A 55,926-nucleotide genomic window follows, 5' to 3' on the forward strand; every position below is an offset into this window, starting at 1 on the left:
GCGCGGCTCGCGGCGGGCGGGCGGCTGTTCTATGCCGGGGCGGGCACGTCCGGGCGGCTCGGCCTGCTGGACGCGGTGGAATGCGGCCCCACCTTCGGGGTGGAGCCGGGGCTGATCGTGCCGCTGCTGGCGGGCGGCCCCGGCGCCTTCCTGGAGGCCGTGGAAGGGGCGGAGGATGACGAGGCCGCGGCCCCCGCCGCGCTGGCGGCACGGGGCTTCACCGCCCGTGACGCGCTGGTGGGCATCGCCGCCTCCGGCGCCACCCCCTTCACCCTGGCCGCCTTGCGCCATGCCGCCGGGCTCGGCGGCCTCACCGGCGCCATCGTCAACAACCCCGCCAGCCCCATGGCCGCGGCGGCCGGAATCGCCGTGGAGATCTGCTCGGGGCCGGAGATCATCGCCGGCTCCACGCGGCTCTCGGCGGGCACGGCCCAGAAGATCGCCCTCAACATCCTTTCCTCGGCGGTGATGATCCGCCTCGGCAAAACCTACGGGCCCTATATGGTGGATATGCGGGCCAGCAACGCCAAGCTGCGGGCGCGCGCTTTGCGCATGGTGCGCGCCCTCACCGGCGCGGATGAGCGACAAGCGAGCCTTGAACTCGCGGCCTGCGATGGGCATGTTAAACTCGCCGTGCTCGCCTTGAGGCTCGGCCTGGCGCCGGAGGCGGCGCGGCGGCGGCTCGAGGCGGCGGGTGGCTCGTTACGGCGGGCCTTGGGCGAATAGCGGATTCGGGACAGCGGCGTTGGCTGGAAACATCACCGCCTGGGCGCGGAAGACGGATGATTTCATTATCGACCGGGTGTTGCAGCCGGGCGTGAATCGCGCGGAATGGTGGCTCGGCCTCTCGCTCTTCACCCTCGCCCGGCTCTGCACCGGGGCGGGCGCCCTCGCCGGGCTGCTCTGGGTCCATAGCTTCGACCTGCCCTACTCCACCGGTTTCTATGAGGACATGCTCTGCCTCGCCATCATGGCGGGGGCGGCCTATGTCCAGATCAACACCCAGCACAGCCGCGCCCCGCGCCAGGCCGCCATCGCCCCGGCGGTGCGCCTCACCGGGCTGGTGTGGCGCACGCTCTGGCTGCTCGACCTGGCGCTCTTCCCCACCCAATGGCCGCTGGAGCCGCACCGGCAGTTTCTCGGCAGCCTCGGCTGGACCTTCCTGCTCGTGCTGCCCTACTGGCTGATCTGCTGCCGCGACGCGCCGCCGCCGCAACGCAGCCGCGAATTGCGCTACGCCACCATTCCGGTGCGCTGAGCCGGGCTGAACGCCGCCAGGCGCAACCTCCCGGGTTGCGCCTTTTTCAACGGTTTAACCCCACCGGGTTGCGCCGCCCCCGCCCGCCGGGTTGCGCCCGGGCGGCGAGCCGGGTTGCGCCGCCCTCATTTATCGCGGAAATGATGTTCCTTGCGCTCGATGGCGGCCTGCGCCGCCGCCAGCCGCGCCACCGGCACCCGGTAGGGGGAGCAGGAGACGTAATCGAGCCCGGTTTCCTCGCAGAAGGAGATGGAGGCGGGATCGCCGCCATGCTCACCGCAAATGCCGAGCTTGAGGCTGGGTTTGGCCGCCCGCCCGCCCTCCGCCGCGAGGCGCACCAGCGCCCCCACCCCCTCGATATCGAGCGAGACGAACGGGTCCTTGGGCAGAATGCCCTTCTCGACATAGAAGGGCAGGAATTTGCCCGCGTCGTCGCGCGAGAAGCCGAAGGTCGTCTGGGTGAGGTCGTTGGTGCCAAAGGAGAAGAAATCCGCCGCCCCGGCGATCTGACCGGCGGTGATCGCCGCCCGCGGCAATTCGATCATCGTGCCGACCGAATATTCGATCGTCCTGCCCGCCTCGGCGAACACCGCCTGGGCGGCGGCCTCCACCTGCGCCCGGGTGATGTCCAGCTCCTTGCGGGTGCCGACCAGCGGGATCATGATCTCCGGCACCGGCGCCTGGGCGGTTTTGCCCACCTCCACCGCCGCCTCGAAAATGGCGCGGGCCTGCATCTCGTAGATTTCCGGGTAGGTGACGCCGAGACGGCAGCCGCGATGGCCGAGCATCGGGTTGGTCTCCGCCAGCTCGTGGGCGCGCTCGCGTATGGCCGCCGCGTCCATGCCCAGCGCCTCCGCCACCTCCCCCAGCTCCGCCTCGCCATGGGGGAGGAACTCGTGCAGCGGCGGGTCGAGCAGGCGGATGGTGACCGGCAGCCCCTCCATGATGCGGAAGAGGGAGACGAAATCATCGCGCTGGAAGGGCAGCAGCCGGGCGAGGGCGGCGCGGCGCCCGGCTTCGTCCCGGGCCATGATCATCTGGCGCACGGCGCCGATGCGCTGGGGGTCGAAGAACATATGCTCGGTGCGGCAAAGGCCGATACCCTCCGCCCCGAATTTGCGCGCCGTCTCCGCGTCCAGCGGCGTCTCGGCATTGGCCCGCACCTTGAGGCGGCGGGCCGTGTCCGCCCATTCCATCAGCGTGCCGAAATCGCCGGAGAGCTGCGGCTCGATCATCTTGACCGCGCCCGCGTAAATCTCGCCGGTGGCGCCGTCTATGGTGATGATGTCCCCGGCATGCAGGGTGACGCCGCTGGCCGAGAGCGTCTGCGCCCCGTAATCCACCGAGACGCCACCCGCCCCGGCGACGCAGGGGCGGCCCATGCCGCGCGCCACCACGGCGGCGTGGCTGGTCATGCCGCCACGCGTGGTGAGAATGCCGCGCGCCGCGTGCATGCCGTGAATATCCTCGGGGCTGGTCTCGATGCGCACGAGGATGACCGCCTCGCCCTTCTGGGCGCGCAGCTCGGCCTCATCCGCCGAGAACACCACCGCGCCGGAGGCCGCGCCCGGCGAGGCGGGCAGGCCCTTGGCGAAGAGCTTCTTCTCCGCCTTGGGATCGAGGGTGGGGTGGAGGAGCTGGTCGAGCGCCGCCGGGTTCACCCGCATCACCGCCGTGTTCCTGTCGATCAGCCCCTCATTCGCCATGTCCACGGCGATGCGCAGGCTGGCGGCGGCGGAGCGCTTGCCGGAGCGGGTTTGCAGCATATAGAGCTTGTTCTGCTGCACGGTGAACTCGATGTCCTGCATGTCCTTGTAGTGTTTCTCAAGGATCTCGCGGACCTTGCGCAGCTCCTGATAGGCCTCGGGCAGCGCCTCCTCCATGGAGATCTCGCCGGGCTTGGCATAGGCCTTGGAGAGCGGGCGCGGGGTGCGGATGCCCGCCACCACGTCCTCGCCCTGGGCGTTGACCAGATATTCCCCGTAAAATTCATTGACGCCGGTGGACGGGTCGCGGGTGAAGCAGACGCCGGTGGCGCAATCCTCTCCCATATTGCCGAAGACCATGGCCTGCACGTTGACGGCCGTGCCCCAATCCGCGGGGATGTCGTGCAGCCGGCGATAGACATTGGCGCGCGGGTTCATCCAGGAGCCGAACACCGCGCCGATCGCGCCCCAGAGCTGGTCCTGCGGGTTCTGCGGGAAGGGCTTGCCGGTCTCCTCCTCCACCATCCGCTTGTACTGCTCGACAACATCGCGCCACTGGCCGGGCTTGAGGGCCGTGTCCTCGGTGACGTTGGCGTCCAGCTTGGCCTGCTCGATGATCTCCTCGAAGCGGTGATGATCCACGCCCAGCACCACCGAGCCGTACATCTGGATGAAGCGGCGGTAGCTGTCCCAGGCGAAGCGCTCATCGCCCGAGGCGGCGGCGAGGCCGGAGACGGTCTCGTCGTTGAGGCCGAGATTGAGGACGGTGTCCATCATGCCCGGCATGGAGACGCGAGCACCCGAGCGCACCGAGACCAGCAGCGGCTTGCGTTCATCACCGAATTTGCGCTCGACCGCCGCCTCGATGCGGGCGAGCGCCGCGTCCACCTGCGCCTTGAGATCGGCGGGGTATTGGCGGCCGTTCTTGTAATATTCCGTGCAGACCTCGGTGGTGATGGTGAAGCCGGGCGGCACGGGCAGGTCGAGGCTCGCCATCTCCGCCAGGTTGGCGCCTTTGCCCCCCAGCAAATTGCGCAGCGAGGCGTTGCCGTCATTCACGCCCGCGCCGAAATTATAAACCCATTTGGTCATCGCTCTCTGGTCTCCCTCAACCCTCGATCCGGGAAAAATCCGCCACCTGGTTCACCGCCGCCGTGAAGCGCGCGAGCAGTCGCAAACGATTGCGGCGCAATTCGGGCTCGGCGGCGTTCACCGTCACCTTGCCGAAAAACGCGTCGATATGGGGGCGCAGGGCGGCGAGGCGGATCATCGCCGCCTCGTAATCCTCGCGGGCGAGATCCCCGGCCACCGCCTCCTCCGCCAGCGCCGCGTGGAGCCGCCGCTCCTCCTCCTCCCGGAACAGGGCCGGGTCGGGCGGGCCCTCATGCGGGCCGTCCTTGGCGGTCTCGATCCGCAGGATGTTGGCGGCGCGCTTATAGGCAGCGAGCAGGTCGCGCCCATCGGCGCTGGCGAGCAGCGTCTCCAGCGCCGCGACCCGCTTCATCAGCCGCACGAGGTCATCATCCTGCCCCGCCGCCAGCACGGCGTCGAGAATGTCGAAGCGCTTGCCCTCCCCCCGCAGCTTGACCCGCAGCCGCTCGATGAGGAAGGCGAAGAGCTCGGGCTGCTCCCCCAGCAGCGGGCGCAGATTGAGGCGCAGCCCGTTTTCCAGGATGATGCGGATGACGCCGAGGGCGCAGCGGCGCAGGGCGAAGGGGTCGCCCGCGCCGGTCGGCGTCTCGCCGATGCGGAAGAATTCGCGCAGCGTGTCCAGCTTGTCCGCCAGCGCCACGGCCACCGCGACGGTGCCGCGCGGCACCTCCTCCTGCGGGCCTCTGGGCTGGTAATGGGAGCGGATGGCCTGGGCGACGATGCCCGCCCCCTGGGGCTGGCCCGGATTTTGGGCCTGCACGTAATAGCTCCCCATGATCCCCTGCAATTCCGGGAACTCGCCGACCATCTGGGTGACGAGATCGGCCTTGGCGAGCAGCCCGGCCAGCCGCGCCAGATTGGGTGCCTCGGCATTGCCCGGCTCCAGCCGCGCGGCGAGGCTCTGCGCCAGCTCCGAGATCCGCACGGCCCGCTGATATTGGGTGCCGATCCTGGCGTGGAAGGTGATCCTTTCCAGCTTGGGCAGCAGGGTGATCAGCGGCGTCTTGAGATCCTGTTGCCAGAAATGCCGGGCATCGGCCAGGCGGGCGCGCAGCACCCGCTCATTGCCGGCGATGATCGCCCGCCCCCCATCCTCCGCCGCCAGATTCGCCACGAAGGCAAAATACGGGGCGGGAGCGCCGTTTTCATCCCGCAGCGCGAAATATTTCTGATTGATCTTCATGGAAAGCTCGCGCACCTCGGGCGGCAGCTCCATGAATTCCGGGGCGATCTGGCCGATCAGCGGCACCGGCCATTCGACAAGGCCGGTCACCTCCTCCAGCAGATCCGCGTCCGGGGCCAGGGTGAGGCCAAGCGTTTTCGCCGCCGCGGCCACGCCCTCGGCGATGAGGCGGCGGCGCTCATCCGGGCGGGCGATGACGTGATGCTCGCGCAGCCTCTCCTCCCAGACCGCCGCCGAGGAGACCGCGAACGGGCCGGGGCCGTGGATGCGGTGGCCCTCCGTCTCATCGCCCGCGCTGACCGGCCCGAGGCGGAAGGGGATGACCGCGCCATCCAGCAGGCTGACGACGCGGCGCAGGGGCCGCACCCAGGTGAAATCACCCGACGACCCCCAGCGCATGGATTTGGGCCAGGGCAGCCGGGCCAGCGCGTCCGGCAGAACGGCGGCGATGAAGGCGGCGGCGGGCTGGGCCGGGCGGCGGCGGTTCAGCACCCAGAACCCGCCCTCCTGCTCCAGCGCCTCGCGAGCCGCGCCATGCTTGCGCAGAAACCCGGCCACCGCCTGGTCCGGCGCCGTGAGGCGGGGACCACGCTCGGAGAGGACGCTCTCCGGCACCTCGGCGGCCACCTCCATCGCCACCGCGATCCGCCGTGGCCCAAAGAGAGGGCCGGAAGCCGGGGCGGGGGCGAGAGGGGCGAGAGCGCCCAGGACGATCTTCTCCAGCTGGGAAGCGCCCTCCGCCTGCATGCGCGCCGGAATTTCCTCGGAAAACAATTCCAGAAAGAACTCGGCCATCTCACTCCCCCGCCAGCCAGGCCTCGGCGCAGGCCCTGGCGAGATTGCGCACCCGCGCGATATAGGCGGCGCGCTCCGCCACCGAGATCACGCCCCGCGCATCGAGCAGGTTGAAGATATGGCTGGCCTTGATGCATTGGTCATAGGCCGGCTGGGCGAGGCCGGCCGCCACCAGCGCCTGGCACTCCCGCTCGGCATCCTCGAAATGGCGGATGAGCATCGGGGTGTCGGCCAGCTCGAAATTATATCTGGAATAGTCGCGCTCGGCACGGAGGAAGACATCCCCATAGGTCACGCCCTGGCCGTTGAAATCGAGGGCGAAGACGTTCTCCACGCCCTGCACGTACATGGCGAGGCGTTCCAGGCCATAGGTGAGCTCGGCGGAGGGGCAGACGCAGGCGATGCCGCCCACCTGCTGGAAATAGGTGAACTGGGTGACCTCCATGCCATCGCACCACACCTCCCAGCCCAGCCCCCAGGCGCCGAGGGTGGGGCTCTCCCAGTCATCCTCGACGAAGCGGATATCGTGCCGGTGGCGGTCGATGCCGATGGCGTCGTAGCTCTCCAGCAGCAGGGCCTGGATGTCGTCCGGGCTCGGCTTCAGCAGCGCCTGGTATTGATAATAATGCTGGAGGCGGTTGGGGTTCTCGCCATAGCGGCCATCGGCGGGCCGCCGCGAGGGCTGCACATAGGCGGCGCGCCAGGGTTTGGGGCCGAGGGCGCGCAAGGTGGTGGCGGGATGGAAGGTGCCCGCCCCCATCTCCACGTCATAGGGCTGGAGAATCACGCAGCCCTGGCGCGCCCAGAAGGCGTGCAGGGTGAGGATGATGTCCTGGAAGCTTTTCGGCTTATCCGTGGCGTTATGGACTGTCATGGCCCTTTGGTTAAAACTGACGCGCCGCAGCAATAGGGCGCGGGGGCGGTTAGGGCAACCGGCAAGGATGGCGGAATGGCGGGCTGGATATGGACGAGGCGCGACGGGGCCGGGGCGGCGCTGGCGGCGGTGATCGGGGGCGGGGCCTTCGCCTTCCGGCATTGGGCCATCGTGCCGCGCGCCACGGTGGGGATTTGCGCCGCCGCGCGGCCGCCCGGCTGGTGCGCGCCGCGCGGCTGGGTGCTGCATTGGCAATATCTCGGCGCGTTTGGCTGGGCGGCGCTGCTGGCGGGGCTGGCGGCGTTCTTTTGGGGCGGCCGGGTGGCGGCCGGGCTGGCGGTGGGGCTCGGCATCGCCGCCATGGTAAATTACAACGGCACGCAAGGGGGGATCGGCGCGGCGCTGGGGCTCATCACCTGGCTGAGCCTGCTCAGCGGCCGGCCGGGCTGGCAGGCCTCAAGGCAGGGCGCGTAGATAACGCGGCCGCCGCCCGGCGCTCACCGCCTGGGCGGCGTGGAGGATGGCGTTCGCGTCCAGCCCATAATGGCGGTAGAGATCGGCGATGGTGCCGGTCTGGCCGAAATGCTCGACCCCCAGCGCCTTGACCCGGTGGCCATGCACCCCGCCCAGCCAGGCCAGCGTCGCGGGGTGGCCGTCGATCACCGTCACGATCCCGCATTCGCGCGGCAGGGGCTGGAGCAGCCGCTCGATATGGCTCATCGCCAGGGGCGCGCCGCGCTGGCGGCCGCGCTCCGCCGCCTGCCAGCCCGCCTGCAGCCGGTCCGCCGAGGTGATGGCGAGCAGGCCGATATCGCGCCGGTCCTCGCCGAGCAGGCCGGTGGCGGCGATGGCCTCGGGCGCCACCACGCCTTGATAGGCGATGATCACGCTGGCATTGGGCCCGGGCGGGCGCAGCCAATAGGCGCCATTGATGATATCCCGCGCCAGATCGCCGCCGACCACGCGTTGCGGCTGTTCGAGGGGGCGGGTGGAGAGGCGGAGATAGACCGACCCTCCCGCCCCGTCCGGCAGCCAGCTGGCCGGGTCGGGCGTGTCATCCCCCTCGCGCTGCATATAGGAGAAGGCGAAGCGCATGATGATCGCGAGCTCGTCGAGAAACGCCGGCTCGAAGGCGCAAAGCCCGTCCTGGGCGAGGCCGAGCAGCGGGGTGCCGATGGATTGATGCGCGCCGCCCTCCGGCGCCAGGGAGATGCCGGAAGGGGTGGCGACGAGCAGGAAGCGGGCATCCTGGTAGCAGGCGTAGTTGAGCTGGTCGGCGGCGCGGTAGATGAAGGGGTCGTAGAGCGTGCCCACCGGCAGCAGGCGCGCGCCGTTGATGGAATGGGAAAGGCCCAGCGCGCTCAGCATCAGCATCAGATTCGCCTCGGCGATGCCAAGCTCGAAATGCTGGCCCTGCGGGCCGAATTCCCAATGATAGGTGGAGGGGATGCGCTCGGCCTTGAAAACATCGGCCAGGCTCTCCCGCGCGAACAGGCCGCGCCGGTTGACCCAGGGGCCGAGATTGGTGGAGACGGTGACATCCGGCGAGGTGGTGACGATGCGCTCGGCGAAGGGCGTGCGCGCGCGCGCGATCTCGTTGAGGATCTGGCCGAAGCCCATCTGGGTGGAAACCGGCTTGCCGCCGGGCGGGGGGAAGGCCAGCCTCTCCGGCACCTCCACCGGCGGGGCGGAGAGCCGCCGCCTGCCCTCCCGGAAAAACGGAACCTGGGCGATGAAGGAGTCAAGCTCCGCCGCTTGCAGCCGCGCCGCGGCCCATTTCTCCCATTCCTCGCCCGGCCGGACCCCCATCTGCTGGCGGAATTGCTCCATCTGGGCGGCGTTCATCTGGCTGGCATGGTTGTCCTTATGCCCGGCCAAAGGCAGGCCGTAGCCCTTGATCGTGTAGCAGATGAAGCAGACCGGCCGGTCATGCGCCGCCGCCTGGGCGAAGGCCTCCAGCAGGCTCGGCAGGTCATGGCCGCCGAGATTGACCATGAGCGCCTGCAGGTCCTCGTCGGAGCGCCGCTCGATCAGCCGCGCCACCGGGCCTTGATCGCCGAGCTCCTCCATCAGCCGCTTGCGCCAGGCCGCGCCGCCCTGGAAGGTGAGGGCGGAGTAAAGCTGGTTGGGGCAGCGCTCGATCCATTCGCGCAGCCTCTCGCCGCCCGGCTCGCGGAAGGCGGCCTGCTGCAAGGCGCCGTGGCGCAGGATGACCACCTCCCAGCCGAAATTGCGGAACATCTGCTCGAACCGCGCCCACAAGCCCTCGCGGATGACGCCATCCAGCGATTGCCGGTTGTAATCCACCACCCACCAGCAATTCCTGAGACCATGCTTCCAGCCCTCGATGAGGGCCTCGTAGATATTGCCCTCATCCATCTCCGCGTCGCCGATGAGGCTGACCATGCGCCCGGCGGGGCGGCCCGGCATCCAGCCATGGATGGAGACGTAATCCTGCACCAGCGAGGCGAAGAGCGTCTGCGCGACCCCCAGCCCGACCGAGCCGGTGGAGAAATCCACGTCGTCGGTGTCCTTGGTGCGCGAGGGGTAGCTCTGCGCGCCCTTGAAGCCGCGGAAATTCTCCAATTTCTCGCGGGTCTGATGGCCGGCGAGATATTGGATGGCGTGGAAATTGGGGGCGGCGTGGGGCTTGACCGCCACCCGGTCCTGCGGGCGCAGCGCCGCGAAATAGAGCGCGGTCATGATGGTGACCGAGGAGGCGCAGGAGGCCTGATGGCCGCCCACCTTGACCTCATCCCCCGCCCGCACGTGGTTGGCGTAATGGATGGTCCAGGCGGCGAGCCAGGAGACGCAGCGCTCGATCTCGGCCAGAGGCGCCAGTGCCGCGGGCGCGGACCGGGAGGGTTGGGTGTCCATGCCCCGCAGTATCGGGGTGTTTCCGCCCCAAGCCAAGAGAGGGGCGGCGGCACCCCCCTCCGCCTGGCTCAATATTCCTCGTCGGCGACGTAGGAGCCGATGCGATGCACCAGATCCGGCCGCGAGCGGGAGAGCAGCGCGCCATAGATGAGGGAGAAGATCAGCAAGCCGAGCGCCAGCTTGGGGTAGAGGTTGAAGGGGTAGGGCTGCCCCGGCTCGACGAGCCCCCAAAGGGGGAACAACATGCACACCGTGCCCAGGAGCGGCAGGATGAGATGGGTGAAGAGGTTGAACTCCTCGCGGTGATAGCGGAGCATGTAGACGGGCAGGGCGAGATTGGTGAGCAGATAGGTGACGATCACCGGGATCGTGCCGAGCGTGCCGGTCTCACCGAACAGGGTGACCGGGTCGATTTTATACACCGTGCCGAAGCCCAGCACGATCAGCAGCGCGACGACGATATAGGTCCACATCGCCGTGTGCGGGGTGCGGTGCCGCGGGTGGATCTTGCCGAAGAATTGCGGCAGCAGCCCCTCCCGCGCCGAGCTGAAGAGAATGCGCGCCTGCGCGTTGGTGAGGCCGATGAGCGAGGAGAAGATGCTGGTGACGCCCGCGAGATAGGCGATGATGAGAAGGCCGGCGGCGGAGACCTTGAAGGCGTCCACGAAGGGAATGGCGGACGCTCCGATGGCCTTCACGTCGTTATGGAACGCGGTTTCCGTGGCGAAGGCCAGGAACATGTACAGGATGCCGATGGAGAGCGTGCCGGTGATCAGCGCGCGCGGCACGTTCCGGCGGGGGTTGGTGGTTTCCTCCGCCAGCATCGCCGAGTTCTCCCAGCCGATGAACAGATAGATGGCGAGGGGAAAGCCGAGGCCGATTCCCTTCCAGCCGCCGGTGACGGATGAGATCATGAACGGGGCGGCGGAGATGCTGTCCCGGTTGACGACGAGCATGATCACCGCGCCGATCAGCAGCAGCGCCAGCTCGAAATAAAAGAAGATCGCCGCCCAGGTGGTGGAAAGCGAGATACCGCGCGAGACCAGAAGACCGACAATGGCGGTGGCGAGGATGCTGAGCACCTGCCAGGGGACGTTGATGCCGAGAAAGACCTGCAGGGTCTGCGCCGCCCAGCCGCCGGAGATAACCACGACCGAGGCCGCCGCGATGCAATAGCCCACCACCACGAAGATGGAGGCCGCGGCCCCCGCCCAGGGACCGAAGGACATGCCGATGAACGTGACGAAGGAGCCCGTGCTCGGCCGGTAGCGCGAGAATTGCGCCAGCGTGTTGGTGAGAAAGAGGATCACCACCATCGCGGTGAGGATGGTGAGCGGCGCGCCCACTCCGGCGCCGGAGACGATGAGGCCGAAGCCGAAGAAAAAGCTCATCGCCGGGGCGATATTGGCCAGGGTGGAGGCGATGATCTGCGACAGTCCCAGGCTGTCGCGCTGCAACCGCTCGCCGGTTCGTGGTGCGATGCTCATTATTTATGCCCCCTGCCGCGTTGGTTATGACGAATCGTTAATCCTCGAACCCTCCACGTCTTTGCCGGAGCCGTCAATAGCCGGGCCTCATTGGCCTTCTTTGTCCCAGGGGGCGTTGCCCAGATTCACCTGCTGGGGCGTGGTGTTGGCGCCGCTGAGCGCCCCCGCCCCGGCGCCGATGCCCGCCCCCACCACCACGCCGATGGGGCCGCCAATGATGCCGATGGCCGCGCCGGTGGCAGCACCGCCCGCCGCCGTGCCGGTGGTGCGGCCGGTGCCCTTGCCGCAGCCCGCGAGGGCGAGACCGGCGGCGAGGGCGAGGCAGACTCTGAACATTCTGGTCTCCTGGAGCGGTGGCCCCAGGCTTGTTTCAGACCCGGCCCGCGCCGGGCAAGCTCAATAATGCCGGTAGGGGAGGAATTTGCCGCTCATGACGATTCTCACCCGGTCGCCCTTGGGGTCGGGCTCGCGCTCCAGGCTCATGCTGAAATCGATGGCGCTCATGATGCCATTTTCATCCTTGCGCGCTGGGATGGTGTTGGCCATGTTGCGCGGAAACCATAGCGGAGCAAGCCATGCCGGAGACCCGGAAATTCCCCGTCAGCCTGAAAACACCCGGCTGGGTGGATGATTTCAAGGCGTTCATCATGCGGGGCAATGTGGTGGATCTGGCGGTCGGCGTGGTCATCGGCGCCGCCTTCACCGGCATCGTCAACTCGCTGGTCAAGGACATCATCAACCCGCTGATCGGCCTGCTGACCGGGGGCGTGGATTTCTCCAATCATTTCATCATCCTGCGGGGGGCGCCCGCCGCCACGCTGGCGGAGGCGCAGAAGGCCGGGGACGTGACGATCAATTACGGCCTGTTTATCAACGCCCTCATCAATTTCCTCATCGTCGCGGCGGCCATCTTCTGGGTGGTGCGGCTGATTCAGAAGGTTTACAAATCGCCGCCGCCCGCCGCCGCCGCGCCCAGCCAGACCGAGCTGCTGCTCACCGAGATCCGCGACCTGCTCAAAACCCGGTAGGACCGTCCAGGCGGGCCGGGCTTTCCTCGGCGGCGATATGTGCTAAGCCCCCCGCCCATGCGCCAGTATCTGGAATTCGAGAAGCCGGTCGCCGAACTCGAGGGCAAGATCGATGAGTTGCGGCGGATGAACAACGCCTCGGGCGAAATGAACATCGCCGATGAGGTCGCCAAGCTCTCCGCCAAGGCCGACGCGCAGCTGAAGACGATCTACGCCAAGCTCACCCCTTGGCAGAAGACCCAGGTCGCCCGCCATGCCGAGCGCCCCAAGGCGCTGCAGGTGATCTCCACCCTCATCGAGGAATTCACCCCGCTCGCGGGGGACCGCGCCTTCGCCGATGACGCGGCGATCATCGGCGGGATGGGGCGCTTCCGGGGCGAGGCGGTGGTGGTGATCGGCACCGAGAAGGGGGACGATACCGAAACCCGGCTCAAGCATAATTTCGGCATGGCCAAGCCGGAGGGCTATCGTAAGGCCCGCCGGCTGATGGAGCTGGCCGGGCGGTTCAACCTGCCCATTCTCACCTTCGTGGATACCGCGGGCGCGTTTCCCGGTATCGAGGCCGAGGCGCGCGGCCAGGCCGAGGCCATCGCCCGCGCCATCGAGGCCTGCCTCTCCGCGCCGGTGCCGCTCATCGCCACCATCATCGGCGAGGGCGGCTCGGGCGGCGCCATCGCCCTGGCCACTGGCAACACCGTGCTGATGCTGGAGCACGCCATCTACTCAGTGATCTCCCCCGAGGGCTGCGCCTCGATCTTGTGGCGCGATTCCGTCCAGGCGCCGACCGCGGCGGAGGCGATGCGCGTCACCGCCCAGGATTTGAAAAGGCTGGGGCTGGTGGATGAGATCGTGCCGGAGCCGGTGGGCGGCGCGCACCGGGACCCGCAGGCGGCGCTCGCCACGCTGGGGGACGCGGTGGAGCGGGCGCTGGCGCCGCTGCTCAGCCTCACCCCGGAGGCGCTGAAGACCCGGCGGCGGGAGAAGTTTCTTACCATGGGCAAAACCGGGCTTTAGAGCGATATCCGAGCAAATGGACTCATTTGACCGGATAAAGTGGCCCGTCCAGAAATCATCAGAGCGTTTTGCCTGAACCGAAGTGAAGGAAAATGCGCTAGACCCCCAGGCGGCGGAGGAATTCCGGCACGCCCTCCCCCGCGGGGGCGGCGATGACATGGTCGAAATACCGCTCTCCGGTGGGCGCCGGATTGATCTCGTAGAGAATGCAGCCGCGGCCGTTCCGCCGCGCCTGGGCGGCGAAGCCCGCCGCCGGATAGACCACACCCGAGGTGCCGATGGCGCAAAAGACATCCGCCCGGTCCAGCGCCGCCAGGATGGGCTCCATATGGTAGGGGATTTCGCCGAACCAGACGACATCCGGGCGCAGCCCCGTCTCGCCGCAGGCGGGGCAGGAGGTGGCGGTATCCGCCTCCGTGAGCCAGGGATGCCGCGCCCCGCAGGCGGCGCAGAGCATCTGGCGCAGCTCCCCATGCATATGGAGAAGCCGGCGGCTGCCGGCGCGCTCGTGCAGATCATCGACGTTCTGGGTGACCAGGAGGAAATCCCCCCTCCCCTCCCAGGCCCGCTCCAGCGCCGCCAGGGCGAAATGGGCCGCGTTGGGCGCCACGCCATGCAGCGCCGCCCGGCGGGCATTGTAGAAACCATGCACGAAGTCAGGGTCGCGTAGAAAGGCCTCGGGCGAGGCCACGTCCTCGATGCGGTGATTTTCCCACACGCCATCCGGCCCGCGAAAAGTGGGGATGCCGGATTCGGCCGAAACCCCCGCTCCGGTCAGCACGACGATGTTCATGCGCGGTCTCCTTTACTTAACAGGCGGCGGGGCTCTGCTTCCCGCTCCGCCGGGGATGATTTACAGTGAAGGAAATATATACTTTCCTGACCTAAAATTCCCTGGGACACGATGCCAAAGCCGGATGAACTGATTTTCGCCTTCAAGGCATTTACCGGGGCCATGCTGGCTTTATATTTGTCTTTCTGGCTGGGGCTGGACAATCCCTATTGGTCGATGGCGACGGCCTATATCGTCGCCAACCCGTTCGTCGGCGCGATGCGCTCCAAGGCGCTCTACCGGTTCATCGGCACCATCACCGGCGGCACCGCCGCGGTGATCATGGTGCCCAACCTCGTCAACGCGCCGGTTTTGCTTTGCACCGCCATGGCGCTGTGGGTGGCGGTTTGTCTTTACCTGTCGCTGATGGACCGCTCCGCCCGCTCCTATGTCTTCATGCTGGCCGGCTACACGGTGGGGATCATCGGCTTTCCCGCCGTCATGGACCCCGCCCATGTGTTCCAAACGGCTCTCACCCGCTGCGAGGAGATTACGCTCGGCATCGTCTGCACCACGCTGGTGGGCACGATCATCCTGCCGCGCTCGCTGGGGCCCGTGCTGGCCCTGCGCGTCTCCTCCTGGGTGAAGCCGGGGATCGAATGGGCGAGCGCGGCGCTGGCCGGAGAGGGCGAATCCCAGGCGGCGCGGCTGGCCCGCCGGCGCCTGGCCTTCGAGGCGGCGGATACCGCGGTGATGGCCGGCCAGCTCGCCTATGATTTCACCCATATGTCCGCCCCCGCGCGGGAGGTGACGCGGCTGCGCGCCTATCTGGTCAGCTTGATGCCCATTCTCTCCTCCGTCAGCCAGCGGGTCGCGGACCTCAAGCGCATGGAGGGTCTGACCCCGGCCTTGCGCGGGGCGCTGCGCCGGGTGGATGAATGGATCAAATCCGGAGAGGCGGAAGGGGCTGATCCGCTCGTGCACGAATTGCAGGAGCTGGAAGAGGATACGCCCGACTGGCCGGGGCTGCTGCGCGCTAGCCTGGCGCTGCGGCTGGAACAGCTCGTGCGTCTCGTCCACCAATCCCGCCGCACCCGGCAATATGTGCTGGAGGGTGGGGCGGCTCCCGCCGGCCCGGCGCTGGAGGCCGAATACGTCGCCATCGTCAAACACGCCAAGGACCAGAAACTCGCGATCTATTCCGGGTTTTCGGCGGTGATCGCGATTTTAACCATCTGCGCGATCTGGATACAGACCTCCTGGATCTATGGGGCGGGGGCCGCCACCATGGTCGCGGTCGCCTTTTCCTTTTTCGCCGCCCAGGACGATCCCGCCCCCGCCATCGCCGATATGGTGCGCAGCGCCGTGATCGTTATGGCCGGGGTGTTCGTCTTCGATTTCGGCATCCTGCCCCGGGTGGTGGATTTCGGCCAGCTTTTCCTGGTGCTGCTGCCGCTGGGGATGATCGTCGGCATTCTGGTGGCGCGGCCCGAGACCTTCATGACCGGCATGATGCTGGGATCGTTCGGCGCGACGCAGCTCGCCCTCAGTAATGGGTATAACGCCAATTTCACCAGCTTCGCGGAAGGGGCGCTCAGCCTCGTCATCGGCTTGGGCAGCGCCTATGTCATCACCAAGCTGATCCGCTCCTTTGGCGCCGCCTGGGGCGCGGAGCGGCTGATGCGGGCCAACTGGCTGGATGTGGCCGCCGCGGCGGAGGCCCGCACCGCCCCGGATGGCGCCGCCCTCACCGGGCTGATGATGGACCGGCTGGGATTGATGATGCCCCGCCTGGCCGCCGCGGCCGCCGGGGCGGACAGCGCCGCCTCCTTGACCCTGCGCGATTTGCGGGTGGGGCTGGACATGATCAAGCTGCACCGCGAGCAATGGCGGCTGCCGCCGCGCGCGCGGAACGGCTGCCGGAAGATTTTTTCACTCATCGCCAGCTATTACCGGGCCGACCCGCGCCAGCCCGCCCCGCCGGAGCTCGCCCGCGCGCTCGATGAGACCATCGAAACGCTGCGCCATGATCCGCAGGAATACCGCTCCACCCTTCTCGTCCTTTCCGGTTTGCGCACGAGCCTCTATCCGGAGGCGCCGCCCCCGGCGCTCAACCCGCAACCCTTGCTGATGGCGGAAGCATGATCGGCGAAGTCGATATCTATGGCGTTCTGTTTCCGCCGCTGCTCATCTGGATCGGCATCGCCCTGCTGATTTCCGCCGTCCTCCGGCGCGGCCTCGCGGCGCTGGGGTTGTACCGTTTCATCTGGCATCGGCCGCTCTTTGACCTGTGCCTCCTCGTCATGCTGACCGGCCTCGTCAATTTTTTAGCGAATCATTATTTTTGACCCGCGTGGAGTGTTATGAAACCCGCCTCCTTCATCTACCGTTTTCTCGTCACTCTCGCGGCGGTCGCGCTCGCTTCCGTCATCGGCTGGCAGCTTTGGGTCTATTATATGGAAAGCCCCTGGACCCGCGATGGGCGCGTGCGCGCCGATGTCGTCTCTCTCGCGCCGGATGTCACCGGGCCGGTGGTGCAAGTATTCGTCCATGACAATGAGACGGTGCAGACCGGCGAGCCCTTGTTTCAGATTGACCCCGCCCGCTTCACCCTCGCTCTGGCCCAGGCCAAGGCGGCCCTGGCGCAGGCAGAGGCCACGGTGGCGAAGGCGCACGCGACGATGCTGAACGCGCAATCCAACGCCCAGCGCTATGCCGCGCTCTCCAATAACGCCGCCTCGGCCGTCTCGCGCGATGACGCCACGACGACAGCCCGCGAGGCTCAGGCCTCCTACGCGGCGGCGCAAGCCTCTCTTGCCGCGGCGCAAGCGGATCTCGGCGTCGCGGAACTCAATCTCGACCGGACGACGGTGCGCGCCACGGTGAACGGCAACGTCACGAATTTTTCGATGAAGCCCGGCGATTACGTCGCGGCGGGGACTCCGGTGATCGCCATCGTCGATACGGATTCGCTGTATGTGGACGGGTATCTTGAGGAGACCAAGCTGCGCAACATCAATGTCGGCGACAAGGCCACGGTGGAGCTGATGCAGGGCGGGCCGCCCATCCAAGGCCATGTGGCCGGGATCGCGGCCGGGATCGCGGATAGCGAGCGGATCGCCACCTCGACCTTGCTGGCGGATGTGAACCCGACCTTCACCTGGGTGCGGCTGGCGGCGCGCATACCGGTGCGCATCGCGCTCGACAAGGTGCCCGAGGGAGAGAAGCTGGTGGCGGGCATGACCTGCACGGTTTCCATCCAGCCCGGGCCCCGCCAAAACGCCACGGCCGCTACCGCTGACGCGTCACCCTGACGGCGCGGTTCAGTTAACGGCGTAGAGAACGCGCAGCACCACGAACCAATTCTCGTTCTGATCGGCGATGAGCCCCCGCGCGTCCACCGCCACCGGCTCCATCATCACCGCGTCTTCGACATTGCCGCCGATGAGATCGATCTCGCCGGCGGCGGTGCTTGTGACGATGCCGCAATGGGCGGGAAAGGAGGCGGCCGCGGGCAGATCCGCGAAGGTGAGGTGGCGCGCCCCGCCCCGGGGAAAACAGACGAGATCGCCAAGGCGCGGCGCATAGGTCGCGGGATTTTCCGCCACCAGCAGCTTGCCGGGGTGATAGGGGCGGGCGGCCTCGTTGATATAGGTGGCATGGTCCGGCGCGTAGGGAAAATCCGGCCCGGCGCCGGCGATGCGCATGACATAGGAGATGAAGGCGGCGGACCAGGCGTAGTTGCCATTCGCCGCCACCGGAAAAATTTTGCCGCTGGCGTCATGCTTGCCGGTCCAGCGCGAATCCGGCTCATCCGCGTTCATGCCTTCCCACCAATACTCGCCGACGCGCTGCCATAATCCTTGCTGGCGCTCCGCCATGGTGGCCTCGCTTTGCACGTAAGGCGGGGAGCCGGGCTGCTCCACCCCCCCGCCCCATAACCGCCATTCGCGCAGCGCCACCGCCACCGCCGCGGAACGGGAAAACGGCTCATACGGCACATTGGCGAAAGGCGGCGCATGGTTCCCCGCCGCGCAGGAGGCGAGAAGCAGCAAGCCGCACCACGCCGCCCCGCCGCGCGCGCGCCTCATGCGAGGTCGCGGAACATCTGGGTCAACGCCGCTTCCCTCGCCTCGCACAGCCCGCGCTCGGTGATGAGGCCGGTGACGAGACGCGCGGGGGTGACATCGAAGGCGGGGTTGGCGGCGGGGCTGGCGCTGGGCACGATGCGCACGGTGGTGATCGAGCCGTCCATGGCCCGGCCCGTCATCGTCGTCACCTCCGCCGCCGCGCGCTCCTCGATGGGAATATCGGCGAGACCATCGCGGATGGTCCAGTCTATGGTGGAGGATGGCAGCGCCACCCAGAACGGCACGCCATTATCGCGCGCCGCCAGCGCCTTCAGATATGTGCCGATCTTGTTGCAGACATCGCCCTGGCGCGTCACGCGGTCGGTGCCGACGATGACCAGATCAACATCGCCATGCTGCATGAAATGGCCGCCCGCGTTATCGGCGATGACGGTGTGGGGAACGCCGTGCTTGCCAAGCTCCCAGGCGGTGAGGGAGGCGCCCTGGTTGCGCGGGCGGGTTTCCTCCACCCAGACATGCACGGCGAGGCCGGAATTATGAGCCATGTAGATCGGCGCCAGCGCCGTGCCCCAATCCACCGTGGCGAGCCAGCCGGCATTGCAATGGGTGAGAATGTTCACCCGCCCGCCCTCGCGCGCCTTCTCCTGGATGAGGGTGAGGCCGTGCCGGCCGATCGCCTCGTTCACTCCCACATCATCATCGCAGATGCGGGCGGCCTCGGCATAGGCGGCGGCGGCGCGCTCGGCGGGCGGCAAGGGCGCGAGGCGCGCGCGCATGCGGCCCAACGCCCAGCGCAGATTGATGGCGGTGGGACGTGTCGCGGCGAGACATTCGATCGCCTGATCCAGCGCCGCGCCGGAGGCATCCGCCCGCATGGCGAGCGCCACGCCGTAAGCGGCGGAGGCGCCGATGAGCGGCGCGCCCCGCACCAGCATGGCCTTGATGGCGTGCGCCATTTGCTCCAGCGTGGTGAGGCGGACGAGATCGACGCTCCACGGCAGCTTGGTCTGGTCGATGATGCGGACGGACCAGCCATCCTCCTCGTCCACCCAGATCGAGCGGTACGGGGTGCCGTCAATTTTCATAACGCGAAATCCTTAAGCTTTCTGATACAAGGCGCAGACGAGGGTGAATAGACGCCGGGCGGTGGGAAAATCAATCACCACCTTGCCGGCAAGACGCTCGATCATCAGCTCCGCTCCCTCGTTATGAAGGCCCCGCCGCCCCATATCGATGGCCTGGATGCGCGCCTCGCGCCCTTCCGCCACCGCGCCCGCATAGGAATCCAGAAGCATGCGGTAATCCCGCACCAGCGTTTTGAACGGGCCCAGAGCCAGCATGACCGCTTGCACCGGATGATCGTTCTCGTCCCGTATGTCGAACACCAGCCGGCCTTCCTGGATGGAGAGATGAAGAACGCTTTGCAGATCAGGATGAGACGGGAGATGGAATTTATTGTCCGTCTCTAGATCTCTCACGGCCTGCTCGCGGTCCGCCCGCTGCAAATCAGAAATGCGATGCAGCGCCTCACCTTCCAGAACCACTCGCGTCAGCCTGCCGTTTGCATCATCCATATCGACTCTCCGCGCGCCAAAGCAGGGGGAAGCATAGCCGTTGTCAAGCACGCCGCCAAACATTGCGTGGCGGATTCTCAACACTGGGCACCCCTGCCGTGCAGTTCATCTCACCGTAATCTTTTCAGCGTGGCCGGACTTCCGGCGGAAAAAATCCCCAGTTAATTTCTATTTTCCGGCTCGATCTCTTCATCTTTTTCAACACGAATGGATCCGTCTCGATGAGATGGAGCGATGCAGGGTATGTCCCATCGCAAAAAAAACGCATGAGGCTGAGCGTTTTTTGACGCTTTTTGTTGACAGCGCGAGATCAGAGGCGGAATAGCGATTCTTGCGTGCATGGCGCGATTCGCGCCGCAACCGTGTCCGAAGTCTGCCCGGTCGAGAGTCCCGCACGCGAAATGAAGAAGGACGGCCCGCCGCCGTGAGATGACGTTTCTGTACAGGACCACGACCAACCGGACATCAACTTTATTTGAAGGAGTATGCTCTCGTGACCTCTGAAGACCAGACAACCGCACGGCGGGCCCAGCCCTTGGCCGTGCGGGCCACGGCCAAAAAAACCGCCGCGAAAAAACCCGCGGCGAAGAAACCCGCCGCCGCCAAGAGGACGGCGGTTAAAAAACCCGCGGCTAGAACGGTGGCGGCCAAAAAGCCAGCGGCGAAAAAGGCGGCTCCGAAGCGGGCGGCGGCGGTGAAGAAACCGGCGGCGAAAACAGCCGCCACCAGAAAGAGCGCGACGACGAGAAAAACGACCGCAGCGAAGAAGCCCACCGCGCGCAAGACCACGGCCAGCACACGCAAGACCGCGACCGCCGCCACGCGGAAGACAGCCGCCACGCGGAAGACGACCACAGCCAGGAAGACGGCGGCGACCGCGCGGACAGCCACGGCGAAAAAACCCGCCGGGCGTAAAACCGCCACCACCGCCCGCAAGACGGCAACCGCCGCGCGCAAGACGGCAACCACCGCCAGAAAAACGGCGGCAAGCCCGCGCAAGACGGCGACAGCCGCGAAGAAACCCGCCTCCGCGCGGACAACCACCGCGAAAAAACCCGCGGCGAGCCGCGCCGGCGCCGCGAGCAAACCCACCGCGCGTAAGACGGCGGCACCGAAAAGACCCGCGACGCGGAAGACCACGCGGCCAACCCGCCAGCCCGAGGCCGCGATACATGACGATGGTCACGAGGCGAATATGGATATGCCGGGCGCCGAGGAGCACATGGCGGAAACATCTTCCCCCATGGATGACTTCAACTGACATCATACGACGCCAGCCGGTTTCCCCGGCTGGCAGCGATGTTTTTAATTTTCGGCAACATGCCTGATTTCGCTTGAGTCCGCCGCCGCTCGTTCCAAATGCTTCTGATGATGACGGAGAAACGAATGGCGCAAGAGCTATCGGAGAACAGCCCGCTCATGGGCACCCTATGAACCGCGCCGGGCGGGAAGAACAACCGGACCGGTAGGCAGCCACGCGCCGCCTCAACTGGTCTTCAGGGATGGAAGCGGATATTATTTTTATATGAAGTTCCATTCGCTTTACACGCATGGGCTGGCAAGGGTCGCGGCCTGTTGCATTCCGATCCGGCTGGCGGACCCCGGCGCCAACGCGAGGAACGTGCTGAGCCTCCTCAAGGATTGCGCCGAGAAGGGCGCCGCCCTTGCGGTGTTTCAGGAATTGACCCTCTCTGGTTATTCCATCGAAGATCTCATTTTGCAGGACGCCCTGCTCGATGGCGTCGAGGCGGAAATCCCGCCTCTCATCGCCGCCACGCAGACCCTTCCCACCGTGCTGGTGGTGGGCGCGCCCCTGCGGCACCAGCAGCGGGTTTATAATTGCGCGCTGGTGATCCATCGCGGCCGGCTTTTGGGCGTGGTGCCGAAATCCTATCTGCCGAATTACCGGGAATTTTATGAGAGGCGGCAGGTGGCCCCTGGCGAAAAGAGCCGGGGGGAAATTTGTCTCGCGGGGCAGACCGCGCCGTTTGGCCCGGATTTATTGTTTCACGCCACGGACCTGCCGGGCTTTGTTCTCAATGTGGAAATTTGCGAGGATTTATGGGTGCCGGTGCCGCCCAGCGCCACCGCCGCCCTGGCGGGCGCCACCATTCTCGCCAATCTTTCCGGCAGCCCCATCACCATCGGCCGGGCCGATAGCCGCCGCTTGCTCGCCCAATCCTCCTCAATGCGCTGCCTTGCCGCTTATATCTACTCGGCGGCCGGCATGGGCGAGAGCACCACGGAGGTGGCCTGGGATGGCCAGATGATGATCTTCGAGAACGGCGTGCTGATGGCCGAGGCCGAACGCTTTTCCCAGCGGGCCGGGTTGATCCTCGCGGATGTCGATCTCGATCTTCTTCGCCAGGAGCGGATGCGCATGGGCACGTTCGACGAAAACCGCCGCGCCCACGCGGAGCAGCTCGATTACCGCGCCATTTTCTTCACGCTGGCCCCGCCCATGGAGGATCTCGGCCTGCGGCGTCCGCTCGAACGCTTTCCCTTCGTTCCCGCCGACCCGGCCCGGCTGGAGCAGGATTGTTATGAGGCCTATAACATCCAGGTCGCGGGGCTGGTGCAGCGCTTACGCGCGACGGGTATCACCAAGGTCGTGCTCGGCATATCGGGCGGGCTGGATTCCACCCACGCGCTCATCGTCACCGCCAAAGCCTTCGATCTGCTCGGCCTGCCCCGGCGGAATATCCTCGCTTTCACCCTGCCTGGTTTCGCCACGGGGGACGCCACCCGCGGCAATGCGTGGCGGTTGATGGAAAGCCTGGGCGTGAGCGGGAGGGAACTCGACATCCGCCCCGCGGCGCGGCAGATGCTCGCCGATCTCGGCCACCCCTTCGCCAGGGGCGAGAAGGTCTATGACGTGACCTTCGAGAACGTGCAGGCCGGGCTGCGGACGGATTACCTGTTCCGCCTCGCCAACCAGCATGGCGGGATTGTCGTCGGCACCGGCGATCTCTCCGAGCTTGCCCTGGGCTGGTGCACCTATGGGGTGGGCGACCAGATGTCGCATTACAATGTCAATGCCGGCGTGCCGAAGACTTTGATCCAGCATCTCATCGGCTGGGTCGCCCGCAACGGGGAATTCGCCGCCGGAGTGAATGAGACGCTGGAGGCGATTCTCGCCACCGAAATCTCGCCGGAACTCGTGCCCAGTGAACAGGGCGCGCCGCCGCAAAGCACGGAAGCCAAGATCGGCCCCTACGCCCTTCAGGATTTCAACCTGTATTATACGCTCCGCTTCGGCTTCCGCCCCTCCAAGATCGCGTTTTTGGCGATGCATGCCTGGGCGGACCCCGAGAAGGGCGGCTGGCCCGCGCATTACCGCCAGGACCGGCGGGTGGCTTTCACGCTTCCGCAAATCCGGCACTGGCTGGGCGTTTTTCTCGACCGGTTCTTCGGGTTCAGCCAGTTCAAGCGGTCGGCGATGCCGAACGGCCCCAAGGTTGCCGCCGGCGGCTCCCTGTCCCCGCGCGGGGATTGGCGCGCCCCCTCCGATGGCAACGCGACAATCTGGCTGGAGGAATTGAACCGCAACGTGCCGGAGGAATGAATGGGGCGCGAACTCGATGGACCGTTGGGGCCAAGCTGCGTGCATGTGGCCGTGGATTGCCAGCGCATGTTTCTGGAACAGACCGATTGGCATGTGCCGTGGATGGGACGGGTGCTGCCCATGATCGCCAGGATAACCGAGGCGCACCCCGACGCGACGATTTTCACCCGGTTCATTCCGCCGCGCCATCCCGGCGAGGCGCGTGGCGCGTGGCGGCGTTATTACCAACGTTGGTCCTCGATGACCATCGAGAAACTCGGCGAGGCGATGCTGGACCTGCCGGATGAATTGCGGCGCTTCGTGCCCCCGGCGCAGATCGCGGATAAGCACGTGTATTCTCCGTGGCTGGACGGAGATTTGGAGAAAAAGCTCAAAGCGCGGCGGGCCGATACGCTGGTGGTGACGGGCGGGGAAACAGATGTTTGCGTATTGGCCACCATATTGGGGGCGGTCGATCTCGGCTATCGCGTGGTGGTGGCCACCGACGCGCTGTGCAGCTCATCCGACGAAACGCATGACTCCTCCCTCAAGGTGTTCGAACACAGGTTCGGACAGCAGGTGGAGGCGGTGAAAACGGCGGATATCCTGGCCGCCTGGACGTAGCCGCGCGGCGCCCGGCGGCGATGATTTCTCCCTCGTAATGCCCTGGTGAACTAAGCCGCGCCGATGCTAACGGTTTTCCCTCGAAATATGCGGTGTCATCGCCATATCAAAGCGATCGTGCCGCCCGGAAGGGATGTGGGGGAAGATGAGGAAACGCTACATAAGCCTCCTTCAGGCGGCGCTGGGTTTGTTTTTATGCATGGGCGCCGCGAAAGCGCAGGTCGTCGTATCCTCGAAGATCGATACCGAGGGCAGCATTCTGGGGACGATGATCATCGACGTTCTCAACGCCCACGGCATCCCCACCGTCAACAAGCTGCAACTCGGCGGCACGCCCATCGTCCGCAAAGCCCTGCTGGCCGGGCAGATCGATATTTATCCAGAATATACCGGCAACGCCGCCTATTTTTTTCATAAAACCGACGAGCCCATATGGAGCGACCCCTCCAAGGCTTATAACGAGGCGAAAACCCTCGATATGGCCGTCAATCATATCGTCTGGCTGACGCCGGCGCCGGCGGATAATAGCTGGGCCATCGCCCTGCGCAAGGATGTCTCCCAGCCTCATCACATCGTCACGTTCAGCGATTTCGCCAGGTATCTAAATAATGGCGGAAAGATCAAGCTCGCCGCCTCCGCGGAATTCGTCAATTCCCCGGCCGCCCTCCCGGCTTTTGAAAAAGCCTACGGATTCACGCTGAAACCGAGGCAATTGCTCATTCTCTCCGGCGGCGACACGATGGCCACCATCACCGCGGCGGCGCGCAACACCAATGATGTCAATGCGGCGATGGTCTATACCACCGATGGCGGCATCGCCGCCTCCGGCCTGGTCGTGCTGGCCGATGACAAGCATGTCGAGCCGGTCTATCAGCCGGCACCCATCATCCGGGCGGCGGTGCTGGCGCGCTACCCGGCCATCGCGGATCTGCTCAAGCCGGTCTTTCTCTCTCTCACCACCCCGGTTTTGCAGGATCTCAACGGCAAGGTCGAGGTGGGCGGCGAGGCGGTGCAGGCGGTGGTGGGCGCGTATTTGCACTCCAAGGGCTTTCTCAAGTGACGCGCGGTTATCTCCGGCCCGCCGCGTTCAGCCGGCTGGGCTTCGTCGTCACCGGCTTGCTGGCCGCCGCCCTGGCGGGGCCGCTCGTCAGTTTTCATGCCAACCGGATTCTGCCGGGCGATCCCCGATCCGTTTTCGCCTGCCTGCCGCCCGCCCTGGCCGCGGGGCTGGTGCTCATTCTAGCCGCCGCCATGGCGGCGGCGTTTTTTGGCGGCGGCTGGCCGAGGCTCGCCATGGCCAGCCTCGGTATCGCCGCCCTCGGCATCGCCTGCGGGGTGGCCGCCAGCCGCCTCACCGCCACGGGCGGGTCCTGGTCGCGCGTGTCGCCGGGCATGGGGTTCTGGCTCGGGCTGTTCGGGCTGGTCGTGTTGTTCGCGGACGCGGCGGTGCGCATCCGGTTTTCCCCCCGCGCCCGGCTGTCTCTGGTTTTTTTGGCCGGGCTCTGCCTCGCCGGTTTTTTTTATTCCGGTATCTGGCGGGATGTGTCGGTGGTGAGGGAATATGACGCGCGCGCCGCGGATTTCTGGCGGGAGGGCGGCATTCATATCATGCTCGCCGCCGGGTCGCTCATGGTCGCCTGCCTCATCGGGATCCCCCTGGGCATCGGGTTGAAATTCAGCCAGGCGCTGCGCGCCCCCATCCTCAACCTGCTCAATGTCATCCAGACCATTCCCTCGATCGCTTTGTTCGGCATGCTCATCGTTCCGCTCTCCTGGCTGGCCGCGCATCTGCCGGCGCTGGCCAAGGCGGGCATTAACGGGGTGGGGGTGGCGCCCGCCTTTCTCGCCCTCGTGCTGTATTCCTTGCTGCCGGTGACGGCGAACACCCTCATCGGCTTGCGGGGCGTGCCCGCCCCCGTGCTGGACGCCGCGCGGGGGATGGGCCTCACCTCGCTGCAAAGGCTGGGCCGGGTCGAACTTCCTCTGGCCCTGCCGGTCATCCTCACCGGGGTCCGGCTCGTTCTCGTGCAGAATCTCGGCCTGGCCACGGTGGCGGCGCTGATCGGCGGGGGCGGGTTCGGCGTCTTCGTCTTCCAGGGCATCGGCCAGGGCGCGCCGGATCTCATTCTGCTCGGCGCGCTGCCCAGCGTTATCCTCGCCCTGGCCGCCGCTGTCGTCATGGATGCGTTGATCGCCCTCACCGCGAGGCCCGCGCCATGATCAGCTTCGAGCATCTGACCAAGCGATACGGCGAGGCGACGGTGGTGGACGACATCTCATTCACCGTTCCGTCCCGCACGGTCACCGCCATCGTCGGCGCGTCGGGCTCTGGTAAATCCACCCTGCTGCGGATGGTGAACCGGCTGGTGGCGCCCAGCTCCGGCCGGGTGTGCATAGACGGAGAGGATATCGCCCGGATCCAGCCTTACATGTTACGGCGGCGGATTGGTTACACCATCCAGAATTACGGGCTTTTTCCCCATTATACCGTCGCGGAAAACGTCGCCACCGTGCCGAGGCTGCTCGGCTGGCCGCCCGCGCGGATCGAGGCCAAGGTGGATGAGTTGCTGACGCTCTTCCGTCTCGACCCCGGCGAGTTCCGCAACCGCTTTCCCCACCAGCTCTCGGGCGGGCAGCAGCAGCGCGTGGGCGTGGCCCGCGCCCTCGCCGCGGAGCCCAACATCCTGCTCATGGATGAGCCTTTCGGCGCGCTCGACCCCATCATTCGCGAAAAAGCGCAGGATGACCTCAAGGCCATCCAATCCCGCTTCGGCACGACATTGCTGCTCGTCACGCATGACATGGAGGAGGCGATCAGGCTGGCGGACCATATCGCGGTGATGGAGGGTGGCAGGCTGGAGCAATACGCCCCTCCGGGCGAGATGTTGCTGCACCCCGCCACCCCGCTGGTGGAGCAGCTGATCGGAACCAGTGATAAGGCCTTCCGCGTTTTATCGCTGGTGACGCTGGAGGCGGCCGCCGCGCCGGGGCCGCCCCCGCCCGGCGCCTTGCCGCTCCCGGCCAGCCTCTCCCTGCGCGAGGCCTTGTCCGAGCTTCTGTGGTCGCGCCGGAACGCGCTGGCGGTGATCGGCGATGACGGCGCGCCCAAGGGGAGCGTGACGCTGGAGGCGATTTTGCGCCGCGCGGCGGGGCCGGAAGCCAGCCAGGACGGGCCCGCGGCGGAGAGGCGGTGATGCGCTATGCCGGCCTTGCCCTGCGCCTGGCGGTTTTCGCCCTTCTGGCGGCCTTCCTGTTGCGGCCGCAGAGTTTCGCGCCGCTCCTGCAACCTTTCGCCGCCAATGGCGCCCCCGCGATTTACACGCAAAGCAGCCTGCTCTCGCTCGCTCTCTCCCATCTGGAAATCGTCCTGGCGGCCAGCCTCCTCTCCACGGTCATCGCGGTCGGCTGCGCCATTTTCGTAACCCGGCCCGCGGGGGCGGAATTCCTGCCCTTGCTGCGCTCGGTCGCCAATATCGGCCAGGCCTGCCCGCCGGTCGCGGTGCTCGCTCTCGCCGTCCCCGCCCTGGGCTTCGGCACCGCTCCCACCCTGGTGGCGTTGTTTCTCTACGGGCTGCTGCCGATTTTCGAGACCACGCTCACCGGCCTGTCCAACCTGCCCGCCGCCGTGGTCGAGGCGGCGGACGGCATGGGCATGACCAAGACGCAGAGATTATGGCATATCGAACTGCCCCTGGCCCTGCCCTTGATCCTGGGCGGCATTCGCCTGAGCGTGGTCATCGGCATCGGCACCGCCACCATCGGCTCGACGGTGGCGGCCCATACCCTGGGAGAGGTCATCATCGCCGGGCTGCTCACCAACAACCTCGCCTTCGTCGTGCAGGGCGGGCTGGTCGTCGCCGCGTTCGCGGTGCTGGTGTTCGACCTGCTCGTGCTAATCGAGCGCCGGGCCGCCCGCCGCGCGGGGCTCATCCAGGCCGATCTCGCCTTCGGCTGAGCGGCGGCGTTAGAACGTGATGACGTGGCGGACGGTTTTACCCTGCGCCAGCTGGTCCAGCGCCGCGTTGATGCCGTTCAGATCGCTCCGGCTGGTCAATAATTTATTCACCGGCAGATCGCCGCTCTTATAGAGCGTGATGAAGCGCGGAATGTCGCGCACCGGCACGCAGCTGCCGACATAGCTGCCGCGCAGCGTCAGCTCCTCCCCCACCAGCCTGACCGGCGGAAACGCGAAATTATGGGCCGGGTTGGCGAGACCGGCGGTGACGGTGAGACCGCCGCGCCGGGTGATCGCGAAGGCGGTCTCGAGCGCGCGCACCGAGCCCGCGAGCTCGATGGCGACATGGACGCCGCCATCGGTGGCCTGCTTGACCGCCGCCGCCAGGCCTTCGTCCCGGGCGTCGAAACAATGCGTCGCGCCCAGCTCCTTGGCGAAGGCGAGTTTCTCGGGCGAAAGGTCGACGGCGACGATGGGGTGGGCGCCGGCGGCGACAGCGCCCAGCAGCGCGCTGAGACCGACACCGCCAAGCCCGACGACCGCGACGCTCTGCCCTGGCCGCACCGCCCCGCTATTGATGACGGCGCCCACGCCCGTGAGCACGGCGCAGCCGAACAGGGCGGCGATTTCGAACGGCACGCTGTCATCGATCTTCACCAGCGAGTTTTCCGAGAGCACCGCATGGGTGGCGAAGGCGGAGACGCCGACATGATGCTGCACGGGCTCGGCCTTGAGGCTGAGGCGGCGGCCGCCGCCGATCAGCTCGCCACGGCCATTCGCGGCATTGCCGGGCTCGCAGAGCGCGGGCCGGCCCTCGGCGCAGGGAATGCAATGGCCGCAGGACGGCACGAAGACCATCACCACATGATCGCCCGGCTTGAATCGGCTGACATTGGGGCCGATCTCGCGCACGATTCCCGCCGCCTCATGGCCGAGCGCCATGGGCACCGGGCGCGGACGGTCGCCATTGATGACGGAAAGGTCGCTATGGCAGAGCCCGGCGGCCTTCACCTCCACCAGCACCTCGCCCACTTGCGGCGGGGCGAGCTCGAGCTCCTCGATCCTGAGAGGCTGGGTCTGGGCATAAGGGGCGGCGACTGGCGATTGGTGCAAGACAGCGGCGGTGATTTTCAAGGCAAGTCCTCCTGACCGAATATTTATCCAGCCGGATCCCGCGCCCTTCCCGTGAAAGGAGGCGCGGCGGGCTGTTACCGCTATTTTACGTTAAACGGCGCGTTCATCAACTTCGGGCTGAGCCGGGGACGGGTTGTGCGGCCCCGTGCCGGCGGGTTAGCCTGGGCGCGCTAGAGGAAACAGCAAAGCCACGATCCGAGGACAAAATGAGCGCGCAACAGCAAGATCAATATGAGTATGGCAACTTCATTGCGGATGAGGAAATAAAACCGGCGAGCCGCCGCTTCACCTCCTACAATCCGACGACGGGCAAGGTCTGGGGCTCCTTCGCCGATTCGACGGCGAGCGAGGTCGGCCAGGCGGTCGATGCGGCTCACGCGGCCTTCAAGGGCCCCTGGGGCGCGCTCTCGCCCACACGGCGGGGACGGTTGCTGATGGCGTGGGGCGCGAAAATCGCGGCCGAGGCCGACCGCATCGCCGCGCTGGAAACCGGGCAGAACGGCAAGCTCTTCGCTGAAATGCGCGCCCAGCTGCGCGTCGCCGAGGATTGGCTCGTTTATTTCGGCGGGCTGGCGGACAAGGTGGAGGGCAGCGTCATCCCGCTCGACCGCACCAGCGTCCTCAACTACACGCTGCGCGAGCCCTATGGGGTGATCGCCATCATCGTGCCATGGAACTCCCCCACCTTTCTGACGGTCATGGGCGTGGCGCCCGCGCTCGCCGCCGGCAACACCGTGGTCATCAAGCCTTCGGAGGTCACCTCCGCCTCCGCGATCGAGCTGGCGCGGCTGGCGGTCGAGGTCGGCATTCCGCCGGGGGTCGTCAATGTCGTCACCGGCCTGCGCGAGGCGGGAGAGGCGCTGGTCGGCCACCCCAAGGTGCGCAAGATCAATTTCACCGGCGGCGATAGAGGCGGGCGCGCCATCGCCAGCGCCGCCGGCCAGCGGCTGATCAGCTCCGTGCTCGAACTTGGCGGCAAGAGTCCCAACATCGTCTTCGCCGACGCCGATCTCGACCGCGCCGAGGCGGGGGTGCTCGCGGGCATTTTCGCCGCCGCCGGACAGACCTGCGTGGCGGGGTCGCGCGCCTATATCCAGCGCCCGGTTTATGAGGAGATGGTGGAGCGCCTGCGCCGCCGCGCCGCGGCGATCCGCATCGGCGACCCGATGGACGCCGAGACGCAGATGGGGCCGATCGCCACGCAGGCGCAGCTCGCCAAGGATGAAGCCATGGTGAAAAAAGCGGTCGCCGAGGGCGCCGAGATTCTCCATGGCGGCGAGCGCCTGAGACTCGACCCGTTTCCGGAGGGATATTTCTTCTCCCCCACCATCATCCATCGCCTCTCGCCGGCCAACAGCCTGCTGCGCGAGGAGGTGTTCGGCCCGGTGCTGGCCGTCATTCCCTTTGATGACGAGGAGGAGGTCATCGCCGCCGCCAACGGCACGGATTTCGGCCTCGCCTCCGGCGTGTGGACGCGCGATTTGCGGCGGGCGCATGTGATGGCGCGGCGGATCGAGGCCGGAACGGTCTGGATCAACACCTACCGCGCCATGGCCTTCAACTCCCCCTTTGGGGGTTATAAGGATAGCGGCATCGGCCGCCAGAACGGCCAGGAGGCCATCTATCAATACCTCCAGACCAAGAGCGTCTGGGTGGAGCTCAGCGACGAGGTTCAGGACCCCTTCGTCATCCGCGCGGGGCGCTGAACAAGGGCCGGTTTTGCCGGCCTTGCCTTCGCGCCAGGGATGACAATATCCACGGATGAACAGAAAGGGCCGCGCCGATGATGACACTGACCGCCGCCGACGGGCATCAATTCCAGACCTTCGAGGCCGGCAACGTCAACGCCCCGCGCGGGCTGGTGGTGTTGCAGGAGATTTTCGGTGTCAACCACCATATCCGCAAGGTGGCGGAGCGGCTGGCCGGCTATGGTTACAGGGTCCTGGCGCCGGCCTTGTTCGACCGGGTGCGGCCGGGCATCGAACTGGGCTATACCGAGGCGGATATCAAAGCCGGGCTGGAGGCCAGGGCTCAGATCCCGCTGGAAAAGACCCTGGCCGATATCGAGGCCACGGCCGCCGCCTTTGGTGAGGGCAAACCGGTGGGCGTCATTGGCTATTGCTGGGGCGGGACGCTGAGCTGGGAGGCCGCGACCCGCACCCGCGCCTTCAAGGCGGCGAGCTGCTGGTATGGCGCCGGCATCGCCGCCCGCAAGGACGCCAGGCCCAACTGCCCGGTGCAGATGCATTTCGGCGCCCTGGACAAAAGCATTCCGCTCAGCGATGTCGAGGCCATCCGCGCCGCCCAGCCGGGCGTGGAGATCTATGTTTACGAAGGCGCCGATCATGGCTTCGGCTGCGAGGAACGGGCGAGTTTCAGCCCGCGGGATTGGGAATTGGCGGAGCTTCGCTCCCTGGTGCTGTTCGCCGAGCATCTGCGCTGAAAGCCTTGCTCCGCCCTCTTGCCGGGCGGGCGGGCGGCGTGGCACCAACGCCCCGATGAACCGGAGCCGGAGCCTTTGAGCGATTTGTTTGAGAGCCCCGCCGCGCGCGGCTATGGCGCGGGGGATATCGAGGTGCTGGAGGGGCTGGAGCCGGTCCGCCGGCGCCCCGGCATGTATGTTGGCGGCACGGATGAGACCGCGCTGCACCATCTCGCCGCCGAGATTCTCGACAATGCGATGGACGAAGCGGTGGCGGGCCATGCCACCACCATCGAGGTCAACCTTGCCGCTGGCAACCGGCTCACCATCCGCGATAACGGGCGGGGCATACCGGTCGAGCCGCACCCCAAATTTCCCGGCAAATCGGCCCTGGAAGTCATTTTCACCACGCTGCATTCCGGCGGCAAATTTTCCGGCAAGGCCTATTCCACCTCGGGCGGGCTGCATGGCGTCGGCTCCTCGGTGGTCAATGCGCTCTCCCTCAGCCTCACCGCCGAGGTCGCGCGCGAGCGCAAGCTCTACCGCCAGCTTTACGCGCGCGGCGCGCCGCAGACCGGGCTGGAGGAGGTGGGCCCGGCGCCCAACCGGCGCGGCACCTCGATCAGCTTCGTCCCCGACCCCGAGATTTTCGGCGGGCTGAAATTTTCCCCGGCGCGGCTCTTCAGGCTGTGCCGCTCCAAGGCCTATCTGTTCCGCGGCGTTAAAATCCGCTGGTCGTGCGATGCCGCCTTGCTCAAGGCCGAGGCCGAGGTTCCGGCCGAGGCGGAGCTGCATTTCCCCGGCGGGCTGCGCGATTCGCTGGCGGCTGAGCTGGGCGAGACGCCGCTCGCCTTACCCGAGATCTGGGCGGGCGAGGCGAAATTCGCGCCCGCGCGGGGAGAGGACCAGGGCCGGCTGGAATGGGCTTTGGCCTGGACAGAGCAGGGCGAGGGCGGGATCGACACCTATTGCAACACCGTGCCCACGCCGCTCGGCGGCACGCATGAGGCCGGGATGCGCGCGGCGCTGCTCAAAGGGCTGCGCGCCTGGGCGGAGACGCGCGGCAATAAGCGCGGGGCCGCCATCACCGCCGAGGATGTGCTGGGCGGGCTGCGCGCCAAGCTCTCCCTGTTCATCCGCGAGCCGCAATTCCAGGGCCAGACCAAGGAAAAGCTGACGACGCCGGAGGCCGCGCGCCTGACCGAAACCTCATTGCGGGACCGGTTCGACCATTTCCTGGCGGGCGACCCCGCCAATGCCGATAATCTGCTGGCCTATGTGATCGACCGGGCCGAGGAGAGGCTGCGCCGCAAGGAGGCGAAGGACACGCCCCGCAAATCGGCGACGCGGCGGCTGCGCCTTCCCGGCAAATTGGCTGATTGCGCCACGGAAAATGCCGAGGGCACCGAAATCTTCCTCGTCGAGGGCGATTCCGCCGGCGGCTCCGCCAAGCAGGCGCGCAACCGCAACAGCCAGGCGATTTTACCGTTGAAGGGCAAGATCCTCAATGTGGCCTCCGCCTCGGTGGAGAAATTGCGGCAGAACCAGGAATTGAAGGATCTGATCGAGGCGCTGGGTTGCGGCGCGGGACCGGGCTTCAACCGCGCCAATCTGCGTTATGAACGGGTCATCATCATGACCGACGCGGATGTGGATGGCGCGCATATCGCCTCGCTGCTGATGACCTTTTTCTACCGGGAGATGCCGGAGCTGATCCGGCATGGGCATGTCTATCTGGCGCAGCCGCCGCTTTACCGGCTGACGCAGGGCGCCAAAAGCGTGTACGCGATGGATGACGCCGCGCGCGAGAAACTTCAAAAGACCTTCAAGCCGGGAGCCAAGATCGAGATCAGCCGTTTCAAGGGGCTGGGCGAGATGCCGCCCGCCGTGCTGAAGGAAACGACGATGGACCCGGCCAAGCGCACGCTGCTGCGAATCGTCGCGCCGCCGGAATCGCGGGCCGAAACCTCCGGACTCGTGGATAGCCTGATGGGCAAGCGCCCGGAATTGCGGTTTCAATTCATCCAGGAAAACGCGGGAAAGGTCGAGGAGGTCGATATTTGAACCGGCCGCCCTACGCCCTGAAATTCACCTCGTAGATCACGGTATCGGCGGTGAACCGCGCCTCGTGCCAGACATGGGGGGCGAAGTGGATCACCACACCTGGACGCAGCGCGATCTCCCCTTGCGCGCAGGTGAGCACGCCCTGCCCTTGCGCGACCATGAAGAATTGCTCGAAATCATGCTCGTGCCGCGCCGCCACCGTGCCGCCCGGCACCGCGACCCGCTTGAAATCGCCAGCCTTGCCGGGGATCAGCCGGCGGTCGGCCTTCTCATCACCATAAGGCGTGATGTCATCCCAATGGAAAACCTCGGTGCCGGACACAGACCCTGTCCTTTTATAAAAAAAGCCCGGGAATTTCCCGGGCTTTTATAAATCACACCATCTTCTTCAGCGAGGGCGATGCCTTGAAGCGCACGGTCTTGCCCGCCTTCACCTTGATCTCCTCGCCGGTGCGGGGATTGACGCCCTTGCGCGCCTTGGTCTTGCGCACGGTGAACGTGCCGAAGCTCGGCAGGGTGAACTTACCGTTCCTCTTCATTTCCTTAACGATCGCCTCGATCAGCTCGCTGGCGGCGCGATTGGCGGCCACACCGGTGATCTCGGCGGAATTCTGAATGATTTCGGCAATGAACGCTTTCGACATATGCAAGCCTCTTCCTGTTGGCCCGGTTTGACTTGACTTTGCCGACCGGGAACTCCCTTTGGTTCAAATTGATAGAATCGACGACCAGAGCTGGCAATTCTTTTACCATACCGGATCGAACGCAAACCCTTTAGCCTTGGCCTCAATAAAAAACCAGGGGTATTCGCCGCTCTGTCAGATTTTTTTACAATTCTCCCGCCGGGGCCAATGAACCGGATGGCGGGCGCGGCCAAAATGGGAGAATGGTGCCCAGGGGCGGAATCGAACCACCGACACTGCGATTTTCAGTCGCATGCTCTACCAACTGAGCTACCTGGGCGCCTGGGTCCGGGTGCCTAAACCATCGGCCTTCCCGTTGCAAGCCCGCTGGTGCTGTCACTGGGAATTGAACCCAGGACCTCTTCATTACCAATGAAGTGCTCTACCCCTGAGCTATGACAGCATATCCGGCGGATACGGGGCGGTTCCTAACCGTTTGCGGCCTGGCCCGCAAGGGCGCGGAACCGAAAATCCCGCCCGGCGCCGGTCAGTCCGGCCGCAGCATCCGCCCGGCGACGGCGTCCAGCTTGCGCAGCGCGGCCGGGTCGCGCGCCTCGGGCGCGGTGATCAGCGCATGGGTCAGGGCCGTGTCGCACCCGTGCGGGCAGGCCGGGCGCGGCGCGGCCAGGCGCGGCAGCACCTCCCTCACCAGAGCGCGGGCCTTATCGGCATTGCCGAGCAGCACCTTCACCACCTGCTCCACCGTCACCGCGTCGTGATCCTCGTGCCAGCAATCGTAATCGGTGACCATGGCGACGGTGGCGTAGTCGATCTCCGCCTCGCGCGCGAGCTTGGCCTCCGGCATGTTGGTCATGCCGATCACCGCGCAGCCCCAGGAGCGGTAGAGATTGCTCTCCGCCAGGGTGGAGAATTGCGGCCCCTCCATGACGAGATAGGTGCCGCCGCGCGTATGCGGCAGGCCGAGCGCCTTGAGGCTCGCCTCCAGCGCGTCCCCCAGCCGCCCGCATACGGGATGCGCCATCGAGACATGCGCCACGCAACCCGGGCCGAAGAAGCTCTTCTCGCGGGCGAAGGAGCGGTCGATGAACTGGTCCACCACCACGAAATGCCCGGGCGGCAACTCCTCCTTCAGCGAGCCGACGGCGGAGAGGGAGATGATGTCCGTCACCCCCAGCCGCTTCAGCCCGTCGATATTGGCGCGGTAATTGAGCGCGGTGGGCGAGGTTTTATGTCCCCGCCCGTGCCGGGGCAGAAACACCACTTTCTGAGTCTCGTACCGGCCGGTGAGAAACTCGTCGGAGGGCTCGCCCCACGGCGTTTCCACCCTCACCCATTTGGTGTCGGTCAGGCCCTCGATATCATAAAGTCCCGAGCCGCCAATGATGCCGATGACCGGCTGCCTCGTCTCACCCATAACCGCGCTCCCTTTCAGCGATGCCGCGGCGCTTCATGCCACTTTGCGCTTTTCCTGGTAAGGCGGGCGGCGCGGTTTGATCTTGCGCACCTGCATGTCCGGGTGGCGCTGGGGTTTGCGCGGCGGCAGGGCCTGGCGGGGCCGCTCGCCCCCGGCCACGCGCAGCCTGACACCGGTGAGCTTCTCGATCTGGTTGAGATAGGCAAGCTCGGTCGCGTCGCAGAAGGCCACCGCCATCCCGTCCGCGCCGTTGCGGGCCGTGCGGCCGATGCGGTGGACATAGCTCTCCGGCTCATTCGGCAGCTCGAAATTGATGACATGGCTGACGCCGCTCACATCGATGCCGCGGGCGGCGAGATCGGTGGCGACCAGCGCCCGCACCTCCCCGGATTTGAACGCCTCCAGCGCCCGCTGGCGCTGGCCCTGGCTGAGATTGCCATGCATCGCCGCCGCCGGAATGCGCGCGGCGTTCAGCATCGCCGCCACCCGGTCCGCCCCGCGCTTGGTGCGGGTGAAGACGATGGTCTTGGCGAAGTCCGGCTGCTGAAGGAGATTGACGAGCAGCGTCCGCTTCTCCGCCGACTCGGCGAAATACACGCTCTGCTCGATCCTCGCCGGGGTGGAGGCGACCGCGGCGATTTCCACCCGCACCGGCTCACGCAGCAGGCCATTGGCCAGCTTGGCGATCTCCGCCGGCATGGTGGCGGAAAACAGCGCCGATTGCCGGCGCTGCGGCAGCGCCGCCACCACCTTGCGGATGTCCGGCATGAAGCCGAGATCGAGCATGCGGTCGGCCTCGTCCAGCACGAAGAACTGGCATTGGTCGATGATCAGCTCGCGCGTGTTCATCAGATCCACCACCCGGCCGGGGCAGCCAACCACGATATCCGCGCCGCGCGCCATGCGCTGCACCTGGCCGAAGCGGCCGACCCCGCCCACCACCAGCACCGTGCGCAGCCCCAGCCCGGCGCCGAATTTCCTGATCTCCTGCTCGATCTGCACGGCCAGTTCCCGCGTGGGGGCCAGCACCAGAGCGCGGGTGGAAAAACGCCGGTTGTGCAATTTCTCGGTCGCCATGGCGTTGAGCATGGGCAGGGCGAAGGCGGCGGTTTTGCCGGTGCCGGTCTGGGCGATGCCCAGCACATCGCGGCCCGCCAGCCCGTGCGGGATTGCCCCGGCCTGGATGGGGGTGGGCTTGATGAAGCCCGTGGCTTTCAGCGCCCCCAAAATTGGCGTGGCGAGACCAAAAGACTCAAACGTCAAATCATTCACAATAAACAACTCCGCCGCCAGGGCGTGTGCCCGGCGGTCAATGTCCGCAATCCCATGCGCGAAACTGGAAAAGGACGGTGCAAACAGCCCGTTGAGGGCGTCCCCGCCCTGTCAAAGCAAACGCCGCCATGTCTCGTTCGCGCCATGGCGGCGGCTGGCTTCTCCTTACGCTCGTTCCTGCCGGCTGCGCAAGCCGCAACGCGCGCCGCTGCCATGCGGCTGGACTTCATCCGCCCCGCCCCGTAAGAAACATGATCCCCGGCGGGCTTCACACCTCGAAGGATCCAGAGCGTTGGATAGCGAATTGCCCTCCATCATCCGCACGGCCTGGCGCGCGGCCTCCGTCTGGGCGGGTGAGCGGGCGCCACGGCGCCCGCCCGCTCAGCCGGCGCGGATTCTCATCGCCCCGCATCTGCGCCTGGGCGACGCCATCCTGCTCACCCCTCTGCTCGCCAAGGCGCGGGCCCGCCACCCGCAAGCGGAAATCGTGCTGCTGAGCGCGCCCCCGCTCCTGCCGCTTTACGCGGTCCGGCCATATGGAGTCACCGCCTGGCCTTATCATTGCCGCCGGGCCGACACCATCGGCGCGATGATGGCGCGGGACGGGTTTGATCTCGCCTTGCTGCCGGGTAAGAACCGGCTGAGCTGGCTGGCGCGGGGGCTGCGCGCGGGCTGGATCGTCGCCCATGGCGAGGACCGGCCCGGTTTCGTCAATTGGCCGGTGGATGACCTCCGGCCCTACCCGGACACGCCCATGGCGCTCGGCGAGATCTTCGCCTCTCTGCTCGACGGGCCTGAGCCCCCGCCCTTCCGGCCAGGAGACTGGCCAGCCCCGGGCTGCGCGCCGTTCCCGCTGCCGGGCGCCCCCTATGTGGCGCTGCATGTGGGCGCCAGCACGCGGCTGAAGCATTGGCCCGCCCCCGCCTGGCGGGACCTGGCGGCGTGGCTGACCGCGCGGGGGCTGGGCGTGGTGTGGAGCGGCGGGCCGGGGGAAGAGGGGGTGGTCCGCGAGATCGACCCGGAAGGCCGCTACCCAAGCTATGCGGGCCGGCTCGACCTCGCCCAGATCTGGCATCTCATCAGCCAGGCGGCGGGCTTCGTCTCGCCCGATACCGGGGTGGCGCATCTGGCGCGGCTCACCGGCACCCCGGCGGTCACCCTGTTCGGCCCCGGCCATCCGGCCTTGTTCGGCCAGGGCGCGTTCTGGCGGGAGACCCCCTGCGCCGAGCTTTTCATCCCCGACATTCCCTGCCGGGACGATGACCGGGTTTTCACCCGCCGCCGCGCCTGGATCAGGCGCTGCAAGAAAACGGAGCGCCAATGCCAGATGAAGGCGGCCTGCATGTCGCGGATCAGCGTGAGTTCGGTCACCGCCGCGCTCGAGGGATTATGGCGGCGCGGCGGAACCGCGGCGCCGGCGCCTCGCCTCACCCCGGCGGATGGCTGAAAAGCCCTCCCGCTCAGAACAAAAAATATCTCTGCGCCATCGGCAGGCTTTCCGCCGGCGCGCAGACCAGCAATTCCCCATCGGCGCGCACCTCGTAGGTTTCCGGGTCCACCTCGATCCGGGGCAGGGCGTCGTTATGGATCATGGAGGCCTTGCCGATGCCGCCACGGGTATTCTCCACCGCCACCAGCGGCCGGGTCAGCCCCAGCCGGTGGCCGATCCCCTGATCCAGCGCCGCCCGCGAGACGAAGAGCAGTGAGGATTCCACCAAAGCGCGCCCATAGGCGGCGAACATCGGCCGGTAATGCACCGGCTGCGGCGTGGGGATGGAGGCGTTGGGATCGCCCATCCGGGCCATGGCGATCGACCCGCCCTTGAGCACCAGATCCGGCTTCACCCCGAAAAACGCCGGCGACCAGAGCACGAGATCGGCGAGCTTGCCCGCCTCGACCGAGCCGATCTGGGCGCTCATGCCCTGGGCGATGGCCGGATTGATGGTGTATTTGGCGATATAGCGCTTGATGCGCGCGTTATCCGCCGCGCCGTCCCCCGGCAGGGGGCCGCGCTGCACCTTCATTTTATGGGCCGTCTGCCAGCAGCGAATGATCACCTCCCCCACCCGGCCCATGGCCTGGCTGTCGGAGGAAAACATCGAGAGCGCGCCGAGATCGTGGAGGATATCCTCCGCCGCGATGGTTTCCCTGCGGATGCGCGATTCGGCGAAGGCGATGTCCTCGGGGATGGCGGGGTCGAGATGGTGGCAGACCATGAGCATGTCGAGATGCTCATCCAGCGTGTTCACCGTGTAGGGGCGGGTGGGGTTGGTGGAGCTGGGCAGCACGTTGGGCAGGCCCGCCACGCGGATGATGTCCGGGGCATGGCCGCCGCCCGCCCCCTCGGTATGGAAGGCGTGGATGGTGCGGCCCTTGAACGCGGCGATGGTGTCCTCGACGAAGCCGCTCTCGTTCAGCGTATCGGTGTGGATCATCACCTGCACATCATATTCATCGGCCACCGCGAGGCAGCAATCGATGGCGGCGGGGGTGGTCCCCCAATCCTCATGCAGCTTCAAGGATGAGGCGCCCGCGCGCACCATTTCCGCCAGCGCCGCCGGCTGGCTGGCATTGCCCTTGCCGGTGAAGGCGAGATTCATGGGGAAGGCCTCCGCCGCCTGCAGCATTCGCCCGAGATGAAACGGCCCCGGCGTGCAGGTGGTGGCGAAGGTGCCGGTGGCGGGTCCGGTGCCGCCGCCCACCATGGTGGTGACGCCGCTGCTCAGCGCCTCCTCGATCTGCTGCGGGCAAATGAAATGGATATGGCTGTCGATCCCGCCCGCGGTGACGATCTTGCCCTCGCCGGCGATGATCTCCGTGCCGGGGCCGATGACGATCGTCACGCCCGGCTGCACATCCGGGTTGCCCGCTTTGCCGATGCGGGCGATGCGCCCGCCGGCGATGCCGATATCCGCCTTGACGATGCCCCAATGGTCGATGATGAGCGCGTTGGTGATGACCGTGTCCATCGCCCCCTCCGCGTTGGACATCTGGGACTGGCCCATGCCATCGCGGATCACCTTGCCGCCGCCGAATTTCACCTCCTCGCCGTAAATGGTGAAATCCGTCTCCACCTCGGCGAAAAGCTCCGTATCCGCGAGGCGCACGCGGTCGCCCGCGGTCGGGCCGAACATACCGGCATAGGCGGCGCGGCCGAGCCGGGCCATTATTCCACCCCGCCCATGGTGAGGCCGCGAAAGCCGAAAATCCGCCGCGCCCCGCGATAGGGGACGAGGCTCACCTGCCGGCTCTGCCCGGGCTCGAAACGGATGGCGGTGCCCGCCGCGATGTCCAGCCGCTGGCCCCAGGCGGCGGCGCGGTCGAAAACCAGCGCCGCGTTGGTTTCCGCGAAATGGTAATGGCTGCCGACCTGGATGGGCCTGTCGCCGGTATTGGCGACGCTGAGCACGGTCGTCTCCAGCCCGGCATTCAAGTCTACGTCTCCCTCAGGGGTGATGATCTCGCCCGGGATCATCGGACCGGCTCATGCACGGTGACGAGCTTGGTGCCATCGGGAAACGTGGCTTCCACCTGCACGTCCGGGATCATCTCGGCCACCCCCTCCATCACCTGCGCGCGGCTCAGCACATGCGCGCCCGCCTCCATCAGCTCCGCCACGCGCCGGCCGTCGCGCGCGCCCTCCACCACGAAATCGGTGATCAGCGCCACCGCCTCCGGATAATTCAGCCTCACCCCCCGCTCCAGCCGCCGCCGCGCCACCTGCGCGGCCATGGCGATCAGCAATTTATCCTTCTCGCGCGGGGTCAAATCCATCCCTGTCTCCTATCCCTGCCAGATACGGGGCAGGTCGCCACCCCGCAACGCAAGCAACGCCCGTGCCAGGAGGCTCCGCAGCTCCGCCGCGTCGCGGGCGAGGATGCGTCCGAGCAGAGCCCCGCCGCGCCAGCTCGCTCCCGCCACCGCCCCCGCCAGCGCCGCGCGCAAGGCGGGGAGCTTTTCCTCCACCCCCGGCCCGGCGGCGAAAATGCTCGCCATCGCCCGGGCTCCCGCCGCGATGCCCGCCCGGCCGAGCTGCGCCGCGATCGCCCCCTCCAGCCGGGTCACGTCCCGCCACAGCAGCCGGCCGTGCCGCCGCAAGGCGATCCGGTCGTCCAGCCGGCCCGCGCGGATCGTCTCTCCCATCGCCTGCCGGCCGAAAACCAGGCTTTCCACGCCTAGAAATTCGGCATCGCCGTGCAGCTCCACCTCCAACCGCCGGCAAAGGGCGAAGCCGTCGAACAGGATCATCTCCTGGGGCAGATAATGCAGCCGCGCCCCGGCTTCCACGCAGAGCCGCGTGGCCACGCGCGCGGGCGCGCCCGGCGACCTATAGGCCCGTTCCGCCGCCTGGGTGGTGAAGGTCACCGCCGCCCCCGGCCCAACGGTGAGTTCCGTGGCCAGCGCGTCTCCTCCGACGAGGCCGCCCGAAATGTTCAAGGCGACCGCCTCCACCCCCTGCCCGCGCGGCAGCCGCGCCTTGAGACAGCCCTGCTGGTAGAGCCGCTCGAGCCGTGTGCGCCCGCCCTCCTGGCGGAAGGCGAGATCGAGCCGCCCCACCGCCCGCTGCGCCGGCAGGGGCGCTATGTCATCACCAGCACCGCGGCGCCCTCCAGCCGGCCGGCCCGCAAATCCGCCAGCGCGGCGTTGGCGTCCTCCAGCCGGTAGGGCTTCGTGGTGGTTCGCACTGGAATCTTGGCCGCGAGGGGTAGAAACTCCTCGGCATCGCGCCGGGTGAGGTTGGCGACCGAGCGTATGCTCCGCTCCTTCCATAGGATGTCGTAAGGAAAAGAGGGAATATCGCTCATATGGATGCCGCCGCACACCACCACCCCGCCGGGGGCGAGGGCCCGCAGCGCCTGCGGCACCAGCTCTCCCGCCGGGGCGAAGATCAGCGCCGCGTCGAGCGGCGCGGGCGGCATCTCATCCGAGCCCCCCGCCCAGCCGCCGGTGATGGAACGGGCGAAATCCTGCGCCGCCCGGTCGCCGGGGCGGGTGAAGGCGTAGACCTCCCGCCCCTCATAACGCGCCACCTGCGCGGCGATATGCGCCGCCGCGCCGAAACCATAAAACCCCACACGCCGGGCATCCCCGCCGGCGCGCAAGGTACGGTAGCCGATCAGCCCGGCGCAGAGCAGCGGCGCGGCCTCGGTATCGGAGAAGCGCTCCGGGATGGGGAAGCAATAGCGGGCATCCGCCACCGTCTCCTCGGCATAGCCGCCATCGATCTGGTAGCCGGTGAAGCGCGCTTTTTCACAGAGATTTTCCCGGCCCGCCCGGCAATACGCGCATTCCCCGCAGGTCCAGCCCAGCCAGGGGATGCCGATGCGCTGGCCGGGGGCAAACCGCTCCACCCCAGGGCCCACCGCCACCACCCGGCCGACGATCTCGTGGCCGGGGATGAGGCCTGGCTTCGGCTCGGGCAATTCCCCATCCACGATATGCAAATCCGTGCGGCAGACGCCGCAGGCGCAAACCCGCACGCGGATCTGGCCAGCGCCCAGTTCCGGCGCGTCGCATCGCCGCAATTGCAAGGGCATGCCCGCCCGGGTGAATACCATCGCTCGCATGACGGGCAGGCTAGGCCGGGCCCTGCCCCCGCACAACCGCGAAAATCACGCGCCGCCCAGGCCGGATGTCATAGCCAGGTGCCGCCCTGGCGCTCGGCGGGGGTCGGCGTGGCCGGATCGGGAGCGAGGGTTTCCGTTTGTAAATTCCCATTTCATGCCGGCGCGGCGTGGCCGTCCTTACATAAGTTCGCGTATGCATGAAGGAGGTAAGGATGAAGGCGCTCTGCTGGCATGGCAAAAACGACATCCGCTGCGAGACGGTCCCCGACCCCATTATCCAGCACCCGCGCGACATCATCATCAAGGTCACCTCCTGCGCGATTTGCGGTTCCGACCTGCATATCTATGACGGCATGATGCCCGGCATGGAGCGCGGCGACGTGATGGGCCATGAGACGATGGGCGAGGTGGTGGAGACCGGCGGAGAGATCACCAGCCTCAAAACCGGGGACAGGGTCGTGATTCCCTTCACCATCTCCTGCGGCGAGTGCTTCTTTTGCAAACGCGGATTTTTTTCGGGCTGCGAGCGCACCAACCCCAACCACCAGGCGGCGGAGAAGATGTGGGGCCATTCCCCGGCCGGGCTGTTCGGCTATACCCATATTCTCGGCGGCTATGCCGGTGGCCAGGCGGAATATCTGCGCGTTCCCTACGCGGATGTCGGCCCGGTCAAGGTGCCGGATTCCCTGACGGATGATCAGGCCTTGTTTCTTTCCGATATTTTCCCCACCGGCTTCATGGCGGCGGATCATTGCAACATTCAGCCGGGCGACACCATCGCGGTCTGGGGCTGCGGGCCGGTGGGGCAATTCGCCATCAAAAGCGCCTTTCTGCTGGGAGCGGAGCGCGTCATCGCCATCGACACCGTTCCGGAGCGGCTGGCGCTGGCAAAATCCAGCGGCGCGATCACACTCGATTTCAAATCCGAGGATATTTACGAGCGTATCCAGGATCTCACCCGCGGGCGCGGCGCCGATGCCTGCATCGACGCGGTGGGAACGGAGGCGGACGCCACGGCCTCGGCGGATTCGCTGCTCGACCGCGTGAAGGTGGCCACCTTCCTGGGCACAGACCGCCCGCATGTGTTGCGGCAGGCGATTCATTGCTGCCGCAATTTCGGCACTGTCTCCATTGTCGGCGTCTATGGCGGGCTGCTCGACAAAGTGCCCATGGGTTCCGCCATCAACCGGGGCCTCACCTTCCGAATGGCGCAAACGCCCGTGCAATATTATCTGCCAAAATTGCTGGCGCGCGTGGAAGCGGGCGAGATCGACCCCAGCTTCGTCATCACCCATCACGCCTCGCTGGAGGCCGGGCCGGAAATGTATAAAAAATTTCGGGACAAGGCGGATGGGTGCATCAAGGTCGTCCTCAAGCCCTGAAGGTGGCGCCGAAGGCGCCGTCCCGCCTTGAGCGTTTTGGTAAGCAGGCCGTGATTTTCGGTATAGCCATCCTCCCTCGGGACGGTTAGCCTCTCCCTGTCCAAGTAAGATAGCGGCTCCGCGCGTAAGGGCCGCCAGTGAGAGGAGACATGCCCATGTCCGCGATACGGCAAGCTTCGGCCCCCGCCACCCCTTATGACGCGATCATCATCGGCGCCGGTTTTTCGGGCCTCTACCAGCTGCATAAACTGCGCGACGAGCTGGGCCTCAAGGCAAGGGTGCTGGAGGCCGGAGGCGGGGTGGGCGGCACCTGGTACTGGAACCGTTACCCCGGCGCGCGCTGCGATTCGGAGAGTTTTTCCTATTCTTATTCATTTTCCAAGGAATTGGAGCAGGAGTGGGAGTGGAGCGAGCGTTATCCCAGCCATGAGGAAATCCGCCGCTATCTGAACCATGTCGCCGACCGTTTCGATCTGCGGCGGGACATTCAGCTCAATACCCGCGTCAAGGGCGCCGCGTTCGATTCCGCCAGCGATCTCTGGACCGTGACCACCGAGGCCGGCGAAAGCTTCGTCACCCGTTTCCTCATCACCGCCGTCGGCTGTATTTCCGCCGCCAATGTGCCGGACATACCCGGGCGGGACAGCTTCGCCGGGCAATGGTACCATACTGGGCGCTGGCCGCATGAAGGCGTGGATTTCACCGGCAAGCGGGTGGGATTGATCGGCACCGGCTCGACCGGCATCCAGGCCGCGCCGGTGATCGCGGACTCGGCCGCTCATCTCACCGTGTTCCAGCGCACCGCCAATTTCAGCATTCCCGCTCGCAACGCGCCGCTCACGCCGGAATTCATCCAGGAGATCAAATCCAACTACCCTGCTTTGCGGGAGCTCATGCGCGGCACGACCAACGGCCACCCCTTCGCCATCAGCCCGGATTCGGCGCTGGCCGTGCCCGAGGAGGAGCGGCGCGCGCGGTATGAACGCGCCTGGGAGGTGGGGGGGCTGCGCTTCCGCGCCGAGTTCGGCGACCTGCTGACTGACAAGGCGGCCAATGACACGGCGGTCGCGTTCATCCACGACAAGATCCGGGAGATCGTCAAGGACCCCGCCGTCGCGGAGAAGCTGATCCCCCGCGACCATCCCTTCGCCACCAAGCGCCCGCCGGTGGACACGGAATATTTCGAGACCTTCAACCGCGACAATGTCCGGCTGGTGGATGTCAAGGCGGACCCGATCGAGGCGATCGTCCCGGAGGGCATCCGCCTGAAGAGCGGGGAGATCGTCCCGCTCGACATCATCGTCTTCGCCACCGGCTACGATGCCCTCACCGGCAGCCTGCTCGCCATGGATATTCATGGGGCCGACGGGCATAGCCTGCGCGAGGATTGGGCGGCGGGGCCGCGCACCTATCTGGGGCTGCAAGCCCCGCATTTTCCCAATATGTTCATCATCACCGGCCCGGGCAGCCCTTCCGTGCTGTGCAACATGCCGGTGCCGATCGAGCAGCATGTCAACTGGATCACCGACTGCATCGCCTATATGGACGCGCAGGGCTATTCGCGCATCGAAACCGGCGAGCCAGAGGCCGAGGCCTGGGTCGCGCATGTGAACGAGGCGGCCAACGCCACCCTGCTGCCCCAGGCGGGAAGCAGCTGGTATCTCGGCGCCAATATTCCCGGCAAGCCGCGCGTCTTCATGCCCTATGCGGGCGGCATGGCGCGTTACGCGGCGCTTTGCGACGAGGTGGCGCAAGCCGGCTATCGCGGCTTCCGGTTTTCCAGCGGCCAGGCCCAGCGGCGGCAAAGCCTTTAGGAGATGCCGGTGCGCGCCCTCCATCCGGACGTCCTCCGGCTGATCGCCCTGACGCGGGCGGCGCAGATCGCGCCGCTCGACGCCCTGCCGCCGGCGGAAGCGCGGCGCAATTACGCCATCCGCCGCGATTTGGTGCAGCCGCCGCCGCCGCCCATCGCCGTCAGGCGGGAGCTGACGATGCCGGGGCCGGGCGGGGAGTTGCGCCTGCGCCTCTACCGGGACGCGGCGGAGGATGGCGCGCTTTTGCCGGGCCTCGTCTACTTCCATGGCGGCGGCTGGGTGCTTGGCGATCTCGACAGCCATGAGGGCTTATGCCGCCAGCTGGCGCGCGGCGGCGGCTGCGTGGTGCTCTCGGTGGATTATCGCCTGGCGCCGGAGCACCCCTTCCCCGCCGCGGTGGAGGATGCCGCCGCCGCCTTCCGCTGGGCCGCCGCCGAGGCCGGGACGCTCGGAATCGATTCCAGCCGCTTGGCCGTGGGCGGCGACAGCGCGGGGGGCAATCTCGCGGCGGTGGTGGCGCAAATGGCACGGGACGGCGCATTGCCGCCTTGCGATTTCCAGCTCTTGCTCTATCCGGCGACGGATCTGGCGGCGGACACGCCGAGCTATGTCCGCGTGCCGGAGGACATGCCGCTCTCGGGCCGTATCATGCGCTGGTTCATCAACCAGTACACGCCCGACCCCACCCTCCGCGCCGACCCGCGCGCCTCGCCCGCGCGAGCGGCGAGCCTGGCCGGCACCGCCCCCGCCCTGGTGCTCACCTGCGGCGAGGACCCGCTTTGCGATGAGGGCCGGGCCTATGCCGACCGGCTGGAGGCGGAGGGGGTAGCGGTCACCGCGCTGCATCTCGCCGACCAGATCCACGGCATTCTCACCATGGGACGGCTGATCTCGGCGGTCTCTGGCGTGGTGGAGTTCTGCGGCGCGACCCTGCGCCAGCATTGGGCCGGCAAGGAAACGCAATCCGCCTGAGAAGAAGCTCAGACGCGCTGGAGCCGGGCGGCGCGGCGGGGCAGCAGCGCTGGCAGCTGGGCCAGCACCAGCGCCGCCAGCAGCAGCGCGCAGCCCAGCCAGCCGTTAAGACGCAGCCGCTCGTGCAGGAGAATCGCCGCGAAGATCGCGGCGAACAGGGCCTCCGCCATCAGCATGACCGCCGCCTCCGCCGCCCCGGTATAGCGCTGGCAAAGCGCTTGGAGGAGAAACGCGATCCCGCCGGAGACGATGCCGCCATAGAGTAATTGCGGCAAGCAGCGGGAGACCGCGTGCCAGGGAAGCGGACCGCCTGCCGCTCCGATCACGCAGCCCAGCGCCACGCAGGCGGCGGACTGACTCAAGGCCGCCGCCACGGGCCGGTCGCCTTGCTGGGCGGCGCGCTGCATGAGCAATATCTGCACGGCAAAGCCGAGGGCGGACAGAACGATCATGCCATCGCCGCGAGAAAAATGGTCGAGCCCGCCGCTTAGCAGCCAGGTCCCCGCCAGCGCCAGCACGGCCGCCAGCCAAAGAAGGCCGTGCGGGGCGCGGCGCAGGAAAATCATCTCCAGCAATGGCACGAAGATCACGTAAAGCCCCGTGAGAAATCCGGCATGGGTGACACTGGTGAAGCCGAGCGCCCATTGCTGCAATAAGGTGGACGCGGCGAAAACCACGGCGAGCGGCAGGAGTTCCGGCAGCCCCTGCCACCAGCCGCCCGGGGCGCGCCGCGCCTCGGCAATGCCGAGCGGCAGAACGGTGAGGAAGGCCAAAATGAAGCGCAAGCCGGTGAACCAGCCGGCGCTGAGATAGGCGCCCGCCTCCGATTGGGCGACGAAGGCCGCCCCCCAGAGCGCCGCGGCGAGAAGGAGGAGGGAGTTGGCGAGAATGCGGGACATCGGCCCCGCTTTTCCCAGGAAATTGGCAAGGCCTCAAGCCGAGGCTGACCAATTACCCCCTGCGCCTTGTACAAAAGCCGATTCCTTATGTCTTTGCGGCCTGGCGCGCCTTATGCTGATCAAATCGAGGCAGGCGGCGCTGTTTTAATTTATGAAGGACATGATGTGGCGCGAAGCGCGGCATACCCAGACCCAAAAGCGATGGATCAACCTCTTAAGTATCCTTCAGGAAAACCAACGCAAAACGGACGATTTTGGGACCTATATACCTGACTAGCCGCAAAAACTGCAAAAGGCCTCCCGTTAATACGGGAGGCCTTCGGTTTTTCATTCAATAATGCGGTTCATATCATCAAACATATAAGGGGCGATTGAAATTGCCCGCTGCTTTCTTGATACTGACTTAAAATTCTCAATATCACTACACATTTCCATCAATCCCTGAACGCGCCCAATCTGATGAATGAGCATATTTCGCCCTTCACCGGATAACCACTGATGGAAACGAGCCCTGCGCCTTCCTTGCTCGTCAATATTGAGGCGGTTTAGTTCAGCTTTGACATAGCCATGCTCAATCGGTTCATAAACATATTTGTTTATGAACTTGCCATAATATTGCGGGCGATTTCGCGGAGCCGTTGTGTCGTTGTCATACAGACGGTCTAGTTCTTTAAAAAAAGCATCTGGGAACGTTTTAAGCCATTTTTGCAGGCCTTCGGCGATATACTTAGAAAGCAGGAGCCTGAGAGCATCATGAGCCCGATCACGCTGATAGCCGGTTGCTTCGTCAACGAGAGCAACAATGCCTACCTTGGCAAAGGCCTCCATTAACACTTCAGCTTGATTCGCCAGATGCTCCTGGGACGGATGCAATTTTCCGGCCCTTCTCGCTGCCAGAAATACACCACAAATCTCGGGCAACAGCTCTGCTTTGATACCATTCGCCGACGTTCCGCCTGCTGCGGAGTACGCAATCGGAGACATTAGCGCCGACGCTAATTCATTAGAAACAAAAGGAAAATAGTTGTTTGCAGACAGAAAAGACGGCATATTGGCGCCATCCTGTCCCGCCTTTATTCGGCGCCAATGGGAGCCGCCCCTTTTGCTGCCAAATGCCCTATGAACAGCGCGTTCGGATAAGACGCGAGTGCCATCTTCAAGCACTGCACAATCAAACTCTATTTCTCCAATAGGTATTGACCCTATATATAGAGCGGTTTTTTGCTTTTTATTCTTATCCATCCCTAAAAGGGCATGAGCGACATTCTCAAGCGTATCTGGGATAGGCTTGATGCTTTTGTCTTCAGGCGGCATGGATCAACTCCCGGTAGGAAAGGCGTTTGTTGACGGCGCGGGCCACGGTCAGAGCGATAAACTCCATAGTCCCGGCCTTGGCCGTGTTGTGGCGGAAGAGAACTCGCTCACGTAGCGGTGAAGGTGCTTCACGCTCATGTGGTGGTAAATCCCATAGTAGCCGCGTTTGAGGAGCGCCCAGAAGCTCTCAATACCATTGGTATGCGCCATCTCGCGGAGATACTCGCCTACCGTGTGGTCAACGGCAAGGTGGGTATAGCCACGCATACCGCGATAGGTTGGCAGGCTGTCTGTGAAGACCGTAGAGCCGGGGCAGACATTGCGGGCAATATAACCGTGCAGAACGTGTTGATGGACGGACGGAATGTGAACGGCACGGACTTCGCCAGTGCGGGCTTTGATACCTAGAACCGCCGCCTTGCCGTGGGAGCCACTGCCTTTGACCTTCTTATCCGCGTGCCTATTCTTGTTTTTGCCGCCGATGTAGGTCTCGTCCACTTCAACATGCGGTCCCATATCGTTGTTGCTAGCCTCTTGGCTAGCGAGCCAAGTCTCGCGGATGCGCTGAGCAAGGAACCAAGCCGATTTCTGGGTGATACCAAGCTCACGAGCCATCTGCGTAGAGGGTATCCCCTTTCGCGCCGTGGTCATCATGTAGATGGCCATGAGCCACTTATGCAGCGGGAGCTTGGATTCTGTCAGGACGGTGCCAGTGCGAACGCTGAAATGCTTGCGGCACTCACGACAACGGTAGGGCATCGGGATATGACCGGCGCACTCTGCCACGTTGGCGCTGCCACAATGGGCGCAGGCAACGCTAGGTGGCCAGCGCTTGCCCTCGAAAAAACGGCGAGCCGCATCCTCATTCGGGAACTTCTGGAAGAACTCGTAAAGGCTGAAGGACTCGCTCATGAGTACTTTACTAGCCAAAATCGAGCGGCTAATAAAGCAAAATATGGCTAGTCAGGTATATGGGTCAACGCGTTGTTTGTAAATTCAAACTCGTGGCTATTGAGGCAGACAAGACGCCAGGCGAAATAGGAAAAAATGACCTACCCGTCCGTCGCCTCATTCCTTCGTCAGTCAAACAAGAAGTTTGGAAACGTGATGGCGGAAAATGTGTGCTCTGCCAATCTTCAGATAATCTTCACTTCGATCATATCGTGCCTTTTTCCAAAGGTGGAACTTCCATCGCAGCCAAAAATATTCAGCTTCTGTGCGCCCGACACAACCTAAATAAGGGCAACCAAATCATTTGAGACCCGGTTAACACCCGGGTCTCTTTATCAAGCTAGAGTTAAAGCGCTTCCTCGGGGGCACGCTCGTCATCACCATCTCCCTCGGTCTCCGGCTTGGGCAAGGCCAGGGTGGGCGCCTCCGAAATATCGAAGACCAGTTTCCCATCCTTCACGCTCACCTTCACCGCGCCGCCCTTCGCCAGCTTGCCGAAAAGCAGCTCCTCCGCCAGCGGCTTCTTGATCTGCTCCTGGATCACGCGGGCTAGCGGCCGGGCGCCGTAGAGCGGCTCATAACCCCGCTCGGCCAGAAACTCTTTGGCGGCCGAGGACAGCTCGATGGTCACGTTGCGGTCGGCCAGCTGGGCCTCCAGCTGCATGACGAATTTCTCCACAACGCGGCCGACGATCTCCGGCGTCAGCGCCGCGAAGGGGATGATCGCATCCAGCCGGTTGCGGAATTCCGGCGTGAACAGGCGCTTCACCGCCTCCTCATCCTCGCCCACCCGCGCCGCGCGGCCAAAACCCATCGCGGGTTTCTGCATATCCGCCGCCCCGGCATTGGTGGTCATGATGAGGATGACATTGCGGAAATCCACCTGTTTGCCGTTATGGTCGGTGAGTTTGCCGTGATCCATGATCTGCAAGAGAATATTGAACAGGTCGGGATGGGCCTTCTCGATCTCGTCGAGCAGCAGCACGCAATGCGGATGCTGGTCGATGGCGTCGGTGAGCATGCCGCCCTGGTCGAAGCCGACATAGCCGGGCGGCGCGCCGATGAGCCGGGAGACCGAATGCCGCTCCATATATTCCGACATGTCGAACCGCGTCAGTTCGATGCCTAAGGTGGAGGCGAGCTGGCGCGCCACCTCTGTCTTGCCGACGCCGGTGGGGCCGGAGAAGAGATAGTTGCCGATCGGCTTCTCCGGGTCGCGCAGCCCGGCGCGGGAGAGCTTCATCGCGGCGGAAAGCGCCTCGATGGCCGCGTCCTGGCCGAACACCATGCCCTTGAGGTCCCGCTCCAGATGGCGCAGCACCTCCTTGTCGTCTGTCGAGACAGATTTGGGCGGGATGCGGGCGATCTTGGAGACCATGTCCTCGACATCCTTGAGCGTCACTGTCTTGCGGCGCTTATTCTCGGGCAGCAGCATCCGCGCCGCTCCCGCCTCGTCGATCACGTCGATCGCCTTATCCGGCAGCTTGCGGTCATTGATGTATTTGGCGGAAAGCTCCACGGCGGCGCGGATCGCGTCATCCGTGTAACGCACCTTATGGTGCTTCTCGTAGGAACCTTTCAGCCCTTTGAGAATCTTCACCGCATCCTCGACCGAGGGCTCGTTGACGTCGATCTTCTGGAAGCGCCGGACCAGGGCCCGGTCCTTCTCGAAATAGTTGCGGAATTCCTTATAGGTGGTGGAGCCGATGCAGCGCAGCGTGCCCTGGGCCAGGGCGGGCTTCAACAGGTTGGAGGCGTCCATAGCCCCGCCGGAGGTCGCCCCCGCGCCTATCACAGTGTGAATCTCGTCGATGAAGAGAATGGCGCCGGGATTGGCCTCCATCTCGGTCACCACCGCCTTCAGCCGCTCCTCGAAATCCCCCCGGTAGCGGGTGCCAGCCAGCAGCGCCCCCATATCCAGGGCGAAGATGGTGGCGTTCTGCAACACTTCCGGCACATCCCCATCCACGATCCGCTTGGCCAGCCCCTCGGCGATGGCGGTCTTGCCCACGCCAGGGTCGCCCACGTAAAGGGGGTTGTTCTTGGTGCGGCGGCAGAGGATCAGGATGGTCCGCTCGATCTCGTGCTCGCGGCCGATCAGCGGGTCGATCTTGCCTTCCTTGGCCTTCTTGTTGAGCTTGATGCAATAGGTCGCCAACGCGTCCTGGCCGCGCTTACCGCTGGTCTTTTCCTCCCGTTCGCCGGATTCGTTCGGCTCGGAGGAGCCGGTGGGCGGCCGCGGCGCGGATTTGCCGGGGCTCTTGGCGATGCCGTGGGAAATGAAATTCACCGCGTCCAGCCGGGTCATATCCTGCAATTGGAGGAAATACACGGCGTGGCTCTCGCGCTCCGAGAACAGGGCGACAAGCACGTTCGCGCCCGTCACCTCATCCCGCCCGGAGGACTGGACATGGATCGCCGCCCGCTGCACCACCCGCTGAAAGCCCGCGGTCGGTTTGGGGTCGCCGCCGCGATCCGTGGCGAGGCCGGCCAGATCCTTGTCGAGAAACTCGACCAGCTCCTTTTTCAGCTTCTCGATATCCACGCCGCAGGCCCGCAGCACCGTCAACGCATCCGTGTCCTCCACCAGGCCGAGCAGGAGATGCTCCAGCGTGGCGTATTCGTGCTTGCGGTCGGCGGCGAGGGACAAAGCCCGGTGGAGAGTTTGTTCAAGGTTGCGAGACAGCATGGATTTAAACCGTTCCTTCACGCCGAGACCCGGCGCTCTCGATTCCGGACACTCGATCTGCCTGTCCGGCCGGCATTTTCAGGGCACGCCCGCCTTGGGCCGCTCTATAGATTAAGGACTCATCTGGTAATCGGAACGTAAACTTCCGAATCATTCTTTTTCAATCGTGCATTGCAGCGGATGTTGATTCTGCCGCGCGAGGTCCATCACCTGGGTCACCTTGGTCTCCGCGACCTCATAGGTATACACCCCGCACACCCCCACCCCCCGGCGATGAACATGCAGCATGATCTGCGTCGCCTGGTCGCGCGACTTCTGGAAGAACCGCTCCAGCACATGCACAACGAATTCCATGGGCGTATAGTCGTCGTTGAGCATCAGGACCTTGTACAAGGTCGGCTTGCGCGTCTTCGGCCGGGGCTTCGCCACCACGCCCGTATTGGCCGACTCTGATCCCTTCCGCTTGTCGTTCTCACTCATTCACCAAAACACCTTGTAGCGATGCCTTTTACCGCCCGGAAAAGCCGTGCCATGGGCATTTTACTCCACCTGGGAACCAAGCATATCGAAAGCAAGGCCCGAGATGAAAGAGCGAAATGCGGCGCGCCGGGAAAAACCTTGAAAAATCCGGCGCCGGAGACGCAAATGGCCAGCCCCCTGGGGCTGGCCATTCTGCCGCCAAACTTGAAAAGACGGGGTCAGTGCGTCTTGCTGAAGGTCTCAACGGCCTTGGTGATCCGGGCGGTGAGAGGGGCCAGGGCTTGCTCCGTCAGCTTCACCGCGGCGTCGGTCAGCTTGTTGCTCTCCGTCACCGCCTTCTCGATCGCGGCTTTGGCGAAGCCGGTCTGAAGATCAACCGCCTCTTTAACCGATTTCACGCCCATCAGGGACTTGCCGAAGCTCATCGTCTCCTCGAGCGAGGTTTTGGAGGAAGCCGCGACATGCTTGGAGATGTCCTGCACGCCGGACGCGTAAATCTGCGAGGCCTTGAAGAAGGCCTCAAGATTGCCCTGGCTAAACGCCAGCAATTCCTCAGAGGTCTTGACCATTTTCTCGAGCCCTTCCTTCATCTTGGCCTGAGAGGTCTCGAAGCCCTTGGTCGCCTTTTCCATGCCCTCGCGCAGGGCGCCGAGCGATTTCTCATAGGATTGCACGGAGGCTTCGTAGGTCTTTGCCGAGGTGTCGGCGGCGGTATCGATGCCGGCGGCGACGGCTTCACCCGCGGCGATTGAGGGTTTAGGTTTGACAGCGCTCATCTGATTTCTCCCATTTCGTAACGGTGACTGCATGGGCTCCAATCCGGCGAGCGACGCGCGGCACGAAAGTGCCGCGATGCAGCAATTCCATATTATTATAAGCCCGCCCCGCATGCGTCAAGAAAATTTGTGCATTGCACAATACTTCCTCCCAACCCCCCGGGAGGCCCGGCCGACCCAGCCGCGGCGCCAAACTGGATGGCGCGGCTTCAATGACTTGCGTTAACCCTTTCAGTTTTTTGGTCTTTGTGCGGACAAAACAATGCGAAACTCCTAGACATCTCCCAGGCGAGGCGGCTAGATAGGCGAAGAGGCTTTAAAGCGGGGTGGCAGGCATGCATTTGTGGAGCAACGTTCGTACCGCCATGCTCGGGCTTGCCGGTCTGGGCTGGGCAAGCCTGGTCACCGCTCCGGCGGCCTTCGCATATGACAAGCATCACCATCACCACACGCACCACACCCTGCGCCCCGCCGCGCCGGCGGCCAGCCTGGACAATGCGGGTTTCGGCCCCACCTCTCCCGGCGTCAGCTCCATCGTCATCGATGCCCGGACGGGTCAGATCTTCTCGGCGATCGATGCCGACACCCCGCGCTACCCGGCATCCCTGACCAAGTTGATGACGCTGGATCTGGCTTTCCAGGCCCTCGCCGCCGGAAAATTGAGTCTCGATACCCGGATCCCCATTTCGGCCTATGCCGCCTCGGTTGAACCCGTCAAGCTCGGCCTGCGCCCCGGAGACACGATCTCCGTCCAGGACGCGATTCTGGCGATGACCACCATGTCCGCCAATGACGCGGCGACGGCGCTGGGCGAATATCTGGGCGGCGGCTCGGAGGCGCGCTGCGCCCAGATGATGACGCTGCGCGCCCATGCGCTCGGCATGGCTCAAAGCCAGTTTGCCAATGCGTCTGGCCTGCCCAACCCCAACCAGGTCACCACCGCGCGCGATCTCTCCCTGCTCGCCCGGGACCTCGTTATCAATTTCTCCCAATTCCAGAGCTTTTTTCAGGTCACGTCCTTCAATTTCCGCGGACGGCAGATCTACAGCAATAATGGAATGCTGAAATCCTATGCCGGCACCACGGGAATGAAGACCGGCTACACCAATCTCGCCCGGCATAATCTCATCACCTCGGCCCAGCGCGGCGGCCAAAAGCTGATCGGCGTCGTTCTGCATGAGCCAAGCTGGGGGAGCGCCTATCAGCAAATGACCGCCATGCTCGATGGCGGCTTCGGCGGGCATGTGCCGATGACCCCCGCCATGGTCGTCGCGGCCAACCGCCCGGCCAAGCCGTCGCCCGCCCCGGCGGCGCGCCCCGCCCCGGCGCCGGCCGTGGAGAAGGTCGCGAGCCAGACGGTCCAGCGCGCCAGGCCTTTGCCGGGGACGGCGAGCGCGGGGGTGAGCAAGCTCTGGGCCGCTCAACTCGGCTTGTATGAATACAAGACCAACGCCCGCTCGGCGGCCCTGAAGGCGCGGGCTCTGCATGGGCGCGGCGTGGCGCAGATCCAGCATGTCCAGCGCAAGGGCAAGGATTTCTGGCTGGCGCAGCTGACCGGCCTCACCTATGACGGCGCGCACGCCACCTGCCGGGCGATGAACGCCCATGGCCGCCAATGTGATGTTCGCTCTCTCGCCTCGGACCATCTGGCCATGGCGGCCGAGCCGGACGGGACCTGACCCGCTGCCCTTCTTCGCCGCGCCTGGCGAGCGCGGCCCGGGCGGATTGAAACCGGTTTCAAATGCCGCTTCCTAGCTTCACGGCGCTCCTGGCCGCGGCCGCGGGGATGAAATCCCTGCAGGCGGTAACCATCGTCTCGGGCACCTTCATCCTGGAGGACGCCGCTACCCTGCTCGCGGCGATGCAGGTCGCCTCTGGCGCGCTGTCCTTGCCGCTGGCTTTGGGCTCGCTCTACGCGGGCATCGTGCTCGGGGATCTCGGCCTCTATGGGCTGGGCTGGCTGTCCGCCACCCATGGCTGGGCCAAGCGGCTGGTCCCTCAGCAGAGACGCGATATCGGGCATGATTGGGTAAAACCCCGCGTCATCCCCCTGGTGCTGGTCAGCCGTTTCGTGCCGGGTCTGCGTCTGCCCACCTATACCACGCTCGGCTTTCTCCACGCGCCATTTTGGCAATTCTCCCTGGCCGCCATTCTCGCCACCCTGGTCTGGACCACCGGTCTCTTTTTCATCAGCCTGC

Annotated in this window: 51 protein-coding genes, 2 tRNA genes and 2 pseudogenes (1 of these 55 only partly in view); 25 read left to right on the top strand and 30 right to left on the bottom strand. The window is 65.8% G+C overall.

Annotated elements, in window-relative coordinates; translation table 11 throughout:
* Both M7H45_RS02035 and M7H45_RS02040 read left to right on the top strand, forming a co-directional pair.
* Nucleotides 1–726, top strand: a 726-nt coding sequence (locus M7H45_RS02035; protein ID WP_298214209.1) for an N-acetylmuramic acid 6-phosphate etherase, incomplete at its 5' end; no start/stop codon positions are given.
* 19 nt (nucleotides 727–745) lie between these two features.
* Nucleotides 746–1,258 carry a hypothetical protein gene (locus M7H45_RS02040; protein ID WP_298214211.1) on the top strand — a complete coding sequence of 171 codons (513 nt, stop codon included), beginning with the start codon at nucleotides 746–748 and terminating at the stop codon, nucleotides 1,256–1,258.
* A 125-nt stretch (nucleotides 1,259–1,383) separates the two neighbouring features.
* On the opposite strand, the gene ppdK is transcribed toward M7H45_RS02040, so the two are convergent.
* Genes ppdK through M7H45_RS02055 form a run of 3 tightly spaced genes read right to left on the bottom strand, consistent with a single transcriptional unit; the run spans nucleotide 1,384 to nucleotide 6,968 of the window.
* Entirely contained in the window at nucleotides 1,384–4,056 is a 2,673-nt protein-coding gene (gene ppdK, locus M7H45_RS02045) for a pyruvate, phosphate dikinase (RefSeq protein ID WP_298214213.1), read from the bottom strand.
* A gap of 16 nt (nucleotides 4,057–4,072) precedes the next feature.
* A complete protein-coding gene (gene glyS / locus M7H45_RS02050; RefSeq protein ID WP_298214215.1) occupies nucleotides 4,073–6,094 on the bottom strand; it encodes a glycine--tRNA ligase subunit beta in 2,022 nt (673 codons plus the stop codon).
* Nucleotide 6,095: 1 nt separating this feature from the next.
* On the bottom strand, nucleotides 6,096–6,968 hold the full coding sequence (locus M7H45_RS02055; protein WP_298214217.1) for a glycine--tRNA ligase subunit alpha: 873 nt from the start codon (nucleotides 6,966–6,968) through the stop codon (nucleotides 6,096–6,098).
* A gap of 75 nt (nucleotides 6,969–7,043) precedes the next feature.
* Between M7H45_RS02055 and M7H45_RS02060 the strand changes: the two genes are divergently transcribed.
* Nucleotides 7,044–7,442, top strand: coding sequence for a hypothetical protein (locus tag M7H45_RS02060; RefSeq protein ID WP_298214219.1), 399 nt, complete (start codon nucleotides 7,044–7,046; stop codon nucleotides 7,440–7,442).
* Here M7H45_RS02060 and M7H45_RS02065 read toward each other — a convergent pair.
* The 4 genes and pseudogenes from M7H45_RS02065 to M7H45_RS02080 form a co-directional block, all read right to left on the bottom strand.
* Complete coding sequence (locus tag M7H45_RS02065; protein WP_298214221.1) at nucleotides 7,425–9,845, bottom strand: transketolase; 2,421 nt, start codon at nucleotides 9,843–9,845, stop codon at nucleotides 7,425–7,427. The genes M7H45_RS02060 and M7H45_RS02065 overlap by 18 nt on opposite strands.
* Before the next feature lie 68 nt (nucleotides 9,846–9,913).
* A complete protein-coding gene (locus M7H45_RS02070; protein ID WP_298214223.1) occupies nucleotides 9,914–11,332 on the bottom strand; it encodes an APC family permease in 1,419 nt (472 codons plus the stop codon).
* Between the two features lie 87 nt (nucleotides 11,333–11,419).
* Nucleotides 11,420–11,668 (bottom strand): hypothetical protein, encoded by a 249-nt coding sequence (locus tag M7H45_RS02075; protein ID WP_298214225.1) that lies wholly within the window; start codon nucleotides 11,666–11,668, stop codon nucleotides 11,420–11,422.
* A 60-nt stretch (nucleotides 11,669–11,728) separates the two neighbouring features.
* A pseudogene (locus M7H45_RS02080) lies at nucleotides 11,729–11,845 on the bottom strand (cyanate hydratase); the annotation flags it as partial.
* A gap of 62 nt (nucleotides 11,846–11,907) precedes the next feature.
* Between M7H45_RS02080 and mscL the strand changes: the two are divergent.
* Together mscL and M7H45_RS02090 are read left to right on the top strand one after the other, a co-directional pair.
* Entirely contained in the window at nucleotides 11,908–12,360 is a 453-nt protein-coding gene (gene mscL, locus M7H45_RS02085; protein WP_298214227.1) for a large conductance mechanosensitive channel protein MscL, read from the top strand.
* A 57-nt stretch (nucleotides 12,361–12,417) separates the two neighbouring features.
* Nucleotides 12,418–13,374, top strand: a complete 957-nt coding sequence (locus M7H45_RS02090; protein ID WP_298214229.1) for an acetyl-CoA carboxylase carboxyltransferase subunit alpha — start codon at nucleotides 12,418–12,420, stop codon at nucleotides 13,372–13,374.
* A gap of 97 nt (nucleotides 13,375–13,471) precedes the next feature.
* Here the strand turns inward: M7H45_RS02090 and M7H45_RS02095 are convergent, their stop codons facing one another.
* Nucleotides 13,472–14,167, bottom strand: a complete 696-nt coding sequence (locus M7H45_RS02095) for an NAD-dependent deacylase (RefSeq protein ID WP_298214231.1) — start codon at nucleotides 14,165–14,167, stop codon at nucleotides 13,472–13,474.
* A gap of 111 nt (nucleotides 14,168–14,278) precedes the next feature.
* Here M7H45_RS02095 and M7H45_RS02100 point away from each other — a divergent pair, with 111 nt between their 5' ends.
* Genes M7H45_RS02100 through M7H45_RS02110 form a run of 3 tightly spaced genes read left to right on the top strand, consistent with a single transcriptional unit; the run spans nucleotide 14,279 to nucleotide 17,460 of the window.
* The gene (locus M7H45_RS02100) at nucleotides 14,279–16,291 is read left to right on the top strand and encodes an FUSC family protein (RefSeq protein WP_298214233.1); all 2,013 of its coding nucleotides are present in this window, start codon (nucleotides 14,279–14,281) and stop codon (nucleotides 16,289–16,291) included.
* Nucleotides 16,288–16,494, top strand: coding sequence for a DUF1656 domain-containing protein (locus M7H45_RS02105; protein WP_298214234.1), 207 nt, complete (start codon nucleotides 16,288–16,290; stop codon nucleotides 16,492–16,494). Before M7H45_RS02100 ends, M7H45_RS02105 begins: the two co-directional genes overlap by 4 nt.
* 15 nt (nucleotides 16,495–16,509) lie before the next feature.
* Complete coding sequence (locus M7H45_RS02110; RefSeq protein ID WP_298214236.1) at nucleotides 16,510–17,460, top strand: HlyD family secretion protein; 951 nt, start codon at nucleotides 16,510–16,512, stop codon at nucleotides 17,458–17,460.
* Nucleotides 17,461–17,469: 9 nt separating this feature from the next.
* Here the strand turns inward: M7H45_RS02110 and M7H45_RS02115 are convergent, their stop codons facing one another.
* The 3 genes from M7H45_RS02115 to M7H45_RS02125 are packed head-to-tail and all read right to left on the bottom strand — an operon-like array spanning nucleotide 17,470 to nucleotide 19,811.
* Nucleotides 17,470–18,237 (bottom strand): DUF2272 domain-containing protein, encoded by a 768-nt coding sequence (locus tag M7H45_RS02115; RefSeq protein ID WP_298214238.1) that lies wholly within the window; start codon nucleotides 18,235–18,237, stop codon nucleotides 17,470–17,472.
* A complete protein-coding gene (gene mtnA / locus M7H45_RS02120; protein WP_298214240.1) occupies nucleotides 18,234–19,322 on the bottom strand; it encodes an S-methyl-5-thioribose-1-phosphate isomerase in 1,089 nt (362 codons plus the stop codon). The genes M7H45_RS02115 and mtnA overlap by 4 nt, the downstream gene beginning before the upstream one ends.
* 12 nt (nucleotides 19,323–19,334) lie before the next feature.
* Nucleotides 19,335–19,811, bottom strand: coding sequence for a UPF0262 family protein (locus M7H45_RS02125; protein WP_298214242.1), 477 nt, complete (start codon nucleotides 19,809–19,811; stop codon nucleotides 19,335–19,337).
* A 493-nt stretch (nucleotides 19,812–20,304) separates the two neighbouring features.
* Between M7H45_RS02125 and M7H45_RS02130 the strand changes: the two genes are divergently transcribed.
* Nucleotides 20,305–21,072, top strand: a complete 768-nt coding sequence (locus M7H45_RS02130; protein WP_298214244.1) for a hypothetical protein — start codon at nucleotides 20,305–20,307, stop codon at nucleotides 21,070–21,072.
* Here M7H45_RS02130 and M7H45_RS02135 read toward each other — a convergent pair.
* Entirely contained in the window at nucleotides 21,065–21,232 is a 168-nt protein-coding gene (locus M7H45_RS02135; RefSeq protein ID WP_298214246.1) for a hypothetical protein, read from the bottom strand. The two genes, M7H45_RS02130 and M7H45_RS02135, sit on opposite strands and share 8 nt — an antisense overlap.
* Before the next feature lie 104 nt (nucleotides 21,233–21,336).
* Here M7H45_RS02135 and M7H45_RS02140 point away from each other — a divergent pair, with 104 nt between their 5' ends.
* The 6 genes from M7H45_RS02140 to M7H45_RS02165 all read left to right on the top strand — a co-directional run bounded on the left by M7H45_RS02140 (nucleotide 21,337) and on the right by M7H45_RS02165 (nucleotide 27,934).
* On the top strand, nucleotides 21,337–23,376 hold the full coding sequence (locus M7H45_RS02140; protein ID WP_298214248.1) for an NAD(+) synthase: 2,040 nt from the start codon (nucleotides 21,337–21,339) through the stop codon (nucleotides 23,374–23,376).
* On the top strand, nucleotides 23,377–23,979 hold the full coding sequence (locus M7H45_RS02145; RefSeq protein WP_298214250.1) for a cysteine hydrolase family protein: 603 nt from the start codon (nucleotides 23,377–23,379) through the stop codon (nucleotides 23,977–23,979). It abuts the gene before it with no gap.
* Between the two features lie 145 nt (nucleotides 23,980–24,124).
* A complete protein-coding gene (locus M7H45_RS02150) occupies nucleotides 24,125–25,039 on the top strand; it encodes an ABC transporter substrate-binding protein (RefSeq protein ID WP_298214252.1) in 915 nt (304 codons plus the stop codon).
* Nucleotides 25,036–26,199 carry an ABC transporter permease gene (locus tag M7H45_RS02155; RefSeq protein WP_298214254.1) on the top strand — a complete coding sequence of 388 codons (1,164 nt, stop codon included), beginning with the start codon at nucleotides 25,036–25,038 and terminating at the stop codon, nucleotides 26,197–26,199. Before M7H45_RS02150 ends, M7H45_RS02155 begins: the two co-directional genes overlap by 4 nt.
* Nucleotides 26,196–27,173, top strand: a complete 978-nt coding sequence (locus M7H45_RS02160) for an ABC transporter ATP-binding protein (RefSeq protein ID WP_298214256.1) — start codon at nucleotides 26,196–26,198, stop codon at nucleotides 27,171–27,173. Before M7H45_RS02155 ends, M7H45_RS02160 begins: the two co-directional genes overlap by 4 nt.
* On the top strand, nucleotides 27,173–27,934 hold the full coding sequence (locus M7H45_RS02165) for an ABC transporter permease (protein WP_298214258.1): 762 nt from the start codon (nucleotides 27,173–27,175) through the stop codon (nucleotides 27,932–27,934). The genes M7H45_RS02160 and M7H45_RS02165 overlap by 1 nt, the downstream gene beginning before the upstream one ends.
* A gap of 9 nt (nucleotides 27,935–27,943) precedes the next feature.
* On the opposite strand, the gene M7H45_RS02170 is transcribed toward M7H45_RS02165, so the two are convergent.
* Complete coding sequence (locus M7H45_RS02170) at nucleotides 27,944–29,068, bottom strand: zinc-dependent alcohol dehydrogenase family protein (RefSeq protein WP_298214260.1); 1,125 nt, start codon at nucleotides 29,066–29,068, stop codon at nucleotides 27,944–27,946.
* Nucleotides 29,069–29,274: 206 nt separating this feature from the next.
* Between M7H45_RS02170 and M7H45_RS02175 the strand changes: the two genes are divergently transcribed.
* The 3 genes from M7H45_RS02175 (at nucleotide 29,275) to parE (ending at nucleotide 33,554) form a co-directional block, all read left to right on the top strand.
* Nucleotides 29,275–30,774, top strand: a complete 1,500-nt coding sequence (locus tag M7H45_RS02175) for an aldehyde dehydrogenase (protein ID WP_298214262.1) — start codon at nucleotides 29,275–29,277, stop codon at nucleotides 30,772–30,774.
* 77 nt (nucleotides 30,775–30,851) lie between these two features.
* A complete protein-coding gene (locus M7H45_RS02180; protein ID WP_298214264.1) occupies nucleotides 30,852–31,511 on the top strand; it encodes a dienelactone hydrolase family protein in 660 nt (219 codons plus the stop codon).
* A gap of 75 nt (nucleotides 31,512–31,586) precedes the next feature.
* Nucleotides 31,587–33,554 (top strand): DNA topoisomerase IV subunit B, encoded by a 1,968-nt coding sequence (parE, locus tag M7H45_RS02185; RefSeq protein WP_298214266.1) that lies wholly within the window; start codon nucleotides 31,587–31,589, stop codon nucleotides 33,552–33,554.
* Between the two features lie 10 nt (nucleotides 33,555–33,564).
* On the opposite strand, the gene M7H45_RS02190 is transcribed toward parE, so the two are convergent.
* From M7H45_RS02190 to M7H45_RS02215, 6 genes are all read right to left on the bottom strand, one after another.
* Nucleotides 33,565–33,876: a cupin domain-containing protein gene (locus M7H45_RS02190; RefSeq protein ID WP_298214268.1), complete on the bottom strand. Its 312-nt coding sequence runs from the start codon at nucleotides 33,874–33,876 to the stop codon at nucleotides 33,565–33,567.
* Nucleotides 33,877–33,928: 52 nt separating this feature from the next.
* Nucleotides 33,929–34,198, bottom strand: coding sequence for an HU family DNA-binding protein (locus M7H45_RS02195; RefSeq protein WP_298214270.1), 270 nt, complete (start codon nucleotides 34,196–34,198; stop codon nucleotides 33,929–33,931).
* Nucleotides 34,199–34,441: 243 nt separating this feature from the next.
* Nucleotides 34,442–34,517, bottom strand: a tRNA-Phe gene (locus tag M7H45_RS02200).
* Nucleotides 34,518–34,565: 48 nt separating this feature from the next.
* Nucleotides 34,566–34,640: transfer RNA gene (locus tag M7H45_RS02205), tRNA-Thr, on the bottom strand.
* A gap of 84 nt (nucleotides 34,641–34,724) precedes the next feature.
* Nucleotides 34,725–35,612: an S-methyl-5'-thioadenosine phosphorylase gene (locus M7H45_RS02210; RefSeq protein ID WP_298214271.1), complete on the bottom strand. Its 888-nt coding sequence runs from the start codon at nucleotides 35,610–35,612 to the stop codon at nucleotides 34,725–34,727.
* Nucleotides 35,613–35,645: 33 nt separating this feature from the next.
* A complete protein-coding gene (locus M7H45_RS02215) occupies nucleotides 35,646–36,884 on the bottom strand; it encodes a DEAD/DEAH box helicase (RefSeq protein WP_298214273.1) in 1,239 nt (412 codons plus the stop codon).
* 292 nt (nucleotides 36,885–37,176) lie between these two features.
* On the opposite strand from M7H45_RS02215, the gene M7H45_RS02220 reads away from it, so the two are divergent.
* Nucleotides 37,177–38,331, top strand: coding sequence for a glycosyltransferase family 9 protein (locus M7H45_RS02220; RefSeq protein ID WP_298214275.1), 1,155 nt, complete (start codon nucleotides 37,177–37,179; stop codon nucleotides 38,329–38,331).
* A 13-nt stretch (nucleotides 38,332–38,344) separates the two neighbouring features.
* Here M7H45_RS02220 and ureC read toward each other — a convergent pair whose 3' ends face one another.
* From ureC to M7H45_RS02245, 5 genes are read right to left on the bottom strand one after another with little or no spacing between them, the layout of a single operon-like run.
* The gene (ureC, locus tag M7H45_RS02225) at nucleotides 38,345–40,051 is read right to left on the bottom strand and encodes an urease subunit alpha (protein ID WP_298214276.1); all 1,707 of its coding nucleotides are present in this window, start codon (nucleotides 40,049–40,051) and stop codon (nucleotides 38,345–38,347) included.
* Nucleotides 40,051–40,359, bottom strand: a complete 309-nt coding sequence (locus M7H45_RS02230) for an urease subunit beta (protein WP_298214278.1) — start codon at nucleotides 40,357–40,359, stop codon at nucleotides 40,051–40,053. Before M7H45_RS02230 ends, ureC begins: the two co-directional genes overlap by 1 nt.
* Complete coding sequence (locus tag M7H45_RS02235; protein WP_298214280.1) at nucleotides 40,356–40,658, bottom strand: urease subunit gamma; 303 nt, start codon at nucleotides 40,656–40,658, stop codon at nucleotides 40,356–40,358. Before M7H45_RS02235 ends, M7H45_RS02230 begins: the two co-directional genes overlap by 4 nt.
* Before the next feature lie 9 nt (nucleotides 40,659–40,667).
* Nucleotides 40,668–41,441: an urease accessory protein UreD gene (locus M7H45_RS02240; RefSeq protein WP_298214281.1), complete on the bottom strand. Its 774-nt coding sequence runs from the start codon at nucleotides 41,439–41,441 to the stop codon at nucleotides 40,668–40,670.
* 23 nt (nucleotides 41,442–41,464) lie between these two features.
* The gene (locus M7H45_RS02245; RefSeq protein ID WP_408832328.1) at nucleotides 41,465–42,451 is read right to left on the bottom strand and encodes a zinc-dependent alcohol dehydrogenase family protein; all 987 of its coding nucleotides are present in this window, start codon (nucleotides 42,449–42,451) and stop codon (nucleotides 41,465–41,467) included.
* Between the two features lie 212 nt (nucleotides 42,452–42,663).
* On the opposite strand from M7H45_RS02245, the gene M7H45_RS02250 reads away from it, so the two are divergent.
* The 3 genes from M7H45_RS02250 to M7H45_RS02260 all read left to right on the top strand — a co-directional run bounded on the left by M7H45_RS02250 (nucleotide 42,664) and on the right by M7H45_RS02260 (nucleotide 46,619).
* Complete coding sequence (locus M7H45_RS02250; RefSeq protein WP_298214283.1) at nucleotides 42,664–43,833, top strand: zinc-dependent alcohol dehydrogenase; 1,170 nt, start codon at nucleotides 42,664–42,666, stop codon at nucleotides 43,831–43,833.
* A gap of 155 nt (nucleotides 43,834–43,988) precedes the next feature.
* Nucleotides 43,989–45,647 (top strand): NAD(P)/FAD-dependent oxidoreductase, encoded by a 1,659-nt coding sequence (locus tag M7H45_RS02255; RefSeq protein WP_298214285.1) that lies wholly within the window; start codon nucleotides 43,989–43,991, stop codon nucleotides 45,645–45,647.
* Between the two features lie 9 nt (nucleotides 45,648–45,656).
* Nucleotides 45,657–46,619, top strand: a complete 963-nt coding sequence (locus M7H45_RS02260) for an alpha/beta hydrolase (RefSeq protein ID WP_298214287.1) — start codon at nucleotides 45,657–45,659, stop codon at nucleotides 46,617–46,619.
* An 8-nt stretch (nucleotides 46,620–46,627) separates the two neighbouring features.
* Here the strand turns inward: M7H45_RS02260 and M7H45_RS02265 are convergent, their stop codons facing one another.
* The 3 genes and pseudogenes from M7H45_RS02265 to M7H45_RS02275 all read right to left on the bottom strand — a co-directional run bounded on the left by M7H45_RS02265 (nucleotide 46,628) and on the right by M7H45_RS02275 (nucleotide 49,744).
* Nucleotides 46,628–47,518, bottom strand: a complete 891-nt coding sequence (locus tag M7H45_RS02265; protein ID WP_298214289.1) for a DMT family transporter — start codon at nucleotides 47,516–47,518, stop codon at nucleotides 46,628–46,630.
* 327 nt (nucleotides 47,519–47,845) lie between these two features.
* On the bottom strand, nucleotides 47,846–48,832 hold the full coding sequence (locus tag M7H45_RS02270; RefSeq protein ID WP_298214291.1) for a P63C domain-containing protein: 987 nt from the start codon (nucleotides 48,830–48,832) through the stop codon (nucleotides 47,846–47,848).
* Nucleotides 48,822–49,744 (bottom strand): annotated as a pseudogene (locus M7H45_RS02275) (IS1595 family transposase). Before M7H45_RS02275 ends, M7H45_RS02270 begins: the two are co-directional and overlap by 11 nt.
* 59 nt (nucleotides 49,745–49,803) lie before the next feature.
* Between M7H45_RS02275 and M7H45_RS02280 the strand changes: the two are divergent.
* A complete protein-coding gene (locus M7H45_RS02280) occupies nucleotides 49,804–50,091 on the top strand; it encodes an HNH endonuclease (protein ID WP_298214293.1) in 288 nt (95 codons plus the stop codon).
* 38 nt (nucleotides 50,092–50,129) lie between these two features.
* Here the strand turns inward: M7H45_RS02280 and clpA are convergent, their stop codons facing one another.
* The 3 genes from clpA to M7H45_RS02295 form a co-directional block, all read right to left on the bottom strand.
* The gene (gene clpA, locus M7H45_RS02285; RefSeq protein WP_298214295.1) at nucleotides 50,130–52,472 is read right to left on the bottom strand and encodes an ATP-dependent Clp protease ATP-binding subunit ClpA; all 2,343 of its coding nucleotides are present in this window, start codon (nucleotides 52,470–52,472) and stop codon (nucleotides 50,130–50,132) included.
* Between the two features lie 150 nt (nucleotides 52,473–52,622).
* Nucleotides 52,623–52,952 (bottom strand): ATP-dependent Clp protease adapter ClpS, encoded by a 330-nt coding sequence (gene clpS, locus M7H45_RS02290; RefSeq protein WP_298214297.1) that lies wholly within the window; start codon nucleotides 52,950–52,952, stop codon nucleotides 52,623–52,625.
* 218 nt (nucleotides 52,953–53,170) lie between these two features.
* Nucleotides 53,171–53,761 carry a phasin family protein gene (locus tag M7H45_RS02295; protein WP_298214299.1) on the bottom strand — a complete coding sequence of 197 codons (591 nt, stop codon included), beginning with the start codon at nucleotides 53,759–53,761 and terminating at the stop codon, nucleotides 53,171–53,173.
* Nucleotides 53,762–54,063: 302 nt separating this feature from the next.
* Here M7H45_RS02295 and M7H45_RS02300 point away from each other — a divergent pair, with 302 nt between their 5' ends.
* A complete protein-coding gene (locus M7H45_RS02300) occupies nucleotides 54,064–55,407 on the top strand; it encodes a D-alanyl-D-alanine carboxypeptidase family protein (RefSeq protein ID WP_298214301.1) in 1,344 nt (447 codons plus the stop codon).
* Between the two features lie 62 nt (nucleotides 55,408–55,469).
* Nucleotides 55,470–55,926, top strand: partial view of a DedA family protein gene (locus M7H45_RS02305; protein WP_298214302.1) — the 5' portion only. The gene runs 128 nt beyond the window's last position; only the first 457 of its 585 coding nucleotides appear in the window; its start codon is at nucleotides 55,470–55,472; its stop codon lies off the right edge, out of view.

It is taken from the genome of Acidocella sp. (assembly GCF_027352905.1).
In the GTDB taxonomy this organism is placed as follows: Bacteria; Pseudomonadota; Alphaproteobacteria; order Acetobacterales; family Acetobacteraceae; genus Acidocella.

Excerpts from the sequence above, each read along its gene's own strand:
- ppdK (WP_298214213.1), bottom strand. The coding sequence starts at position 4,056 with ATGACCAAATGGGTTTATAATTTCGGCGCGGGCGTGAATGACGGCAAC.
- glyS (WP_298214215.1), bottom strand. The coding sequence starts at position 6,094 with ATGGCCGAGTTCTTTCTGGAATTGTTTTCCGAGGAAATTCCGGCGCGC.
- M7H45_RS02055 (WP_298214217.1), bottom strand. The coding sequence starts at position 6,968 with ATGACAGTCCATAACGCCACGGATAAGCCGAAAAGCTTCCAGGACATC.
- M7H45_RS02060 (WP_298214219.1), top strand. The coding sequence starts at position 7,044 with ATGGCGGGCTGGATATGGACGAGGCGCGACGGGGCCGGGGCGGCGCTG.
- M7H45_RS02065 (WP_298214221.1), bottom strand. The coding sequence starts at position 9,845 with ATGGACACCCAACCCTCCCGGTCCGCGCCCGCGGCACTGGCGCCTCTG.
- M7H45_RS02070 (WP_298214223.1), bottom strand. The coding sequence starts at position 11,332 with ATGAGCATCGCACCACGAACCGGCGAGCGGTTGCAGCGCGACAGCCTG.
- M7H45_RS02075 (WP_298214225.1), bottom strand. The coding sequence starts at position 11,668 with ATGTTCAGAGTCTGCCTCGCCCTCGCCGCCGGTCTCGCCCTCGCGGGC.
- mscL (WP_298214227.1), top strand. The coding sequence starts at position 11,908 with ATGCCGGAGACCCGGAAATTCCCCGTCAGCCTGAAAACACCCGGCTGG.
- M7H45_RS02090 (WP_298214229.1), top strand. The coding sequence starts at position 12,418 with ATGCGCCAGTATCTGGAATTCGAGAAGCCGGTCGCCGAACTCGAGGGC.
- M7H45_RS02095 (WP_298214231.1), bottom strand. The coding sequence starts at position 14,167 with ATGAACATCGTCGTGCTGACCGGAGCGGGGGTTTCGGCCGAATCCGGC.
- M7H45_RS02100 (WP_298214233.1), top strand. The coding sequence starts at position 14,279 with ATGCCAAAGCCGGATGAACTGATTTTCGCCTTCAAGGCATTTACCGGG.
- M7H45_RS02105 (WP_298214234.1), top strand. The coding sequence starts at position 16,288 with ATGATCGGCGAAGTCGATATCTATGGCGTTCTGTTTCCGCCGCTGCTC.
- M7H45_RS02110 (WP_298214236.1), top strand. The coding sequence starts at position 16,510 with ATGAAACCCGCCTCCTTCATCTACCGTTTTCTCGTCACTCTCGCGGCG.
- M7H45_RS02115 (WP_298214238.1), bottom strand. The coding sequence starts at position 18,237 with ATGAGGCGCGCGCGCGGCGGGGCGGCGTGGTGCGGCTTGCTGCTTCTC.
- mtnA (WP_298214240.1), bottom strand. The coding sequence starts at position 19,322 with ATGAAAATTGACGGCACCCCGTACCGCTCGATCTGGGTGGACGAGGAG.
- M7H45_RS02125 (WP_298214242.1), bottom strand. The coding sequence starts at position 19,811 with ATGGATGATGCAAACGGCAGGCTGACGCGAGTGGTTCTGGAAGGTGAG.
- M7H45_RS02135 (WP_298214246.1), bottom strand. The coding sequence starts at position 21,232 with ATGAGCGGGCTGTTCTCCGATAGCTCTTGCGCCATTCGTTTCTCCGTC.
- M7H45_RS02140 (WP_298214248.1), top strand. The coding sequence starts at position 21,337 with ATGAAGTTCCATTCGCTTTACACGCATGGGCTGGCAAGGGTCGCGGCC.
- M7H45_RS02145 (WP_298214250.1), top strand. The coding sequence starts at position 23,377 with ATGGGGCGCGAACTCGATGGACCGTTGGGGCCAAGCTGCGTGCATGTG.
- M7H45_RS02150 (WP_298214252.1), top strand. The coding sequence starts at position 24,125 with ATGAGGAAACGCTACATAAGCCTCCTTCAGGCGGCGCTGGGTTTGTTT.
- M7H45_RS02160 (WP_298214256.1), top strand. The coding sequence starts at position 26,196 with ATGATCAGCTTCGAGCATCTGACCAAGCGATACGGCGAGGCGACGGTG.
- M7H45_RS02165 (WP_298214258.1), top strand. The coding sequence starts at position 27,173 with ATGCGCTATGCCGGCCTTGCCCTGCGCCTGGCGGTTTTCGCCCTTCTG.
- M7H45_RS02175 (WP_298214262.1), top strand. The coding sequence starts at position 29,275 with ATGAGCGCGCAACAGCAAGATCAATATGAGTATGGCAACTTCATTGCG.
- M7H45_RS02180 (WP_298214264.1), top strand. The coding sequence starts at position 30,852 with ATGATGACACTGACCGCCGCCGACGGGCATCAATTCCAGACCTTCGAG.
- M7H45_RS02195 (WP_298214270.1), bottom strand. The coding sequence starts at position 34,198 with ATGTCGAAAGCGTTCATTGCCGAAATCATTCAGAATTCCGCCGAGATC.
- M7H45_RS02210 (WP_298214271.1), bottom strand. The coding sequence starts at position 35,612 with ATGGGTGAGACGAGGCAGCCGGTCATCGGCATCATTGGCGGCTCGGGA.
- ureC (WP_298214276.1), bottom strand. The coding sequence starts at position 40,051 with ATGGCCCGGCTCGGCCGCGCCGCCTATGCCGGTATGTTCGGCCCGACC.
- M7H45_RS02230 (WP_298214278.1), bottom strand. The coding sequence starts at position 40,359 with ATGATCCCGGGCGAGATCATCACCCCTGAGGGAGACGTAGACTTGAAT.
- M7H45_RS02235 (WP_298214280.1), bottom strand. The coding sequence starts at position 40,658 with ATGGATTTGACCCCGCGCGAGAAGGATAAATTGCTGATCGCCATGGCC.
- M7H45_RS02245 (WP_408832328.1), bottom strand. The coding sequence starts at position 42,451 with ATGCGAGCGATGGTATTCACCCGGGCGGGCATGCCCTTGCAATTGCGG.
- M7H45_RS02250 (WP_298214283.1), top strand. The coding sequence starts at position 42,664 with ATGAAGGCGCTCTGCTGGCATGGCAAAAACGACATCCGCTGCGAGACG.
- M7H45_RS02255 (WP_298214285.1), top strand. The coding sequence starts at position 43,989 with ATGTCCGCGATACGGCAAGCTTCGGCCCCCGCCACCCCTTATGACGCG.
- M7H45_RS02265 (WP_298214289.1), bottom strand. The coding sequence starts at position 47,518 with ATGTCCCGCATTCTCGCCAACTCCCTCCTCCTTCTCGCCGCGGCGCTC.
- M7H45_RS02270 (WP_298214291.1), bottom strand. The coding sequence starts at position 48,832 with ATGCCGCCTGAAGACAAAAGCATCAAGCCTATCCCAGATACGCTTGAG.
- M7H45_RS02280 (WP_298214293.1), top strand. The coding sequence starts at position 49,804 with ATGGGTCAACGCGTTGTTTGTAAATTCAAACTCGTGGCTATTGAGGCA.
- clpA (WP_298214295.1), bottom strand. The coding sequence starts at position 52,472 with ATGCTGTCTCGCAACCTTGAACAAACTCTCCACCGGGCTTTGTCCCTC.
- clpS (WP_298214297.1), bottom strand. The coding sequence starts at position 52,952 with ATGAGTGAGAACGACAAGCGGAAGGGATCAGAGTCGGCCAATACGGGC.
- M7H45_RS02295 (WP_298214299.1), bottom strand. The coding sequence starts at position 53,761 with ATGCAGTCACCGTTACGAAATGGGAGAAATCAGATGAGCGCTGTCAAA.
- M7H45_RS02300 (WP_298214301.1), top strand. The coding sequence starts at position 54,064 with ATGCATTTGTGGAGCAACGTTCGTACCGCCATGCTCGGGCTTGCCGGT.